This is a genomic window from Hymenobacter siberiensis (assembly GCF_018967865.2).
Taxonomy (GTDB): Bacteria; Bacteroidota; Bacteroidia; order Cytophagales; family Hymenobacteraceae; genus Hymenobacter; species Hymenobacter siberiensis.
The window spans coordinates 2,695,938-2,753,608 of the sequence record NZ_JAHLZY020000001.1 but is presented as its reverse complement, the minus strand read 5'-3'; the positions used below and the strand labels follow the sequence as shown (position 1 = coordinate 2,753,608).

Genomic DNA, 57,671 nt, shown 5'->3' with positions numbered 1-57,671 from the left:
GCGGCTACACCGTGAGCCAGTTCCGCTTCGACGCGGCCGAATACTGGGAATTTTCCTTGAAATTCACGCAAAATGGAGGGTTTTCCCTGCTGGCGTTCGATGCGCCGATGCGCGGCTACCTGGGGCCGTTGCTCGTGCTGCCGGCGCGGCTGCTGTGCCATTTCACGGGCTGGTCGATGCTCACCGGGGCACAGGTGCTGGGGGCGGGCTGGGCGGCCGTGCTATTCGGCGTGGCCCTGCCGCAGCTATGGGCCCAAGCCACGGGCCGGGCCCTGAGCGGCGGCCGCTGGCTGGTGCTGCTCAGTCTGTCTTTTGTCTTCTGGCGCGACTATTTCAACTTCACCCTCAGCGATATGCCGGCGCTGGCGCTGCTGCTGCTGAGCCTGGCGGCGCTGGCGCGGCGCGGCTGGGGCTGGGCCGCAGTAGCCGGGCTGCTGCTGGCGGCGGCCATCAATATTCGGCCCATTTACCTGGCCAGTGTGCCGGGTGTGCTGTGGCTGTTGTGGAAGAATACGCAGCCGGCTTCCGGTTTCTCTATCTGGCGAAGTGGCGCGGCGCTGGCGGTCGGGTTGGCACTGGTGTGGCTGCCGCAGTTTCTAATTAATATGCGGCATTTCCAGCAGCCCACGCCGCTGGTGCTGGCCGGGCAACCCGGTACCGCGCCGCTCTATCTGAAGCAGCTCACCTGGGGCACGGCGTTCCAGCGCTACGAATCGAGTTTGATTCTGGAAATCCCCCGTTCGCTGGTTTATGCCGATTCCGTTGGGCAGCGCGCCCTGGCTGCTGAGCCGGGCCACCGGTTCGGCAGCTACGGCCAGTATGCGAAGTTTGCGCTGCATCAGCCCATTAGCACCAGTGGGCGCTACCTGCGCCACCTGTTCAACGGCCTGGATATTCGTTTCCCCACGCCCTATCCCCGGCAGCTGCAGCCGCCGGGCCAGGCTGCGCTGCGGCTGCTGAACTATGCGCTGCTCGGTTTGGGCATTTTGCTGGCTATAGTCGCCGGGCTGAGAAACCGGCGGTTGGCCTGGTCATCCATGGCAGTAGGCTCATTGATAGCATTGCTGCTGCCGTGCCTGCTGGTATTGCCCACGCTCATGGAAAGCCGGTTTCTGCTGCCCCTGCATCTGTTGGTGCTCACGATGGTAGCGGGAACGTGGCAGCCAGGGGCGTGGTGGCGCGAGCTGGCGCCCGTGCGCCGGGTAGCATTGGTGGCGGTGGCGGCCGGCTGGCTGTGGGGGTGCTGGCATGTATCAGAAGCCACGGCGGGGCAGCTGCGCCCGCCGAGCGAGGCTCCGCAGGATTAGCGGCAACTTTTTCATAAAAAAGGCCCCGCCAGCTTTCGCTGACGGGGCCTTCCAATTTCCATAATTCAACCCTACACTTTGGCGTAAGTTACTTCCTTCACGGCTTTCACCACGCGGGCCACGTTGGGTAGCGAGGCTTCGATGAGGGTGGGGGCGTAGGGCAGGGGCACGTCGGCGCAGGTGATGCGGATAACGGGCGCGTCGAGGTAGTCGAAGGCGCGGCGCTGCACGATGTAGGCCAACTCGCCCGAGATGCTGGCCAGCGGCCAGGCTTCTTCGATAACCACCATGCGGTTGGTTTTCTTCACCGAGTTCACCAGCGTGTCGTAGTCAATCGGGCGCACCGAGCGCAGGTCGATTACTTCGGCTTCAATGCCTTCCTTGGCCAGCTCATCGGCGGCGGTGTAGGCGATTTTCATCATCTTGCCGAAGCTCACCAGCGTTACGTGCTTGCCCTGGCGCACGATGTTGGCTTTGCCGATTTCGAGCAGGTACTCTTCCTCGGGTACTTCGCCCTTGTCGCCATACATCAGCTCCGACTCCATGAAAATCACGGGGTCGGGGTCGCGAATGGCCGATTTCAGCAGGCCTTTGGCGTCGTAAGGATTCGAGGGAATCACTACTTTCAGGCCGGGCGTATTGGCAAACCAGTTCTCGAAATTCTGCGAGTGCTGGCTGCTGAGCATGCCGGCGTTGCCCGTCGGGCCACGGAACACGATGGGGCAGGAGTACTGCCCGCCCGACATCGAATACAGTTTGGCGGCCGAGTTAATCACCTGGTCGATAGCCACCAACGAGAAGTTGAAGGTCATGAATTCAATGACCGGAATCAGCCCGTTGGCCGCCGCGCCCACGCCGATGCCGGCAAAACCCAGCTCAGCAATCGGGGTATCAATCACGCGCTCGGGGCCGAACTCGTCGAGCATGCCCTGGCTTACTTTGTAGGCGCCGTTGTACTCGGCCACTTCTTCGCCCATTAGGAACACCCGCGGGTCGCGGCGCATTTCCTCGGACAGGGCCTCGCGCAAGGCCTCACGGAATTGAATTTGACGCATGGTTCTCTTTAGGGTAAAGCCGCAATTGGGCCGTTTGGCAAAGCTACAACAGGTGCGGCGGACGGGCAACGGCCCCTAAGAACATTAGCCCGCAGAAGGCGCCGAGGGTTGCGCAGAGGTCGCTGAACGTTCGGCGACCTTTGCGCAACCCTCGGCGCCTTCTGCGGGCTAAAAAGTCGGCAGAACGGCGCTACCGCAACGCCTCCCGAAATACCTTGCCCTGCGCATAGTCCTGAAACTCCAGGTCTTCTACGGCGCGCTGGGCGTAGCTGCGGTCGAGGGCCACGGCCTGCTTGAGGAAGGTGCCCACGGCCGCTTCGTTTTTCTGGCGGGCGGCCACCACGGCCAGGCCGTAGATGGGCGCGGCGGCCGTGGGGCGCAGGGCTTGGGCCAGCTGATATTGTTCCTGGGCCAGCTCGTAGTGCTCGCGGCCCACTTCGATGAGGGCGCGGTTGAGGGCGTTCTGGTAGCTGGGGCCGGCGTATTGGAGGCTGCGCAGGGCCTCGTCGGGCTGGCCGACTTCGATTTCCAGGGCGGCGCGGTCGGAGAAGATTTTGCGCAGCAGCGGGCGCGGGCCGCCCAGCTTAATGGCGTAGTCGTAGTTCTGGAGGGCTTCGAGGCGGTCGCCGGCGCGGTGGTAGGCAGTGGCGGCGTGGTAGAAGAACTCGGCCGTGGGATTGCGATGGGCGGCCAGTGTGAAGTTGACGGCCGCCCGGCGGTAATAGGCCTTCTGAATTTTATCGGTGGGCTCCTTTTCGGCGCGCATCAGCAGCACCACGCCCAAGTTGTGGAAGGCTTCCCAGCTGTTGGTATTCGCGGCCGATACTTCATAAATACGCTGTTTTTCAGCCAGCAGTGGCGTGAGCGTGGCCGAATACCGCAGCTCCTCGGGCGTGAGGGCATCGGTTTCGACCTGCTTCTCCACAATCTTTTTCGAGAGCAGGTACACTTCCGAATCGTAGCGTTTTGGGGCGGTGTAGCTCACGGCCACGGTGCCGAAACGCAGTACCGGATAGATGTACTGCTCGATGTAATCGAAGGAAGTGAGCCGGTGCAGGGCCTTTTCCTTCTGCTCGAAGGTGCCCTTGGTATCGTTGATTAGGGTGACGACGGAGTCAATCTGGTCGGCTTTCAGAGCCGAGGTCGTGACTTTCTGGAGGAAGGTATCCCACTTGCGCACGTAGGCCAGCGTGTCGTAGCGAATCTCCTCGTTATTATTGAGATACGAGAAGTTTTTCACCCGCTGCTTGTAGTAGTAGAGCAACATTCGGACGCGCTTGCTGGCCAACAGGCGGTTGTGGGCATCGGTAGAGTCGGGCGAGTGGCCCGCGATGATGAGCACCTGCTTTGTGTGCTGGTTGGCATCAATCAGGTCTTCGAGGGCGGCCACGTTGGTACCCAGGTAGCCCCGGATAAACCACTTGTCTTCATCGAAAAAGAAGGGCAGCACGCGGGTGCCGCTCATGTTGTTGCTGGCGCGCTCTGGCAGCAGGGTCAGGGCGGTGTCCTCGCGGACTACCAGGCGGGCGGGGTCGGCGATGCCGCGGGCCACGCGCACATCGCCGGGGGCGCGAAGAATTTTGCCGTTTTTTTTCAGCTCACGCACCTGGGCGTGGGCCAGCAGCTCGCCGGGGTTGCGGCCGGGCGTATTGGGCAGGGTGAACTTCTGGGTGGCGAGGAGCTGGCCTTTGTTTTCATCGTCGTACACGAAGTTGCCCGACGTGAAGGTGATGCGGCCGAGGGTGTCCTCGCGCAGGCCGTGCTCGTAGCGGTAGCGCAGCAGCAGCTCGTAGGCCACGCCTTTTTGCAGGTGGTTGGCCGGTACGCGGGCTTCTACCGCAAAGGGCACGGCCTCGCCGGAGGCCGTGAGCACGGCGGGGCGGGCCACCACGGTACGCCCGGCTTCGGCCTGCTTCAGCACTCGGGGCAGGGTGCAGGCCGAGAAAAATACGGTGGCTGCCAGCAGCCCGTGGGCCACTGGCCGCAAAAGATTACGCATTAAAACACCTGAGGTGGAAAGACAAAAACCGCCCTTACAAACGTAGAAGTCTGAAATTAGTCAGATTCTGAGGGGCGAAATTACACCGGACCTGTTGCCTTTACCCTCCCAATGCCTTATCTTAGCCCAGAGAAACTGTTTTTCGCTAGCCGCTACCGCCCATGAAACGCTTCACCGACTACCTCGAAACGCAGTCTTTCGGCCTTTGCTCGGCCCTGGCCGGGAAATGGGGCTTCAGCACCCGCAGCGTCCGGCTGTCGTTTGTGTATGCCTCATTTTTCACGTTTGGCTCGCCCATCGTGCTTTATTTCGCCGGGGCTTTCTGGATGAATGTGCGGCGCGCCATGCGCCAGCAACGCAGCACGGTTTGGGATTTGTAATTACTGGATTGAAATAAAATGATACTGCCCCAGCTTAACTCGTTTAGGCTGGGGCAGTATCATTTTATTTCAATCCCAATTCGCTGAACCTGCGTTTGCCTTTTCCAAAATACGCCCAGACCAAACTGTCATCATATACCCCGGCCCTATCCCGAACCCGCAGGTGCGGCCGGGTGGCTTGCCGCTTCTTGCGCCAGTAGCTAAAGCTGCCATAGAAGCTGAAGTGCGCCCGCAGCACGGCCCAGAAATCCCCCACTTGCCCGCTCGCTAGAAACCGCAGGCCGGCCACGCCATCCAGCACAAGGCGCTGGAACATGGGGCCATACAGTTCGCCCGGGGCGGCGTTTTTATAGAGCAGCGCCAAGCCGTTGCGGAAGTTTAAATACGTTTTGCGGGGGTTGGATTTGTGCAGTGTGCCGCCGCCGACGTGCTGCACGGCGCTGCCGCCGTGGTACCAGACTTCGTGGCCGGCATTCTGGAGGCGCCAGCAGAAGTCGATTTCCTCCATGTGCGCGAAAAAGGCCGGCTCCAGGCCGCCGAGGGCTTGCCAGGCCGAGCGGCGCACCATGAGGCAGGCCCCGCTGGCCCAGGCTACCGGGCGCGCGTCGTCGTACTGGCCCAGGTCCTTTTCGAGGGTATCGAAGAGGCGGCCCCGGCAGAAGGGGTAGGCCAGGCGGTCGAGGTAGCCGCCGCCGGCTCCCGCGTATTCAAACAGCGTAGGGTCGGCGTGAGCCAGGATTTTGGGCTGTACGGCGGCGATGCGCGGGTTGGCTTCGAGCAAGCTGCGCAGGGGGCGCAGCCAGCCCAGGGTGACTTCCACATCGGAGTTCAGCAGCACGAAAAACGGGCTGTCGACCTGCGCCAACGCCTGGTTGTAGCCCTCGCAGAAGCCCCAGTTGCGGTCGAGCAGCAGCAGCTCCACGGTCGGGAAATCGCGGGCCAGCAGCTCTATAGAGTCATCGGTGGAGGCGTTATCGGCCACTATCACGCGGGCCCCATCGGCATGGGCGAGCACGCCGGGAAGGAAACGGGCGAGAAAGCCCGCCCCATTCCAGTTCAGGATGACGATGGCCACGTCGGCGCAGGCGCCGGCCGGGGCCGCAGTATTAGGCCCCAAAACCGCTCAAATCGAGGCCGGGCACGTTGGGCATCAGGCCACTGGTCTTGCGCTGCAGCTCCTGACGGGCCAGCTCAGCGGCTTCGTCGAGGGCCTTGTTCACGGCGGCTACCACGAGGTCGGCCAGCATGTCGCGGTCCTGCGGGGTGAGGAGCGATTCGTCGATTTCGAGCTTGAGGATTTTGCGGTGGCCGTTGGCCGTGGCGCGCACGAGGCCGCCGCCGGCTTCGCCCGTGGCCGTGATGTGCTGGATTTCCTGTTGGGCCTGCTGCATCTTGTCCTGCAGCTCTTTCACTTTGCCCATCATGCCGGTGATGTCGAATGCCATATTGCTAGTTGTCAGTTATTGTTTGTCCGTTGCTAGTGAACAGCGGTTGGGCCGAAAAGGATGCCTCATCCTATTATTATCGGCTAAAATTACCCGTAAAAGTGGTGGCCGAATGGCGTATTATTTTAGAATAGTAATCGTCCCCGTGGCCGAAAAAGGCTTGCCGTCTTCGTTGTTCTGCTGGAAACGCCACACGTAGGCCCCCAGCACCGGGGCGTGGCCCTTGATGGTGCCATCCCAGGTTTCGCTGCGCCGGGTGCCCCGGAATACTTCCTGGCCGTTGCGGTCCACTACCACGAAGGTGTAGTTATTCAGGTACTTGCCCTTCACTTCGAGCACATCGTTCAGCCCGTCGCCGTTGGGCGTGAAGGCGGTGGGAATGGTGAGCGTGAGCTGCCGCGTGACGCTGGCCAGATTGGAATAGCTGAAGGTGCCGGCCGGCAGCCCCGCGCCGCCGATTTGCAGACGGTAGCGCACCACCTGCCGATCGGTGGGCGGGGTGAGGTCGGTGTAGCTGGTGCCCGTCAGGGCCAGGGTGCTCAGCACGGAGCCGTCGGCGGCGAGGCGCTGGAGGGTGTAGGTGGCCGGAATGGTGGGGCTGGGGCCGGTGAAGGCCGTCCAGGTGAGGGCGGCGGTGCTGCCGTCGGGGTCGGCGGCGCTGGCCAAGAGGATGGCCGGGCAGGTGGCCGGGCTGGCGGGCGAAGTATTGCCGCACACATCTGCCAGGATGACGGTGTAGCAGGGCGGGTTGGCTTTGAGCTGGGCCAGCTCGGTGGAATCGCGGGGTGCCCGCAGCGAGGTGGCGGTACCGAAATCGGTGGGCGCGCCACTGCCGGCCGTGCGGCTGTAGCGGAGCGAACCCCCGGCGGGCAGGGTTGGCGTGGCCAGCACCGGCGTCAGCACCACCACATTATTGAGGTTGAAGCTGGCCACCAGTCGGGGCTGCGCCGGCGGCAGGGCCGAAACAGTGGTGATGGCAACCGAATTGGAAACTGCTATTCCGCCGCCTGGCTGGGTGGCCGTTACTACGTAGGTGTAAGTGCTGCCGCATAGCACATCGGTGTCTTCCAGCCCACCGCTGATGGGCACCACGGTAGTAATGGCGGTGCCGTTGCGGGTGACGGTGTAGCTGGTGCCGGGGCTGCCGGCGTCGGTTAGCAGCAGCTGGTTGCGGTTGCGGGCCGATGCGCCGCTCAGGCTCAGTGTGCCGATGGCGGGCGAGGTGGCGGGGCTGGTGCCGCAGTAGTCGTTGCGGGCGATGCGGTAGCGGCCTGCCGCCGCGCCGGGCACGCTCAGGCTGGTGCTGCCCGGCGGCACGGGCACGCTCGGCACGTTCTGGAAGCCGTTGCCGGTATCGACCTGCAAGGTATAGCGGTAGCCGACGGGCAAATTGCCTACGGCCAGCGTGGTCGCGCCGCCGGGTAGCGGGCCGCTGAGGGTGAGACTGGTTAGGGCCGGAACCATGGCCGTTGCCAGCGTAAGGGGCTGCACTGAGGGCCGGCTTTCGCACAACCCGTTGGTGGTGTATTTGCCGATGAGGGTGATGGCAGTGGCCCCGGCCGGCACGGAAATGACGCTTGGCGCACGGGTAATCGGGCTTGGCCCAATAGTGCCGGTGGGCGTTTGAAAAGTGTAGCTGTAAGTATCGTAAGCCGCGTCGGTGATGGTGACCAGCGCCTGGCCGGTGGGGCAGGGCGCAACCGTGAAGGCGGGAGGCGGCGTGTCGTAGACGCGGTAAACGCGGAAGTAATAAATCGGATTGCCAATTACGTTATTCAGCTCTGATACTGTCACCATGCCCACGTCGGCCAGCGTGGGGGTGTAGCTATAGGGCAGGTAGTTGGGCGGGAAGCAGCGTGGCATGGAGCTGCCAAACGTGACTCCTGAACCCCGCAACACGCCGTAGCTGAGCACCTTGGGGTCGGCATTTTGGTCGCGATGCAGGAAAGTGACTGGCTGACCCACACAAAAAGACTCTACTGGTACGAGGTTACCATTGAGAGCAACGAAGGCCGTGGGGTCATTAGGAATGGTCTCGCACTGGCTCCAGGCCAGGTGGCCCGGCAGGCATAGCAGTAACAGTAAGAAATAGCGGTTCAGCAGCTTCATGGTTTATCGGCTTCATTCGCCTTGGTCGGGCAGCACTCGTAACTCAGGACGCATCAGGATTAGCGCCAAAGCGGGCAGTTTCAATCCCACTCGCCAAAAATCATTTCCGGCCGACTGCCTTTTACAGGTAAGTCGAATGGATTTTACTGCCAGTCAAACTTACGGACGAAGGCGGCGGCTTTGTGCAAATCCGGGTACAGGACCCGGTCGCGCACCACAAATTTCACTTCCTGCCCGAAGGCGTCCACCACGCGCTCCAGGGCCTCGGAGCTACGGCCGGGGCGGCGGAAGGCCAGCGCCTGCACGGCCGTCATCAATTCAATTCCCAGCACTTGCTCCACATTTTCGATGACGCGGCGGGCCTTTGTGGCGGCGTTGGCGCCCATGCTCACGTGGTCTTCCTGGCCGTTGCTGCTCACAATGCTATCCACTGAGGCGGGGGTGCAGAGCTGCTTGTTCTGGCTCACGATGCCGGCGGCAGTGTACTGCGGAATCATCAGGCCGGAGTTCAAGCCGGGCTCGGCCACGAGGTATTGCGGCAGGCCGCGCTGGCCCGAAATCAGCTGGTAGGTCCTTCGTTCCGAGATGCTGCCCAGCTCGGTCACGGCCAGGGCCAGGTGGTCGAGGGCCAGGGCCAGCGGCTGGCCGTGGAAGTTGCCGCCGCTGATAATCAGGTCTTCGTCGGGGAAGATGTTGGGGTTGTCGGTCACGGAGTTGCACTCGGTTTCGACTACCTGCGCCACGTAGGCCAGCGCGTCGCGGCTCGCGCCGTGCACCTGCGGCTGGCAGCGGAAGGAGTAGGGGTCCTGCACGGCCCGGCGGGGCTGGGTTTGCAGCTCGGAGCCAGCCAGCAGCTCGCGCAGCCGCCTGGCCACCAGCACCTGCCCCGCGTGGGGCCGGATGCGGTGCAAATGCTCATTGAACGGGGCGGAGCAGCCCCCAAAAGCTTCTAGCGAAAGCGCCCCGATAACATCGGCGGCGGCCGCCAGGCGCTGGGCGCGCAGCACGCCATCCACGGCGTAGGCCAGCATAAACTGGGTGCCATTGAGCAGTGCCAGGCCTTCCTTGGCTTGCAAGGCCAGCGGCTCCCAGCTGAAGAGGCTCATGGCGTCTTCGGCGCTGAGGCGGTAGCCCTGGTAATTTACTTCGCCCAGGCCCAGCAGGGGCAGGCAGAGGTGGGCCAGCGGGGCTAGGTCGCCGGAGGCCCCGAGGCTGCCCTGCTCGTACACCACGGGCAGCATCTCGCGGTTGTACATGGCCACGAGGCGTTCGACGGTGGCGGTTTGCACGCCGCTATGGCCGTAGCTCAGGCTCTGGGCCTTGAGGAAAAGCATGAGGCGCACGAGGTTCTGCGGTACTTCGGCCCCGGTGCCGCAGGCGTGCGACATCATTAGGTTGACTTGCAGCTGAGCACGCTCCTGGGGCGCGATGCTCACATTATACAGCGAGCCGAAGCCGGTATTGATGCCGTAAATCGGCTGGTCGTCGTGGGCCAGGCGCTGGTGCAGGTAGTCGTGGCAGGCGGCGATTTGCTGGCGGGCGTCGTCGCCGAGGGCTACGGGGCGGCCGTCGGCGATGAGTTTGGCCAGCGCGGCCAGGGTGAGGGGCTGTGCGGGCGATATGGTGTGGGTGGGCATTTAGAGTGGGTGGTGAAGTTGGGGGCCGCAAAGAACGAAAAAAACTCCCCTCCTTTTTTAAGGAGGGGAGTTTTCGCGCAGCGAAAACGGGGGTGGTGCCCTCCGTTGAACGATGGCGAAACGATGCGGGCGTTAGTTGCTGGTCCATCGTTCAACGACTTCACCACCCCAATTTTCGCTGACGCGAAAATTTCCCCTCCTTGAAAAAGGAGGGGAGTTTATCGTTCATTGCAAGCTCCGGCTACTCTACCGTCAGGGCCGCTACCACTTCGCCCAGAGGCAGCAGCTTCTCCTCGCCACTCTGCATGATTTTTACCTTCACCACGCCGGCCGCTATTTCCTCGGGTCCCATGATGATGACCAAGGGAATACCCTTGGCATCGGCGTATTTAAACTGCACGCCCAGCTTCTTGGCATCGGGGTATAGCTCGCTGGGAATGCCAGCGGCGCGCAATTGCGCCAGCAGAGGCAGCGCGGCCCGGCCACTGGCCACGTCGAAATGGGTGATTAGGCAGCGGGTGGGCGTTTCGCCGGTCGCCGTGAACAGGTCCAGCGCTTCCAGGCAGTCGTAGAGCCGGTCCACGCCAAACGAGAAGCCCACGCCCGACACGCCCGGCAGGCCGAAGCTGCCGGTGAGGTTGTCGTAGCGGCCGCCGCCGCTCACGCTGCCCATTTGCACGTTATTGATTTTGACTTCGAAAATGCAGCCCGTGTAGTAGGAGAGGCCCCGCGCCAGGGTGGGGTCAAATTCGAGCCGGTCGAACTGCTTGAAGCCGGACGCCACTAGCAGGTCGCGTACTTCGGCCAGCTCCGTCAGGCCCCGGTAGTTGGCGGTAATATCTTCGTCGGCGGCGTTGGGGCGGGCGCCATCGGGCTCCACGCCGGCCGTCACGAAGCCGGCCAGCAGGCGCTGTAGCTTCTCCTCGTAGGTGCCCTCCACGCTCAGCAGGGCAAACAGCGTTTCGATGGTGGGCTCCGAAAAGCCGCGCTCCAGCAACTCCTTGCTCACGCCGTCGCGCCCGATTTTATCGAGCTTGTCAATCGCCACGAACAAATCCGTCTCGCGGCCCTCGCCGCCCAGTGCCTGGTAAATATTGCGCAGCACGCCCCGATGGTTGATTTTGATGGTGAAATCGTGCAGGCCGAGGCCGCCCAGCACCTGGGCCATCATGAGCACGATTTCGGCTTCGCAGAGCAGCGAGTCGGTGCCCACCACGTCGGCATCGCACTGGTAAAACTCGCGGTAGCGGCCCCGCTGGGGGCGGTCGGCGCGCCACACGGGCTGCATCTGGTAGCGCTTGAAGGGAAAGGTGAGGGTGCCCCGGTTCATGGCCACGTAGCGGGCGAAGGGCACGGTGAGGTCGTAGCGCAGGCCTTTTTCGGCCACTTTGGGCAGCAGGGCTTTCGAGCCGGTGGCCAGGTCCTCGGCGGTCACGTCCTTGGCGAAATCGCCGGAGTTCAGAACTTTAAACAGGAGCTGGTCGCCCTCGTCGCCGTACTTGCCCGTCAGTACCGACAAGTTCTCCAGCGTCGGCGTTTCCAGCGGCGCAAAGCCAAACGACTCGAACGTGCGGCGGATTACGTTGAAAATATGGCGGCGGCGCGCCACCTGCGCGGGGCCAAAGTCGCGGGTGCCCTTGGGAATACTCGGTTTTTGCATAACGGGGCAAAGGTAGGGGCTGCGCGAACGTGCGTGGTAATCCCGCACGATATAGGGGCGGGGCTTGTCCCCGCCCGTCGTTGCTTTCCGAAAGGTAATCGGACAAGCGAAATCGTTCAACGATGGGCGGGGACAAGCCCCGCCCCTACATCATTCAACAAAACACAAAACCCCGCCGCCGGACCAAACCGACGACGGGGCATTTTGCAGAAATGAAGCAGGTGAGAAAAGCGGGGTGGCAATCAAAGAAGTCAAACTCAGCCGCCGAAGCCGCCGCCGCCCTGGGGCGCGCTCTCGATACGGTCGGGCTTGGCCTTGCTGGCGCCGATATACCAGGTGAAACCCAGCCAGCCCACACGGCTTTCGTCCTTGCTGTAGCGGTAGCTGCTCAGCGCATCGGTGGCAATTTCGTTGCGGTACTGCTGGGTGTTCAGCAGGTCGGCGATGCGCAGGGTGAGGGCGGCACGGTCGGAGAACAGGCGCTGGCGCAGGGCAATATCAAGCTGCCCGGAGGCCAGCTGCCGGCCCTGGGCCGTGAGCTGGGCCGAGCGTACGTTGCCGCTCAGCTGCACATCGAGGGTGGGGCGGATGGTGAAATTGTTGGTGAGGCGGGCCGTGGCGATGAAGGCCGTGCGGTTGTTGGCAATGCCGTTGCCGGCCAACTGGGCGCGGTAGAGGCTGGTGCTGGCATTCAGGCGCCACCACTTGGCCAGGGGCTGGTTGAGGCTGAACTCGGCCCCGAGGTTGGTGGTAGTGCCCAGGTTGTCGTAGGTCTCGGCGGTGATGAGACCCGCGCCGGCTCCGGCCAAACGAGTTGCCAGCGTATCCACAAAGCGCAGGCGCTGAATGGAATTGGTGGTGATACGGGCAAACGCGGTGCTGGTAATGGTGGCCTGCCCAATGGTAAGCTGGTGGCCCAGCTCAATGTTGTTGCTGAATTCGGCCTGTAAGCGCGGGTTGCCGAGGCGGTAGCTGCGCGGGTCCTGGTAAATGGCCAGTGGCAACTGCTGCATAAAGTTGGGGCGGTTGAGGCGGCGGGCGTAGCTCAGCTGCAGGCGGTTCTGGCCAGCTTCCTTGCCCAGCTCCCGGCTGATGAGGGCCGAGGGGAAAAAGCTCAGGTAATCCTGGCGGAGGCTGCCGCGCTGGGCAATGCCCTCGCCGCCCTCAATGCTGCCGCTCAAGAAGGTGTACTCGGAGCGCAGACCGGCCTGGGCATTCCACTTCTTGCCCAAGCTATGCTGCACGGTCACGTAAGCAGCGGGCACCACCTGGTTGGAGGTGTAGGTGAGCGAGCGGGCGGGGTCGTTCTGGAAGTCGTCGGGGCGGGCTTCGCTGGCGGCGTAGCCGAAGCTGTTGCTGCCGTTATTGCCCTGATGCTCTACTTTGGCCCCTACTTCGAGGCGGCCCTTGCCATCAGCCAGCGGGTGCACGTAGTCCACCTGCCCGTACTGAATATTGGCCAGGAGCTTGAGCAGCTGCCGGGTGCCGGGCTGCGGCACACTCCCCGAGCCGGCCTCAGCGTACTGCCGCTGCACCACTGGCACGTTGGCGTCAATCAGCACATTGCCGAAGTTGGCCGTGAGCTCGCGGCCCTTGTGGGCGTCCCAGGTGCGGCGGTAGTTGCCGTCAGCTTCCAGGATTTTTACTTTTACGTCGAGGTCCTGGCGGCCAATGGTTTTTTGCACCGGCCCGTTGTTGGTTTGCTGGGTCAGGTCCTGGCTTTCGCCTTCCAAGTTGCGCTCGGTGCCGGGGCTCACGTTCAGGCTCAGGGTTTGGTTTTTGGGCAGCTCCAGTTCCACGCCGGCCCGCAGCGAGTGGTTGCGGTGAATCTCATTGCCCGCGCCCACCTGGGTGGTGCGGATGGTTTCGGCGGGGCCGAGCAGGGCGGTTTGCTCGCTGTGGCCGTGGCTGCGGTAGGTCACGTCGCGGCCGTCGTAGCCGGCCGTCCAGGTGGCTTTGCCCACTTCCCGGCTCAGGCTCAGGCTGCCGCTGTATTTGTCGGCGGTGCCCAGGTTGAAGGCGGCCGTGCCGTTGGTGCCGCTGCGGGTTTCTTTTTTGGTAATCAGGTTGATAACGCCGCCGCCACCGGCCGCGTCGTACTTGGCCGAGGGGTTGGTAATCACCTCAATCTGGGCAATGCGCGAGGCCGGAATCTGGTCGAGGCGGGGGCCGCCGGTGCCGCCGTTGCTCACGCCCGACGGCTTGCCATCAATGAGAATGGTTACGTTGGACGTGCCGCGCATCGATACCGTGCCGTTCACGTCCACGCTCACTGAGGGCACGTTCTGGAGCACGTTGGCCGCCGTGCCGCCCACGCTGCCCAGGTCCTTTTCCACGTTGATGATGCGCTTGCCTAGCTCTTCTACCACGGCGGCTTTCTCGCCCGTTACCACCACTTCGCTTAGCTTGGTAGCGGTGGCCGCACTCATTTTCAGGCCGGTAAGTTCCAGCGAAGGCGCGGCGGTCGTGAGCGTGAAGCGGCGGCGCAGCACGCCGTAGTTCAAGTCCTGCACCCGCAGCAGGTAGGTGCCCAGCGGCAGCGAAGCGGCTTTAAAAGTGCCCTGCTCGGTGGCCTGGGCCACGGCCACGAAGGTAGAATCGGCCGAGCGCAGCAGCAGCACATCGGAGAAGGGTACGGCCTGGCCGGTGCCGGCTTCCACCAGGCTGCCGCTCACGCGGCCGGGGCCGGCGGTTTGGGCCAGCACGGCCCCCAGGGGCAGCAGTAGCAGCGTGGCCGTGCCCAGCAGCAGGCGGCTAAAAGCGAACGTAGCGAGCGGAGTGAAAAGGATTTTCATGGTGGTGCAGCGAAAAGTTGAGGTCGGGCGAGGGGCGGCTCAGGTCTGGCAGCGGCCGCGGTTCCGCTGGAGAGTGAGGGGTCCGGGGCCCAAATCCCCGGTGAGTGAGAATCATCGCCAAGTAGCGGGCCGTCTTTGGTACACGCTGACGGCAGCTACTGGGCAGTGTATGGAACAAATGTAAAGCAGGTACTTTGCAACGCAAGGTACTGGTGAAATAAATTTATGATAAGCAAAGCTTTCGAAATTGTTACCAGCTGAAATTCAGATTGTAAGCGCCAAATAAATAATTTTGGCGTACCGGCCACGAGGGCAATGGTGGGGGAATGGGGTTCGGAAAGCTAGATGCGGGGTTGCTTCCGACGGTTGCCTGAGCGGCTTGAAATCCAATCCAGCGAATAAAAAAGCCTCAACCAGTAGGTTGAGGCTTTCAATAAGCAGTCAAACAAATGTCATGCAGCGCGCAGCATCTTGCCCGCAGTAAGTAGTCCAATCGCAATAAAAGAGTTAGTAGCGGCGGGCAAGATGCTTCGCTACACTCTGCATGACCTTCTTTTTGCCTAAAACTACTTCCGCTTCAGCGGGGGGCGGGGTTTGGCTTTGGGTTGTCTGATGGGGTCGGTTACCAGCTGGCCGTTGCGGTAGGTCACGGTGCGGTCCACGGTGGTGCCGTCTTCCTTAAAATACGTCCACACACCGCTTTGGCGGCTGTTGCGGTATAGGCCGCTCACGGCCAGGGTGCCATCCTCCCGGTATTCCTTGAACGCGCCCTGAATCTGACTGCGCACGTAGGTGGTTTCCTTGCGCAGCTTGCCCGAAGGGAAGTATTCCTGACCCACGCCGCCCAAAAAGCCGTTCAGATACGGTTGGCGGGTCTGCACCTGGCCATTCTCGAAGTAGGTAAGCCGGTCGCCCACCAGGCGGCCGCTGGGGCCATAGGTTTCGGCTTTGCGCACGGCCTTGCCGTCGGGGTAGTAGTCGCGCCAGGTACCGGCGGGGCGGTTATTTTTGAACTGCTCCTCGGCCTGCACCACCTTACCGGCAGCATCCTGATAGCGCACTACTTTGCGGTCCCGGCCACCGTTGTTGTAGTCCGTTTCCTCGTGCGGATTGCCGCTCACGAAGTACTCAACGCCCTTGCCCGTGGGGGTGCCGGTGCGGTAGGTGAGTTTGCTTTTTACCTGGCCGCTCTCGAAGTAGCTGGTGGCCGGGCCGTCGAGGGCGGTGGTGCCGGTGGGCGGCATCACGCGCTTGGTCAGGTCGTCGCCGAGCTGGTTTTTCACCGGGCGCTGGGCCAGCGGGGCGGGGGCGTAGGTGCTCTCCGTCTGCAGCTTGCCGCTTTGGTAGTAGCTGCGGTAGCGGCCCCGGCCGTTTTTGTCGGCCAGCACCTCCACCTCAATCTGGTTGTTCGGGTAGCGCGTGATGTAGGGCCCCGACAGCAGTCCGCGCGTAAACACGCCCTCGCTCTGCACCACGCCGTTGGGGTAGTAAAATTTCACCGCGCCGTTGGGCTGGCCGCTGTCGTAGTTCACTTCGGCCTGCACCTTGCCGTCGGGGTACACGGCCCGCAGCGCGCCGTTGGGCTGGCCCTTCATCAAATTGGTTTTCAGCCGGATGGAGCCATCGGGGTGGAAATAGGTCAGCTCACCATTAGGCTCGTCGTCCACAAAGAAACCCGTCTGGGCCGGCTTGCCATCGTCGTAATAGGTGGTGAACGGCCCCTGCCGAACCCCGTCGCGGTACGTAGCTTCCAGCCGCCGCGTGCCGCTCGGGTGGAATTCCACGTAGGCCGAGTCCCGCTTGCCCTGCCGGAAGCTGGTTTGCTGCTCCAGCTTCCCGGTGCGGTAAAAGCGCTTGTACGAGCCTTGCGGCACCGTATCGGCTGCCACTAAGGCCGTGTACACCTCGCGCTTGTACACTTTGGTCGAGTCGAAGTAGGTGATAAGCCGGCGCAGCCGCTGGCCATGAGAGGGAAATGCTACAAGCAGCAGAAAAAAAGGCAACAGGTATTTCATAAATCACTGATTTTCGCTGATTAACCATGATTTCACTGATTAACCGCAGGTTGTTAACGGCGAACCGCAAGCATTTCGTTTGCTTCAGGCCGTTTCCTTCACACATCAAAGAAAGAGCCACTCCATTTGGAGTGGCTCTTTCAGCAGTCAATTATCCTATATCCGACAGCTCGCGCCAGAACAAAAAATCAGCGTAATCACGGTTAATTAGGTTAAATCAGTGATTCGACCACAATGGCGCTGGCACCGCCGCCACCGTTGCAAATGCCCGTCACGCCGATTTTGCCGCCTTCGTTCTTCAGCACGTTCATCAGCGTGGTCACAATGCGGGCGCCCGAAGCGCCCAGCGGGTGGCCCAGGCTCACGGCCCCGCCGTACTTGTTCACCTTGCCGCCGTCCAGGTTCAGCAGCTGGTTATTGGCCAGGCTCACCACCGAGAAGGCTTCGTTGATTTCATAGAAATCCACATCGGCGGCCGTCTTACCGGCGTTTTTCAGCGCCTTCGGAATGGCCAGCGAGGGCGAAGTCGTGAACCACTCCGGCGCCTGCTCAGCATCGGCGAAGCCCAAAATCCGGCCAATCGGCGTGAGGCCCAGCTCGTCGGCTTTCTCGCGGCTCATCAGCAGTACGGCGGCGGCACCGTCGTTCAGCGTCGAAGCGTTGGCAGCCGTCACGGTGCCGCCTTCTTTAATAAAGGCCGGTTTCAGGCCGGGCACTTTTGCAAAATCGACCTTCAGGTACTCCTCGTCGTCCTCAATCACCGTGGTTTTGCCCCGGCTCTCAATGGTAACGGGCACAATTTCGTCCTTCTTTTTACCGGCCTTGGCGGCGGCGGCGCTGCGGGTGTAGCTTTCAATGGCAAAAGCATCCTGCTGCTCGCGGGTGATGCCCATCTCCTTGGCCGTGTTCTCGGCTGCGTTGCCCATAGCGTAGTCGTTGTACGGGTCCCACAGGCCGTCTCGTACGAGGCCGTCAATCATCTGGCCATGGCCATACTTAGCCCCAAAACGCGCCTTGTCGAGGTAGTAGGGCACGTTGCTCATGCTCTCCATGCCACCGGCCAGCACCACGTCCGACTGCCCCAGCATAATGCTCTGGGCGCCCATCATAATGGCTTTCGAGCCCGAGGCGCACACCTTGTTCACGGTCGTGCACTCTACGGTATCGGGCAGGCCGGCTTTCTTGGCCGCCTGGCGGGCCGGAGCCTGGCCCAGATTGGCCGAAATCACGTTGCCCATAATTACCTGGTTCACTTCCGAGCCGGCCACACCGGCCTTGTCGAGCGCGCCCTTCAGGGCAATAGCACCCAGCTCCGTGGCCGACAGCGACGACAGAACGCCGCCAAATGAGCCAATCGGCGTGCGAACCGCCGAGATAATGACAACTTCTTTAATCTGCATAATGAGGAAAATGAAAGGGTTGGGGGGTGGGATGTTGAATCAGGCCGCAAAAGTACGTATTTCAAACGCCCCGACCAGTGGCCTGCCTAACAGCTGTTAGCCGCCGTGAGTTGCGATAGCAATTGGACTTGTTCCTGAATAGGACTGGATAATGCTCTGCATGACGTGCTGCTATTTCGGGACAAGTTTATTGACTTCCCTGATAATGGATGCTTAGAAAGGGTCACCACGTTGGCTTACTGGGGTCGGGCTTCTGCGTGGCCGGGTGCGTGAGCTGCTGCAAATACTGTTGCTCCTGCGCCCGCAGCGTTTCCAGCAGCTGGCGGGCCTGCGCGGGGCTCAGGCTCATGGCCTGCAACCGTTCGCGCTGGGTTTGCAGGCTGAGGTCGGCGGCCGTGGCAGCGTCAGCGCCGGGGCGGTTACTGCGGCTCCCAGCTGCTGGCCCGGCCGTGGCGCTGGTGCGGTCCAGCCCCCTCTGGGTGCCGGGCGTGGTGCCGCTTGCCACGGGCTGCGCCGGGCCGGCACCGGGGGCGCGGCCGCCGTTGGCCGCGTTGCCGGGGCTTTCGGCGGGGCGTTGGTTGTCCGGCTGGCCGGCCGCGTTGGGCCGGCTGGCCTGGGGCGCGGTCGGGGAGGGCGGGGCCGGCTTATTCTCATCAATTTCGCCTTTACGGTCGGTGCCGGTTTTCTCAGCCGGCTTGTTTTTCTCCGTCGAATCCTTTTCGGGCGAGTCCTTGGTCTTGGCGGGAGCCGGTGTTTTGGGCGGGGCCGGAATCTGCGGACTATTGGGCCGGTGCGTCAGGTAGTCGCTCACCGTTTCATAATCGAACCGCGCCCCGGCATTGGTGGGGTCCAGCAGCAGCGCCTGCCGCAACAGGTTTAGGGCCTGCGCCAGCTCGCCCCGCTGGGCCGCCAGCACGGCCAACTGCTGCCGCGCAATGCTGCCCAGGCGGGCCGGCGTGCCCACCAGCAAACGCCCATAGGTAGCCTGCGCGGCCCCCGGCTGGCTGGCCAGCACTTGGGCGTGGGCTAAGTTGAGCACCAGGCGCGGGTCCGGGCTTTTCTGGCGTTGGGCCGCCATGGCCGCCGCAAATTCCTGCGCCGCACGCGCCGCATTTCCGCGGGTGTAGGCAGCCGTGGCGTCGGCCACGGCCACGTTCCGGTCGCGCACGCCCGTCAGCAGGTGCCACGCCGGGCCGCCCAGCACGAGTAGTAATAGCACTGCGTATTTCATGGCCGGATAATGGTGACGGTGAGTAGTACTTCCAGCGCCAGCAGCAGCAGCGCCGCCGCCAGCGGATACCGGTAGCGGTTGTCGGCCACGGCCACCGTGCGTACCTGTTCTGCCGTGCCCTGCATGGCCTGCAACGAGCGCAGCAGCGGCCCAAATCCGTTCTGCTGGTTGGTCAGTTCTGCATATTGCCCGCCGGTTCGGGCCGCCAGCTGCAGCAGCGGGCCTTCGCGCAGGCGGGTTTGCACGGCCCGGCCCCGGCCATCTACCACGAAGCTGCCATTGCTCTTCGGGATTTTGCCCCCCGCCGCCGTGCCCACGCCTACCGTGTATACCCGGGCCCCGGTGCGGCCCAGGGCCCGCAGCGTCGGCTCCAGGTTCTCGCCAAAGTCCTCGCCGTCGCTCACCACTACCAGGGCCGTGGCGCGGGGTGGGGCAGGACTGCCGGCGCTGGGTGCCACCGTCAGGCGGCTCAACAGCAGCTCCAGCGGTGCCTGTAGCGTGGTGGGGCCGGCGGGCAGCAGGCTGGTGCGCAGCGTCGCAATAAAGGTTTGCACAGCCGCCTGGTCATACGTGAGGGGGCACTGCACCACCGCCTCCGCCCCGAATACCACCAGCCCCAGCCGGTCGGCCGGGAACTGCGCCACCAGGTCCTGCAGCTCGGCCTGGGCGCGTAGCAGGCGGGTGGGGGCCACATCGGTGGCATCCATCGAGCGCGACACATCCACCAGCAGCCACACGTCTTTTCCGGCGGTGCGCACCGGGCGCTGGCTCACGCCCAGCGACGGCCCCAGGCCGGCCGCCAGCAGCAGCCCACCCGCTACCAGGCGCAGCACGGCCTTCCAGCCGCGATGGCGCGGCCGGCTGCCCAGCAGGTGGGCCAGCCGGCCACCCCGCCGCCAGTGCCAGCCCAGCAGACCCAGCACCAGGGCCAGGACCAGCATTGCCGCTACAAAATCAGGATAAGCCCAGGTTAGCACGTTTGGTCAAAATGAGCACCAATATTACTACGCCCGGCCGGGCCGCTCATTTTTCTGCAATAAGCAACCAGTCCAAATCAGGAGTCCAACGGCCTGATTTAGTTGGGGAAGGGGGCCGCGTCGCGCCTGGTGCTTTTCGCTGCGCACAGATTTTTTTTAATAAAAGCATGGCTCTTTCAGTTCTGCCCGTATATTTGCACCCGCTTCAGACGGAAGCGAAAACAACAGCCGGAGAAGTGGGTGAGTGGCTGAAACCAGTAGTTTGCTAAACTGCCGTAGCTCTAAAGGTTACCGGGGGTTCGAATCCCCCCTTCTCCACTATAATGTTGGGTTGCGAAAGCAGCTCGTTGGGGCTCCACCCAACAAGTCGTTTTTTTAACTCAGCATTATTTTTTTTCGGGGTGTAGCGTAGCCCGGTATCGCGCCTGGTTTGGGACCAGGAGGTCGTAGGTTCGAATCCTGCCACCCCGACATTTTTTTGCCCCGTTTCGACCCCGTAGCTCAGCTGGATAGAGCAACTACCTTCTAAGTAGTCGGTCTTTGGTTCGAATCCAAACGGGGCCACTGTACAAGGCCTTCCCCATCCCGGGGAGGGCCTTTTGCATTTCCGGTCAATAGCCTCAGTCCGAAAGCTGACCACGGCAACGACGCCCCGCAAGTGCATCCGGAAGGACCCTGCCAACGCCGGTTTTCCCTAAGCTCATCCGTTACTTATGCGGTGAAATCGACAACGTTTCTTATCTTGGACCCCGAAAACAAACACTTCATTTGATGTGTAACTGCCTACGCGTAGTTACTTGTTTGCCTCAGCTACCCGTTTTTACCCTCTTTAATCCCCTCAATTTTCACCCCGTTTCCATGAAAAAATCACTACTCTTTTTGGGCCTGCTCGGATTTGCCGGTCACGCCAATGCGCAGGCCCCCTGGACGCTTGTCAATGCTCCCACCAGCAACATCCTGACTCAGTCTAACATCGTTGACCTCAGCACACTCTCGGCAACCGTGGTGTGGGGAGTAACCTCTGATAGGGTGGCCACCGGTGCTCCGGCTTCCATTCCAAGGAATTTTATCCGCAGCAACAATACCGCGGGTGACCAGTTCGACTGGGGCGATATTTCGGTGACCAGTGGCCCGACTAAAAGTGCCACAGTCGGTAATGTTTCTGGTATTAGTGCCACTACTGCAGTCGCCTGCGCCTTTCCGGGCTCCACTTTTGATGGTGCTACCACTTACGGCGGCGAGATTGTGAAGACCACCAACGGTGGTCAGACCTGGGTTAAGAAAACTACGTCTACGCAGTTTACGGGAGCCGGCACTTTCTGCAATTGGGTACACATGTTCAACGCTACCACGGGCGTTTCGCTTGGCGACCCAGCCTCGGCTGCCGGCAGTGCGTTTGAAATTCTGCGTACCACCGATGGCGGTGAGAACTGGGTTCGGGTGACGGCAAACGTGCCGGCCCCGCTGGCGAACGAATACGGCAACGCAGGCGCCTTCTTTCCTTCAAATTCGGCTCCTGGCACCCTGTGGACCGGGCTGGCCTCGTCGAACAACGCCGCGCAGGTGCGGGTGTTCAAAACCACCGACTTCGGGGTGACCTGGACGGCTTCGGGGCTCATTCCGAACATCGTGGGGGCGGTGTCGCAGCTGGCATTCAAGAGCAACAACCTCGACGGTATTGCTTTCGGCTACACCTCGCCGGGTGGTGGCGCTGCTGCCACAGCACTTAACGTGGCCCGTACCAGCGACGGCGGCGCTACCTGGACGGCCATTACGCCGGCCAACAATGCCACTGGCAGCTTCTTCCGCAACGCCATTGACGCCGTGGGTAATACCTACTACAGCACCGGTGCGCGTTTCCCCCTACCTACCACCAATCAGGTTCCGGAAGACTTTGGTACTTCCATCAGCACTGATGGCGTGAACTGGACGAACCTCAACGTTTCGGGTACAACGCTGGCGGCTCCTGGCTATTTCTTCTGCATGGACCTGATTCCCGGCGCTACTGCTAATAACGTAGTAGGCTACGGCGGCCTCTACACCGACCCCAACGGCGCAGGCGGCGTGTACAAATACTCGCGCACCGTGACGGCTACCCGCAACGCGGCCCTGCAGAGCGCGCTGAACGTATACCCCAATCCCAGTACTTCCGGCGTGTTCAACGTGGACCTGGGTTCGGAGCTGAAAACGGGCGCGCAGCTCACCGTTTCTGATGCCCTGGGCCGCCAGGTGAAGTCGCAGACCCTGAACGCGGCCGCCATCGGCGCGCGCAAAATCAGCCTCGACCTGAGTGGCGAGAAAACCGGCGTGTACACCCTGCAAATCCGCACGGACGCTGGCCTGGCTACCCAGAAGGTTGTGATTGACTAACTGCCAGATTACTTTTGAAAAAGGGCCTTTCTCCGCGGAGAAAGGCCCTTTTTTTGTGCCCGCATAGCAGCTGTGTCAGAGCCGGCCGCAAACTCGTTTTCTGCGGCTGGGAAAATGAAAAAATCCGAGGATAAATGGCGCGAAAAATACTCAAAATGGGATTAAATATGTACTTTTGAGTGTTCAGTACCTAGCCGCCCGTGGGGCGGTTTTATGACCTGATTTAATCCCGCCCTCATGAGCGAAACAACAGCAAAGATTCCCCAGTCGGATTATTCGGCCGACAGCATTCAAGTACTCGAAGGATTGGAGGCCGTGCGCAAGCGGCCCAGCATGTACATCGGCGACACCGGGCTGAAAGGTCTGCACCACCTAGTGTGGGAAGTGGTCGATAACTCGATTGACGAAGCCCTCGCCGGGCATTGCGACCTGATTAACGTGACCATCAACGAGGATAACTCGGTGACCGTGCGCGACAATGGCCGTGGCATTCCCGTAGACTGGCACGCCAAGGAAGGCAAGTCGGCCCTGGAAGTGGTACTGACCGTGCTGCACGCCGGTGGCAAGTTCGACAAAGGCTCCTACAAGGTATCCGGCGGCCTGCATGGCGTGGGTGTGAGCTGCGTGAACGCGCTCAGCACCGACCTGAAAGTGACCGTGCGCCGCAACGGCCACATGTACGAGCAGGAGTATAAAATTGGCTTTCCGCAGTACCCGGTGAAGGAAGTGGGCGATACCGACGAGCACGGCACGGAAGTGCAGTTCCTGCCGGACGCCAGCATCTTCACCGAAACCGAATACCGCTATGATACGGTGGCTTCGCGCCTGCGCGACCTCTCGTACCTCAACAAAGGCATCCGCATCACGCTCATCGATCGCCGCGAGAAGCTGGAGGGTGGCGCGTTTCGCGGCGAAGAGTTTTACTCGACCGGCGGCCTGCGCGACTTCGTGCAGTACCTCGACGGCGAGCAGCGGCCGTCGCTGCTTTCGGAGCCCATTTACGTGGAGAGCGAGAAGGGCGGCACGCCCGTAGAAGTGGCCCTGCAGTATAATACCTCGTACCAGGAAAACGTCTATTCCTACGTCAACAACATCAATACCATTGAGGGTGGCACGCACGTAGCGGGCTTCCGCTCGGCGGTGACGCGGGTGCTGAAAACCTACGGCGACAAGAACAAGCTGTTCGAAAAAGCCAAGGTTGAGATTACCGGCGATGACTTCCGCGAGGGGCTCACAGCCGTTATCTCGGTGAAAGTGCAGGAGCCCCAGTTTGAGGGCCAGACCAAAACCAAGCTCGGTAACTCCGAGGTGAGCGGCGCGGTGAACTCGGTAGTGGGTGAAATCCTCACCCAGTACCTCGATGAGAACCCCAACCAGGCCAATCGCATTATGGAGAAGGTGATTCTGGCCGCCAAGGCCCGCATCGCCGCCCGCAAGGCCAAGGACATGGTGCAGCGCAAGGGTGTGCTGAGCAGCAACAGCCTGCCCGGCAAGCTGGCCGACTGCTCGGAGTCGGACCCCGAAATCTGCGAGCTGTACCTCGTCGAAGGAGATTCGGCCGGGGGCACGGCCAAGCAGGGCCGCAACCGGGCGTTTCAGGCCATTCTGCCGCTGCGCGGTAAAATCCTGAACGTGGAGAAAGCCCAGGAGCACCGCATTCTGGAGAACGAGGAAATCAAGAACATGATTACGGCGTTGGGCGTGAGCTTCAACGAGCGCAAGTCGCTGGCATTTACGACCGATGATGACGGTACCGAATCGGGGCCGCTGAACTTCAGCAAGCTGCGCTACCACAAGGTCATCATCATGACCGACGCTGATATCGATGGCTCGCACATCCGTACCCTGATTCTGACCTTCTTTTTCCGCTACATGCGCGAGCTGGTGGACCGGGGTTACATCTACATCGCCCAGCCGCCGCTCTACCTCGTGAAGCGCGGCAAGGAGGAGCGTTACTGCTGGAACGAAGAGGAGCGCATCGCCGCCCAGGCCGACCTCGGACGCGGCAAGCCCGAAACGGTGAACGTGCAGCGCTATAAAGGCCTCGGTGAAATGAACGCCGAGCAGCTCTGGACCACCACCATGCAGCCCATGACGCGTACGCTGAAGCAGGTAACGGTAGAGTCGGCCGCCGATGCCGACCACCTGTTCTCGATGCTGATGGGCGACGAGGTGGCCCCGCGCCGCGACTTTATCGAGCGCAACGCCAAATACGCCAAGCTGGACGTCTAAGACCACGGATTAGCGCGGATTTTAACGGATTTTGTGAATGTGAGGAAGGGCAGCCATTTAGGCTGCCCTTCTTTTTTCGCTGTGCTTTTCTTTTTTGAGGTAGTGGTGGGCTATTGCTATGAGTTGCTGTTGCTGGCTCAGCCGTGCTTGGTTCAGATACTTATATCCACAGCTAGCGTATGCTGGAAAAGATAGGCGTGGCACCTAATGCCGTGGGTACACCGTTTGAGAACGTGGCAGATGCGCGCAGGTTTGTGACCTGCGTCCTGCTATGGGAGCCGTGGGCCAGGCAAATGGCGAAGGTATTGCGGCCAGTTGGTCTGCATTGTTCGTGCTGGAAGCTAAGGCCCTGATTGACCCGCGATTGTTGGTCGAGATTGAGGCCACCGCTATTATTTCCGCGTAAAGTATTATTCGTGGGGCATATTTCACGTATTTTGTCCTGCCATCCTTATCCATTATGAAGCTCTTCAAGTCCTCCGACCTTATCCGCAAAAGCAAGTACATCAGCCGCGACCTGAGTTGGCTGCGGTTCAACTACCGGGTGCTCGACCAGGTGCAGGACGCCAGTCGGGGCCTGTTTGACAAGCTTAAGTTTCTGGCTATCACCAGCTCCAACCTCGATGAGTTTTTCATGATTCGGGTGGGCTCGCTGTATAACTACCTCGATTATGGCAAGGAGCGCATCGACTACTCGGGGCTGCGCGAGCTGCCATTCCGGCGCAAGCTGCTCGATTTCGCGCACCGCTTCGTGAACGACCAGAGCCTGACGTACCTGAATGAATTGCGGCCTAACTTCGAGAAGAACGGCTTCAATATTCTGAAGATGAGCGACCTGACGGAACTGGAAGTAAAGAAGGCCGATGGCTACTTCAAAAACACCGTGTTTCCGCTGCTCACGCCGATGGTGTACGACTCGTACCACGGCTTCCCGCTGATGATGAACCAGATGCTCATCTTCGGGGTCGTTACGCGCATTGGCAACGGCCTGGCCCTGGGGCTCGATGGCGAGGCTGATAAAGGGCAGGAGCGCCTCACCTTCGTGCAGATTCCGCAGAACCTGACCCGGTTTTTCGAGCTCACGCGCAAGGATAAGGTCATTTTTGTGCCGATTGAGGAAGTGGTGCGCGAGTTTCTGCCGCGCCTGTTCCGCAACGTGGATATCGTGTCGGCCGACCTGTTCCGGATTACCCGCAACGGCGATTTCACGCTGGAAGAGTCGGATGACATTGACAACGACTTCATTAAGGAAATTCAGGTGGGCCTGAAAACCCGCAAGCGCGGCCGTGTGGTACGTGTGGAAGTGGAGCCCAACGCCTCGGGTACGCTGATGAACGTGCTGCGCGAGCGATGGAACATTGACAACGGTAACGTATTCGTAATCAATTCGTTGATTGATTTAAAGGGCTTGTGGCAGATTGTGCGCCATCCCAATTTCCGGGGCCGGGCCGCCAAAATGCAGGCTTCGGTACCACCGCTGAGCCTGCCCGAGGGGGCTGACGAAAATCTGTTCGAATACCTCAAGCACCACGACGTGCTGCTGCACCACCCCTACAACAGCATTGAGCCCATGGTGCGGCTGCTGGAGCAGGCGGCGGTGGACCCGCACGTACTGGGTATCAAGCAAACCATCTACCGGTTGGCTGATGACTCGCGCGTATCGGCTGCGCTGCTGAAGGCGGCCGAGAATGGCAAGCACGTTTCGGTGCTGTTCGAAGTGAAGGCCCGGTTTGATGAGGAGAAGAATATTCGGGAAGGCGCACGGCTGGAAAAGGCCGGCTGCTTCGTGATTTATGGCGTGAGCAAATATAAGACGCACACTAAGCTGCTCATGATTATCCGCAAGGAAGGGGAAAAGGTGACGCGCTACGTGCACATTGGCTCGGGCAACTACAACGAGCAGACCTCGCGCCTCTATACCGACGTCAGCCTGCTGACGACCAACGACGTGTATGGCCATGACGTGTCAGAATTCTTCAACGTAATTACCGGCCACTCGCAGCCCGATGATTACGAATACCTCATCACGGCGCCCAAGGATATGCGTCAGCAGCTCATCCACCTCATTCGCGAAGAGGTGAAGCACGCTAAAAAGGGGCATGAGAGCGGCATCGTGATGAAGATGAACTCGCTGGAAGACAAGGAGATTATCGACGAGTTCTATAAGGCGGCGAAGGCGGGCGTGCCCATCCGCTTTATTGTGCGCGGTATCTGCTGCCTGCGGCCGGGGCGGTCGGGCCTGAGCGAGAATATTGAGGTGCGCAGCATTGTGGGCGAATACCTGGAGCACACGCGCCTGTTCTATTTCCACAACGGCGGCGATGCCAAAGTGTACGCTGGCTCGGCCGATATCATGGTCCGCTCGTTCGACCGGCGCATTGAGGCACTGTTCCTGATTGTGAATCCGCAGCTGAAGCGGGAAGCCATTAATATTCTGATGATGAATATGATGGACAATCAGAATAGCTACGTGATGCGCGAAGACGGCGCGTACATCCGCCAGCGCCCCGCGCCCGGCGAGCCGGTGGTGAACGTGCACAAGGATTTCTTCAAGCGCGACGAAGCTCAGCTGGCCACCGCGTCGCCGGAAGGGCTGCTGGCCCTGCTGGGGGTGCAGGCGCAGCGCCGCGCCGATGTGGCGGCCGCCTTACAGGCTTCGGAAGAAGCGGCAGCGCTAACGGTGCTGGAGTCGATTGAGGAAGCTAATACGCGGGACGACACGTTCGGCGAGGGCGGCGAGAACGACTGTGAGCAGGACGAGGCCTGCGAGGACGATGCAACACCCGTAGGGCATATCGACGAGGCCGCCGTGGGCGCGGCGAAGGCGTAGCGAAAGGGGTTTTTTAGGGTAAGCAGGTAAGAGGTTAGGAGTTACCCTCTTACCTGCTTACCCTACCATATCACTCCCTTTCGGCGGGCTGATTCCGTACATCGGGGATGGGGAGCACGGCGGGGTGGCCGCCTTCGGGGTTCATCTCGTCGAAGAATTCTTCAAATAGGGCTTGTAGCATGCCGTCTTTCAGGCCGATGTCGGGCACGACCATGGTGGTGACGTTGGCCCACTGCATGGCGGAGAGGTAGATGTGGCCGGCGGGAATGATAACGTCGGCGCGGTCGGGGTTGAGCATGGCCACGTTCACGCGCTCGGTCATGGTCAGGCCCGAGAGGCGGGTGAGCGTGGCCTCAATGCCGCGGCGGGTGATGTGCTTATCGGGAGCCGAAGAGGTGAGGCTGTAGATTTTATTGATGTTGCCGCCCGTGCCGATGGCGCGGGTAACGTGGTACTGGCGGGCATTGTGGCGTACCCAGGCTTCCATGCGGGCCCAGAGCTCGGCCTGGGCTTCGGTGCCAGCCTCGCCGCTTTCCTCCTGCTGCATGCGGCGGATGGAGCCGATTTCGAACGACTGCGCGGCCACCTTGCGGCGGTCGTGGTAGATGTTGAATTCAGTGCTGCCGCCGCCTACGTCGATGTGCAGGTAGTGGCGCTTGTCTTCCAGCACATGCTCAATGACGCGGTTGATGTAAAAGGCTTCGTCCTGGCCGTCGATTACCTTGATTTCCATGCCCAACTCCCGGTGCACGCGGGCGGCGATAGCCGCGCCGTTGGTGGCCGAGCGCATGGCCGAGGTGGCGCACACCAAGTAGTGGGCCACGTCGTGCACTTCCATCAGGAGGCGTAGCGAGTGCAGAAACTTGACGAATTTCTCCTCCTTGGCCGGCGAAATCTCGCCGGTGGCGAATACGTCTTCGCCCAGGCGCATGGGAAAGCGCACGTACTCAACGCGCTTGAGGCGGTAGCGCCCTTCGTAAAACAGCACGGCCGATATCTGACAACGAACAGCGTTGGACCCAATATCAATGGCGGCGAGCTTGCGAAGGGGGAAATTCATGCAGGAGCGGGGAAAGATGTAAAACCCAAAGGTAAGCCGATGGGCGGGGCTTTGGGAATCGATTTTAGCGGCATGCGGCAGATGCGGGTTGCCTGCTTTTTAGCTGGCTGTCCGCTCGTCGTCGGGGCGTCATTTGGAGCAGCGAGCAGCCTGTTAGCCAAAAACCGGCTATTTACCCGCGTCCGGTATTCGGGCGCTCATTCTGAGGTGAGGTATACTACTCAAAATACCCCTCCGAGGTTCAGGCTGAGGCCGTGCGAGCCATCGGCTCCGAAGGCATAATCGATGGCCAGGGTGGTGTTGGATACCTTGTTGAGGCGGAGGCGCAGGCCAGCCCCGGCGGCGGGTACTACCTTCTCGAAGTGCCGGCTTTGCTGCTCGGTTACGGTCTGGGCATTGGCGAAAACGACGCCGCCCAACAGGCGGTTGCGGGTGATGCCGTAGCGGTATTCGACCTCGCCATAGAGCAGGTCATCGCCCCGAAAACGGCCCTGAATGAAGCCCCGGTCGGTGTTGCTATAAGTGTCCCAGCCGGTGCTGGGCAGGTCGAGGAAGGGCGGGTTGCCGGCAATGGTGACGGCATTGTAGCGCCACAGCGCCAAGATATTAGCCGAGCGCGGCGAGGGGTGCAGGTAGGTGCGGGCGTCAATCAGCAGCATCTGCGAAATATTGGTACTAAGTGCAGAACCATTAGCTTTTAGCTGATAGACTTTCTTTTTCTTGTTTGCTATCAGTTAGTTATGCCAAATGCATCAACTGTTTAATTTGGAGCAAGCACTTACCGAGGGCTTTGAGATTGGTGCGCAGCACGGTGCTTAGGTAGCGGCCACCCTGCGGGTTGATGGCGTTGGCGCGGGTGTCGTGCAGCAGGGCCAGCACCGGGCCGGAGGATACCGATGTGCTCTCAACCCCGAACGGGTAGCGCGAAATTCGGTTCACCTCGCAAAAAGCGTTGCGGCTCACAATGTTCCAGTGGTAGTCGAGCTGGTAGCCCAGGCCCGCGTACCAGGCCGGGGCAATGCGTCGCAGCGCACTTTCGTAAATGCGGAGGTAGTCATAGTTCATACTCACCACGCGGTCGGTGGTACTGGTGTACATGCCCAGGCCGTAGGTGCTTTGCGGATAGCGCATCAGCCGCCAGTCGCCCACAAAATACCAGTGGTTGTCGGTGGTCCAGAGGGAAGACGTGGCCGTGATGATTAGCTGGTCGTTGACGGTGTAGGCGGCCCCGGCGAGTACCGCCGATACATTGGCCCCCGGTCGGGCAAAAGCCAGGCTGAACGCCAGCTGCGCAATGCCGCCGGTTTGCTGCGTGTACCCAATTACGGGCACTATCAGCAGGGCTTTCTGGCCGCGCTGCATCGAAAGCGAATCGTGGGCGGGCAGGCGCGGGAACGCCAGCCGGGTCCGTCCACCACGTCGGCCGAGGCCGGGAAGGGCGGCGTCTGCTGCGCCTGCGCCGCCTGGGCGATGATGCTTAGGGGCCCAGCCCAGCGGCTCCGGCCCGTTTACGCCGTATAAATAAGGCGAAAAGCCAGGAGAACATAATAGGTGAACCGGGAGGGAAGGAGCAGGTTTTGACTGGCTAACCACCCATTTAACCCGAAGGTAGCCCACGGTTATATCGGAAATTCCGGCACTCGCCCAATGGACGGTATTAGTCGACGTGGTGACCGTTGGCCTATTCGAGCGCCGGCCAGCCGCCTGGGTTACTTATCTAGGCGGAAGCCCAGGCCGAACTGGATGAGCGAGCTTTCCACCGACTTCTGGTAAGACACGGCGAAGGTCAGCGTTTCGACCACCGGGGCGATGTAGAAGCCACCGCCGTAGCCGGTGTGCCAGTCGCCGGGCGAGGCGCCCTGGTAGTACACCCGGCCCTGGTCGTAGAAGCCGAACACGCCGTAGTAGAAGGGCAGGAAGTTGTTTTTGACCTGGCCCAGCGCGATGCGCAATTCCGTGTTGTAATACAGGGCAGCGTCGCCGCTGAAGCGGTTGCGGTAGTAGCCACGCAGGCCCTCGTTCTGGCCAATGCTGGCGAATTTATAGAAGGGAATGGCGGCGTCGGGGCCGTAGTTTTTGGCCCCGCCGCCTTTGAGAACGAGCGTAACGGGCAGGCCGATTTTAGCTGTACCGTAATATTCGGCGAAGCCCTGGGTGAGGCCAAAGTTGCTTTTAGTATTGGTGAGCTGGTAGTAGCTGTCGTGCTGCACCCGGATGCGGACGCCGCGCTGGGCAAAGCTGGGGCGGTTGCGCAGGTCAAGGTCGAACACGCCGTTGAGGCCAACCAGCTGCTGGGTGCTGGTGTTGGGGCGCACATCGGCGGGGCGGGTATTAATGGTGCCGAGGTATGTATTGTCGCCGAAGCTACTGATGTAGTTTTCGTACGTTGGCCCCACCCGGATGACGCTGCGCTGCAGGAAGGTGCGCTCCAGAAAGGCATTCACGGTGTAGCCGCGGTAGCGGGCATTGTAGAACTTGTTGTCGTAGAGCGTCTGGTCGAAGCCGGTGTTGTTGCCCAGCCCGAAGAAGCGGTAGAAGGGGAAGTAGCTGCCGTAGCTGGCCGATGCGCCCACATCGACCTTGCCAATGGCGTAGCGGTGCCGGGTGCTGGCTGTGAGCTGAAACAGGCCGTTAATGCTGCCCTGCAAATCAAACGAATACATATTCTTATACCCCGGCTTGCGGAAACCCTGCCGCAGAAACGTAATGCCCGCGCTGGCCCCAAAGCCGTCGTTGGCATTGTAAAACAAGCCGATACTGGGCCGGTACGAGTTGAATTCGAACTGCTCGCGGTCGTACTCGTTCACGCCCGGGCGGGTGCTGGTGCGGTTGTCCGACTCCGGGCCGAGCTGCATTTCGGTGTCGGGTAGGTCGTAGATTTTGGTGCGGGTGCGTAGGCCGGTGGCCGTGGAATTGTCGGTGATTTTGTCCTTGCCATCGCCGCCAATCACGCGCACCAGCACGCTGTGCCTGCCACCCTCGCCGGTGACGGTGAATACATCCTTACCGCCGAGGCCGTAGAGGCACACTTCCTCGGTTTCAGCGGGCTTGAAGGTGCGGTCGAACAGGGCCGGACCCTTGGCGGCGTCGGTGTCGCCGGCGCGGTCAAACATCTGCACGTGCACCTGGCCGTCGGGCAGCCGGTTCACCTGGAATACCTCGCCCTTGTTCGAACCCACCACATCGACGCGGCGGGCCAACAGCAGGTAATATTCATCAATAGCCTTGGGCAGCTCCTGAATGCGGGCCTTCAGCTTGCGGTTGATGTTCTTGCTGGATTTATCCTGAATTTCGGGCGGCAGCTGGGCCGTGGCACCGTCGATGACGGTAGGGGAAATTTTGGCCTGCAGGTACTTGGCGGCGGTCTGCCAGTCTTCGCGGCTCAGATTTTGCAGCAGGAACCGGTCGAGGTGGCGGGCGGGCCAGTTCAGGCTTTTCATGTCCTCAAACTGGTCGTTGAAGCCCTCGATGCTGGGTACGGCCCACTCGCGGTTGGCCAGGTAGCTGAGGAAGCCGTTCCAGAGCGTGAAGCTCTGGTCGCGGTCGCGCGGGATGGGACGGTAGAGCAGGCCGCCGTTGGGCTGCTTGTAGCCGGCCCATTTCCAGTTATCCTCGTGCTTGCCGAAGTCGGCCACCAGCATATCAAAGGCGCGGGCGCGAGCCAGGGCCGGCCCATCCACGCGGTTGTCGTGGTCCTTGTACAGCTTGCGAAATAGGCTGAAGCTGCGGCTCACCTCATCGGAGCCGCCGAAGCCGGGCAGGTTGGGCTTGGGGTCTTTGGGCGAGTCTTCGAGGGTGCCGAGTAGGCCGGCATACTGCTCGCGGTAGCTCCCGAGCTGCTGGTTATCGGGCAGGCGAAACAGGCGCGGGCGGGCATGCAGAATGTCCGTCTGGTCCAGCATGTAGCTGATGGGCAGGTTGCTGTACGGGTTGGCCGTGGCCGTCACGTCGCGCAGCACATCCGAGGCAATGGAATTGCGCAGCTCGGGCGGCAGAATCTTGGTCACGTCCTTGTCCACGGAGCGGAAAACGTACTCCGAGCTGTCGGCCGCAATGAGCTTGAGCGAAGTCGTCTGGCGTCCGCCACCTTTGCCGGTGGGGCGCAGGCCGCCTTTTTCGGTGTTCAAATCCAGCGTTTTCACCGTTACCGGCTGTAGCCAGGCAGCGCGGTAAATTTTCCCGATGAAGAAGTTACGGCTGCCGGTAGGCTTGTACTCGGGGCCGGGCACCACGACGGTTGTGGCCTGGAAAGGAGTGGCAGCAGTTTCAACGGCGGTGACTTTGGGCACGCCAGGGCAGGCATTGATGAACGGATTGATGGGGCCTCTGTCCTCAACAATCAACCCTGAGTGTTCAGGTGTGTCACAGGCAGAACTAAATAAGTTTGCTGTATAAGCAACTTTTGGAGCTTGGTCGCTAGTGCCGAAGGTGAAAACGTGCGTCTTCACGGTGCCATCGGCGAAGTATTCGAGGGTAGTGTAGCCTTCCTCGCTTTTGCTGTAGAGCGACTGGCCCTTGGCCCCCACATGCTCACTTTCTACAAAGCTGCCGCTCACAATGTGGTAGTTGCCCTGGAAAGGAGTGATTTGCAGGCTGAAATCGTGCGCGGCGGCATAAATCACGCCGGGGTTGCTCTGCAACGTGTTCAGTAGCTCCTTGCGTAGCTCCTGGTAGCGCGGGTTGGCCAGGTCGCGCGGGGTGCCCACGTTCTGGCGGTAGGCCGCGTAGATGGTGCCGAATACTGGAGGGCTGAGGTGGCGCGAAAGCGGCTCGTGGCCGCCGTACACGCCGTTGGTCACCACGGGGTGGTGGCCCAGCAGCAGCACGTTCCGGTTCTTGGTTTCGTCAATCAGGTCCTGCAGCTGCTCGCGGAACTCCTGCTTGGTCAGGGTCTTGCAGTCGGTATCGGGCGCTTCGGGCCGGTCGAAGGGGTGCGTGAACCAAGGGGTATTGATGGCCACGAGGCGTACCAGCGGGGCCACGTCTACCACTTCGGGGCCGGGGCAGCCATTGGTGGGGATAAAGGCATTCTGGCCGGGCAGCTGCTTCTCGATGTATTTTTCGAGGCGGCGCACGGCTTTGAGGCCGGCGGGGCCGGAGTTGGCCCAGTCCTTATCGCCGGGCAGGAAATAGATTTTGCCCTGCGGAAGTCCCTTTACCAGGGCAATCAGGTCATCGGCGCGGTCCCGGGCCTGTTGGCTGACGGCGGTATCCCTTTTAGTGGCCAAACCCTCATTTGCCACAATATCACCCAAATGCACTACTGTGAAAGGACCAGTTTGCTGCTCCAGGGTAGCGCGCAGCAGCTTGAGGCGGGTAGCAGGCAGCTCGGCCTGGGCAGTGTTGCCCAGCAGGAAAACAGTGTGGGCCGGGGCCTGGGCGAAGGCAGGAGCAGTAGCGGCGATACTGAGCCCAATAAAAAGGGCGCGAACGTAGCGAAATAGCATAAGCGAAGGGTTAGGGCCTTCTTCTACGGTAGAGAGGCGAAATTTGGTTATTTTAAAGGAGGCTCAAAGCCCAATTTTCCGCTTTTGTTTACCCATTATCTCAGTGATTGCCGAGCATAGAACCGTCTGATACCCTGATTGCCGGACCGGTCCCTCGGGCCTGATGCGCGTTGGCTCCGTGCCAGCGATGCCAGCATTGGCAGCATTTTCCGTCCCTTGCTCATCACGAAGTGGCATGCGAAAACGCAGCGCACCCTACTGCGTGACGGGTAAAACGCTTTGGTGCCGCTACCAATTTTCCGCCGCCCCGCGACTACTCTGCAGCTTGGGCTAAGCAGGCGGCCCTACTTCAGCCAAACAGCTCCATTAGTGCCACGCCGGGCGCCTCCTGTTTGAAAACGGCCACAATGCCTGCCAGCCCAGAAGCAGCAGGCACGGCAGTCCCACCCAAATAGTTTCGCTGGCCAGCACCCGCAAGCCCTTGGCTCCGAAGAAACTCCGGATGCTCAGGGGCGATACCCTGATGGGCCGGAAAGGGAAGAAATAGCGCTCCAGGTGCCAGGGGCTAAAGAAAGCCACGCCCAGCCCGCCAGTTGTCAGGGCATCGAGCAGGCCGTGCGAGGCGGTGGCCAGAAATAGCAGCAGCGCCAGCCGCCCGGTGGCGGGCCGCTGGCCGGGCCGGGCCAGCTGGGCCAGTAAGGTGCCTATTGCAGCCACTACGACGGCCGCCAGCAGCGAGTGCGTGAGCCCCCGGTGCTCCCAAAGGCTGTCGTAGGGCACCCCCAGGCGGTAGCCCACCGAATCTACATCGGGCAAAGCGGCGCAGATGCCCGCCGCTATCCAGTATGGCCAGTGCCGGCGGTTGGGGAGCAGGAGTTTACCCAGGGTGGCCCCCAGCGCGGCGTGGCCAAATGCGGAAGCCATGAGCAGGAATAAAAAGCGACTGGTCCGCCTGCCAAAGGCAGACGGACCAGCGCAAAGAGAATGCGTTTACCAGCGCCGGATAACGCCGTAGTGTTCGAGCAGCCACAGGGCCGCGATGACGGCAACGAGGATGAGGGCCTTGGGCCAGAACTCCCCCCAGAAGCCGCGCGTACTAGATGGCCGGCTCATCTTCGGGGCGCCAGGTGAGTACCATGTGGTGCACCGGCGTTACCACGAAGTCGGGGTGGTGCAGCATATCATCGTGGTTGGCCAGGGCCCAGTCGGTAGCGTCCAGCTCGGTTTCGAACTCCTGCGGAGCCGCGCTAACGGGCTTGAGCACCATATGGTTGGTGTGGTTGGTTGTATCGTATTCGTGCCGGAGGCCGAAGATTCTGTATTTGGTGACGAGTCTGTACATGCCGCTAAGATAGAAAACAGAAGGTATTTGGAAGCGGTTTTTTGAGTAAACTAGCACGCCAGCAGCTCAGCAGGACGTTTTATATGGCTCTTGAACCTTCAAATCGGCGTTACTGCACTAGTTCCTTCAGTACCTTGGGCACGCCCGTGCTGGCGGCTTCCACCACGTAGCGCACGCCGCGCCGGCCGGCTTCGGGCTGGTGCGGGTCGATGACGAAGACGGGGCAGGCAGAGGGGGCGTAGTGCAGCAAGCCCGCCGCCGGGTACACTTGCAGCGAAGTGCCCACGATGAGCAGGGCATCGGCGGTGGCCACGGTTTCGGCGGCTTCCTCAATAGCGGGCACCATCTCGCCAAACCATACAATGTGCGGGCGCAGCTGGTGGCCATCAGGAGCCAGGTCGCCGAGGTTGATGTCGTCGGAGCAGTCGTAGACGGTGGTTTCCCTGGCTACGGAGCGCATTTGGTTCAGCATGCCGTGCAAGTGCAGCACATCGGTGGAGCCGGCTCGTTCGTGCAGGTCGTCCACGTTTTGGGTGATGATGCTCACGCGCCAGCCGGGCTGCTCCTCGAAGCCGGCCAGGGCCAGGTGAGCGGCGTTGGGCTGCACGGTGCGGGCCTGAGCGCGGCGCTGGTTGTAAAAATCGAGCACCAAAGCGGGATTGCGGGCAAAGCCCTCAGGGGAGGCCACGTCCTCAACGCGGTGGTCTTCCCACAGCCCATTGGTGTCGCGGAACGTGCGGATGCCGGACTCGGCCGACACGCCGGCTCCGGTGAGGACAACGAGGTGTTTCATGTTGTAGAGTTAGGGTCTTAGGGGCTTGGTTGAGCGTCATGCCGAGCGCAGCCGGAGCATCTCGCGTGTAGTAGTAAATCAATCGTTGAAAAAGGGTTACTGCCGCACGCTAGATGCCTCGGCTGCGCTCGGCATGACGTTCCTGAAAACGTTCCGGCTTCGTTCATAATAATGCCTGCTCGCTACAGCGTCACTTCGCCATCCTCTTCGCCGTGCCAGAACTTGATGCGCCGGGCCTGCACACGGATGAGCACGATACCGGGCGTATCAATTCCCGTCCTTGAACCAGCGCTTGAGCTCGGGCAGCCAATGTTTTTCGAGGGTGGCGCGTTGGCGAATGAGAGTGGCGGTGCCCACCACGGATACGTACAGCCAATCGGGACCGGAAAAGACGAGGCTGACGTGCGGATTCTCGGTGATATCGCTCACCGTATAGGGTCATTGCACCAAATGCGTAGTTAGCGTTTTCAGGTTGAGCTTAAAAAAACATGTGTCGATTGCTGAATCGGAAGGCCCTTTCCAGGGCCAGGATTCGGTGAAATGATTTACTGGCTGCTCAAATAGTTACAACAGCTTCCTCACAACTTGCCTTATTCAAAGCATGTTATTGGTCAATGCGTTGTGAATATTAGCTTAACTATAGCAACGCTAACTACGCATTTGGTGCAATGGCCCTAGTTTTTCAACGTTTTATTAGGATAATCATTGACTGTAAACAACTCCGCCATTAGTGAGATACCCTTCAAAAAATTCGACTTCCCCGAATTATTCGGTCCAATAATGTTAATGCGGGAAAAATGCTTATATGCACAAACAGACGATTTGCAACAATGCGTCTTGGGATGCTTTTCGGCCACTGCTGAATCTCGCGCATAAATCTAACGCATTATTCCGCACAAGCTTTAATAAATAGATTGACTTGCCCCAGCTTCACGGAAGCGTCGCGGATGCTGCGGAAGTTTTGAATGCGGAGGGAAGTGAGCATGAGAATTGAAGTCGGTGATAGGGCGAAGATAGGCGGCTAGGCTACACTGCGGGCCGGTTGGAACCAAAAACGCGCCGCCGCTCCAGTTACGGGAGCAGCGGCGCGTTTTTAGTAGTGTGGGTTTTGTAGGCAGCGTTTTGGAACGTCGCGACAGGCGCAGGGACGCGAACTACAGCATTCGCGCTACAGGACTTCGTGCTTAGTTGTTTCGTTGCCGGGATAGTCAGCGGTGGTCACGGTAATCTTGTCGCCGGCCAGCGAGTCGTTGTGTGCGGTGGCCACGTAGCGAAACGTCGTGCCGTCCGATTCGGCTACGGCATTGCCTTCTTCTACGGTGCTGCCATCCGGATTCTGAATGAGGACGTGGACGTGGTGAATGGCGAAATCGTCGCTGGCCTGCACCAGAATATCATCGCCCACCCGCCCATGGTAATTGCTGAAATCGACGTTGGTGATGTTGGGGGCATTCAGGTAGTCGGCCACGGCCACGGAGTAGGGCGAGCGCAGGATTTCATCCGTATGCTGTCCGTAGGCCGCGCGGCGTTCGGGGTCGTTGCGCACATCATGGCCATAAAAAGCGGCCTGCTGCACGCGCTGGCGCGGGGTGAGGCCGTTTCTCAGGGGCGGGTTATGAGTGTTCTGACGGAAAACCAGGCCATCCTGATTGGGAAGCGAAGCAGTGTTGTCGGACATGTATGGTGGGATTGATGAGGAGAAGCGTGAAGGTATTGAATCCTCCTACGCATCCAGGGGGCTGGGGGGTACAGCCTGACCTGAAAAGCCCGCCCCGATAATTCCCGTTAGTGGTTAATGGGGCACTCTATCAACAAGAACCGCGTACCGGCCGCGGCTTCGATGCTTACGCTGTCCGTTTCCCAGATACCGAGGCTGTCGCGAGTGCCCACAAGCTGCCCGGCCACCGTCACGGAGCCGCTGATGACGAACAGAAACAGCAGCTTATTCAGCGGCTTGAAGGCGTAGTCCATCGTTTGGGCTTCGGTGTAGTAGCCCAGCGAGAGCCTGGCGTTCTGGTTTATCCAGCAGTGGACCTGGCCTTCCTCGTTGCTCACGATGGTGGTGAGCTGGTTTTCGCGCTTTGCTTCCGGGAACTGGCGGCGCTGGTAGCGCGGGCCAATGTTTTGGAGCTTGGGCTCAATCCAGATTTGCAGGAAATTTACGTCGTCGTCGCCCACGTTGTGCTCCTCGTGGCGCAGGCCGCTGCCGGCGCTCATAATCTGCACCCAGTCCTGGTGCACCACTTCGGTATAGCCGAGGGTGTCCTTGTGGTTCATGCTGCCGGCCAGCATCACCGAGATAATTTCCATGTTGGCATGGCCGTGAATGCCGAAGCCGCCGCCGGGCTGCACCACGTCGTCGTTGAAGGTGCGGAGCAGGCCGAAGCCGCTGCGCTCCGGGTCGGGGTAGGGGCCGAAGCTGAGCGAGAGGTGGCTTTTCAGCCAGCCAATGTCTTTGAGGCCGCGCTCGGCGGCGCGGGTGAGGCGGGTTTTCATACGGTAGCGGGGAGTTCGTTGTGGAATACAAACTCGACCAGGGGCTTGCGGTTTCGGGCGGCTTTCTCGCGGCTCAGGAAAGGCTCTTCCAGCAGTTCGGCTTCGCCGAGGTAGCCCAGAGCCAGCACCGCCACCGGGGCCACATTGTCGGGCAGGTTGAAATTCTGGCGCAGCTTCTCGCGGTCGAAACCGCCCATTACGTGGCCGTGCAAGCTCATGGCGGTGGCTTCGAGAAACAGCGTGGCGTTGGCCGCGCCCAGGTCGTGCAGGGCCGCGCCGTTGGGCTGGCCGTTGTCAAACTGCGTTTTGGCCAGGGCAATAATGAGCACCGGGGCATTTTTGGCCCAGGGCTGGTTGCCGGGCATCAGCGTATCCAGGATTTTCTGGAATGCCGTCGTGTCGGCCTTATGAGCATATATGTATTGCCATGGCTGCGCGTTCATGGCGCTAAAGGCCCAGGAAGCGGCCTCGAAAACCTGATTCAGGGTGTCCTGCGCAATGGGCTGGGCCGAGTAGGAGCGCGGGCTCCAGCGGCTGCGGATAAGGTCGTGAACGGGGTAGGTCGTGGGGGCGTGGTTCATGTTGTTGACTGCGGATGCGCGAAAAGAACGAAAGGAAAAAGCACGTCATGCAGAGCGCAGCATCTTGCCCGCCACCACTAATCCTGTTGATTGAGTTACTTGCTGCGGGCAAGATGCTTCGCTGTGCTCTGCATGACGTTCAAACAGGCTCGTTCAAAAAGCCTTAAAACTCCATCGGCACCTCCATCAGCAACAGCTCCGCCTTGCTGTCGGCGCTGATTTCCAGCTTATCGGTTTCCCAGATGCCGAAGCCGTCGCGGCGGTGCAGGGCCTGGCCGTTGATGGTCACGTCGCCCTCCAGCACGAAGGCGTAGACGCCGTTGCCGGCTTTTTTCACGGCGTAGTCGGTGGTAAAGCCCTGGTCGAGATTGCCGAGGTAGAACCAGGCGTCTTGCTGAATGTGCACACTACTGCCATCCGCGGTGGGCGACACCACTTCCAAAAGCTGGTTGTGACGGGCCTCCGGGGTGAAGGTCTGCTGGCCGTAGTTGGGCTTGATGCCGCGCTGATTGGGGAACACCCAGATTTGCAGAAACTTCACTTCCTGCTTGCTGTTGTGGTTTTTCTCGGAGTGGGCCACGCCGGTGCCGGCGGTCATCACCTGCACGTCGTTTTCACGAATCACGGTTTTGTTGCCCATCGAATCCTGGTGCTCCAGGTCGCCGGAAAGCGGGATGGAGATAATCTCCATGTTGTCGTGCGGGTGTTTGCTGAAGCCCATGCCGCCGGCCACGGTGTCGTCGTTCAGCACGCGCAATGCGCCGAAGTGCACGCGCTCGGGGTTGTTATAGCCGGCAAAGCTGAAGGTGTGGAAGGAGTTGAGCCAGCCATGGTTGGCGTGGCCGCGGGTGTTGGCAAGATGCAGAACGGTGCGGGCCATGATAGGGGGCGTGATTAGATGCGTTGATTTGAACAATGTATATACATTTAATGTCTATACATTGTTCTGGTAAAAAAGTTTTCCTGCTTTCTCAGCAGGGGAGGGAAGCGGTGCCGAATTGCCAGCCGGTACCTTTACCCGCCATCATCCTTTTGCCTGCCCCGCATGATTCGTACGGTCATTTTCGACATGGACGGCGTCATTATCGACACCGAGCCCCTGCACCACCACGCTTTCCTGGCCGAATTTGCCGAGCTGGGCATCCCCGTTTCGGCTGCCGAATACGCCACGTTTCTGGGCAAGTCAACGCGCAACGTATTCCAGCTACTCAAGCAGCGCTATAACCTTCCGCAAGATGTAGAAGCCATGGTGATGCGCAAGCGCGAGCTGTTCAACCAGGCGTTCGACGAAGACACCACGCTCGACCTGCTACCCGGCGTGCGCGCCCTCATCGAAGACCTGCGCCGCTACGGCCTGCAATTGGTCGTAGCGTCCTCCGCCTCCAAAGCCACCATTTCCCGGGTATTCGACCGCTTCGAGCTGGATGCCTACTTTATGCACCGCCTCAGCGGCGAAGATTTTGCCGAATCAAAGCCCAATCCGGCCATCTTCCTACGCGCCGCCGAGCTGGCCGAAACGCCCGTCGCGGAGTGCATCGTTATTGAAGACGCCGCCAACGGCGTGACGGCCGCCAAAGCCGCCGGCATCTACTGCATTGCCTACGCCAGCCCGCACTCCGTCGGACAGGACCTGCATCAGGCCGACCGCATCATCCGGCAGTTCGACGAGCTTAGCGCCACCGCCATTGAAGCCATCGAGCCGGGCTAGGCGCTACTCAAACCGCTTCAACTCCTGGCAGGCAAACGTCCATTCGGGCGTATCAAATTCGGCCTCATTCGGCCCGGGTACCGCGAACCATGCCCCGAGGGCGGGTGCGTCCACGTTACGCAGCAGGTGAATGCTCTGGGCCGGCATGTAGCTCTGGGCCAGCAGCACGTATTGCTGATGCGAAACCATATTTTCGGCCACCTCCACCTCCACCACCAGCACGGCATGGCCGGGCGCGCCGCCGTGAATGAGCACATCGCCGGGCTGCACCTGCGCCAGCGGTACCGTCCGCAGTTCCCGGCTCAGCGACAGCGTGCCCGCGTAGCCAAACGTGGGCGCTAGGTAGCGGGCCAGCGCCGCGTGGGTGGGCGCTTCGGCGGGCCGGGTGGCGGGCAATACCTCCTCGTTGGCCACCCGAAACGTGCGCCCGGCCACGAAATCCGAAAACCAAAAATCGTACCCCGTGGTGAGGTGAAAATGCAGCTTATTGGGGTCGTGGCTAAAGACGTACTCGGCCCGCAGGCGAATCACGGCATCGGCGCACTGCTGCAAATCCTGGGGCGGCACGTCGATATCGACCACGGCGGCCACCACGTCCTGCCGGTCTTTCAGTTGGCCGTTGTAGAGGCGGGCTTTGGTACCGGCGGGTTTCAGCGGCAGCCAGCGCAGCCACTCGCCCCAACTGCCAGCCGCCACGGGCACGCGCCGGCAGCCGGCGGGAGCGGGGAAGCGGGCGCCCAGTGCCTGCTGTGTCTGTGGCTGCCAGGCATAAACCAGCGCCCTTGGCCGCTGCGGAGTCACCTCACGGCCTGGATAATCGAAGCTGCAAAGGGCGGCAGCGCTCAGCCACAGGAAGGAGGGAAGGACGCGCATCGGTTCAATGAAAAAGAAAAAAGCCCGCACTACGCGGGCTTTTTTACTCGAAACTGCTAACGTCAGGCATTACGAATTATTTCATCTTGGCCACCGGCTTTTTCGCGGCTGCTGTTTTGGTGGCCGGCTTCTTCATGGCGGCCGCTTTGGTCGTGGCTTTCTTGGCGGCCGGCTTTTTAGCAGCAGTAGCTTTAGCAGCCTTTTTGGTCGGTGCGTCGGTGTTCTTTTCTTCCTTGGCGGGCGCAGCTTTCTTGCCGAAGCGGCCACCCTTGGCGGGTTTGTCAGGGGTGGCGTCGGCCAGCTCCACGCAGCGCTCCAGGGTTAGCTCCGTGGGCTCCTCGCCCTTGGGAATCTTCACGTTCTTCTTGCCCGCCACGATGTAGGGGCCGAAACGGCCGTTCAGCACCTGAATGTCGGGATTTTCGGCGAAGCTCTTGATGAGGCGCTCGGCATCGGTTTTGCGCTTCAGCTCAATCAGGGTCACCGCTTCTTCGGCCGTTATGGTGTGCGGGTCCTGCTCCTTGGTGAGGGAGAAAAACTTGCTGTCGTGCCGGATGTAGGGACCGAAGCGGCCCAGCGCGGCTGTCATGGCCTTCTCCTCAAACTCGCCCACCACGCGCGGCAGCTTAAACAGCTCCAGCGCATCTTCTAAGGTGATGCTCTCGATGAACTGCCCCTTGCGCAGGTTGGCGTAGGCAGGTTTGGTTTCGCCTTCGGTATCGCCCAGGGCCACGTAGGGGCCGTATTTGCCCAGTCGGGCCGAGATGCGCTCGCCGGTTTCGGGGTGCACGCCCAGTTCGCGGGTGGCGCCCACGGTGCTGCGGTCAATGTCCTGCCCGGCCTCGATGGTCGCGTGGAACTTGCCGTAGAAGCCGGTCAGCATCTTCGTCCAGTCCTCGTGGCCGTTGGCAATCTGGTCGAACTCGTCCTCCACCTTGGCCGTGAACTGAAAGTCGACAATCGTGGGGAAGTGGGCCACCAGAAAGTCGTTCACCACCATCGCCGTATCCGTCGGAAATAGCTTGGTTTTCTCCGCGCCGTAGTTCTCGGTTTTTACTTCGGTAGTCACCGCGCTGCCGTCCAGCGTCAGCACGTGGAACTTGCGCTCCTTGCCTTCGCGGGTGTCTTTTTCCACGTAGCCGCGCTTCTGCACCGTGCTGATGGTGGGAGCATAAGTAGAAGGCCGGCCGATGCCCATTTCCTCCAGCTTCTTCACCAAAGAGGCTTCGGTGTAGCGCGCCGGCGGCGACGAAAACCGCTCCGTGGCGCTGAAGCGCTGCAGGGGCAAATCCTGCCCCACACTCAGCGGTGGCAGGCCGCGCGAGAAGCTCGATTCGGCATCTTTGGCGTCGTCCTCGTCCTCGTCGTCCTTGCTCTCGGCATACACTTTCAGGAAGCCCTCAAACGTAATCACCTCGCCCGTCGCCGACAGCGTGACGCCCGGCTGGGTGCTGATGCCAATCATGGCCGTGGTGCGCTCAATCACCGCCTCCGACATCTGCGAAGCCATGGCCCGCTTGCGAATCAGGTCATACAGGCGCTGCTCCGACGAGTCGGAACCTGCCTTCACCAAAGCGAAATCGGTGGGCCGGATGGCTTCGTGCGCCTCCTGGGCTGAAGCTGACTTGGTTTTGAACGTCCGGGTGTGGTGGTACTCGGCCCCATAAGCAGCCGTGATGGCCGTCTGCGCGCCCGCCATGGCCTCGCCCGACAGGTTCACCGAGTCCGTCCGCATGTAGCTGATTTTGCCCGCTTCGTATAGCTTTTGGGCCACGCTCATCGTCTGGGCTACCGAAAAGCTCAGCTTGCGCGAGGCCTCCTGCTGCAGCGTAGACGTGGTAAATGGCGCGGCCGGGCTGCGCTTGCCGGGCTTCTTATCAAGGCTCTCAATCTGATACGACGCACCCACGCAACGCTCCAGGAAAGCCTCGGCTTCGGCCTGTACCTTATAACGGGTCGGTAATTCAGCCTCCAGCACCGCACCGCGGCCGGCATCAAAACGGGCCACTACGCGGTAGGCGCTGGCGCTCAGGTGGCTGGCCACTTCGCGCTCACGCTCTACTACCAGGCGCACGGCCACGCTCTGCACGCGACCGGCGCTCAGGCCGGGCTTCACCTTTTTCCAGAGCACGGGGCTCAGCTCGAAGCCCACCAGGCGGTCGAGCACGCGGCGGGCCTGCTGGGCGTTCACCAAATCCTGGTTCACGGTGCGCGGGTCGGCAATGGCGGCCAGGATGGCGTTTTTGGTGATTTCGCGGAATACGATGCGGCGCGTTTTAGCTTCGGGCAGGTTCAGCGTTTCGGCCAGGTGCCATGAGATGGCTTCACCCTCGCGGTCATCGTCACTCGCCAGCCAGACGGTTTCGGCTTCCTTCGAAAGTTTTTTCAGCTGCGCGATGAGCTCCCGTTTGTCGGGCGAAACAACATAAGTAGGTTTGAAACCATTGGCAATGTCGATGGCATTATTGTCCTTCGGCAAGTCGCGGACGTGGCCGTAGCTGGAACGCACCACGAAATCCTGGCCGAGGTAGCCTTCAATGGTTTTCGCCTTGGCCGGCGACTCGACGATAACTAAATTCTTGACCATGTGGGCGGGTAAAGGGGTGCGGCAGTAGGAATGGAGAAACTGTAATGATGAAACGACCAGCTGCGCCGAAAAGTTAAAATTGGCCGCAAAGATGCCGCTTAATTCTTAGCAGTAGCATCCGGGAGCAATAATCCGGCCGGAGACACGCCCCGGGAACGAGTCGGCGGGCCAACGGGTTCAGCGCCGTAGCCGGTGGCGTTACCTTTGCTTATTCGCGGCTAACCCCCGTACTTCGCCCTCCCGATTAGCTTTCCCCTTCCCGACTCGATACTCGTACTATATATGGCTTCCCCCCAGAATCCGCGACCCAAGGCCCGGCGTGTTTCCGCAACTATTACGGATGCCACCGACAGCACTACGCCGGACGCCGGCGCGGTTTCGTCGCTCGATGTGGTGCGTACCAACAACGACCTGACCCGCAAACGGGGCGGCTCGCGCGGTTCCGTCGATACCCAGGACCCGGGCTACGTCAACGACCAGCTCAACCGGGTGCTCTACGCCCTCGATGCCTTTAAGAAGGGCGATGTTTCGGTGCGGCTTACCAAGCAAAACGACGATATTTTTGCCGAAATCGCGGAAGCCTATAATTCGATGGTGGACATGATTGCCGGGGTAGGCGGCGAGGTGTCGCGCATCTCGAAAGTGGCTGGGGTAGAGGGCAACCTCAAGGCGCGGGCCTCGGCCGACGGGGCCGCCGGCTTCTGGCGCGATATGATTAACAACATCAACGGCCTGGTGGACAGCATCGCCGTGCCAGTGTTGGAAGTGGGCAAAGTACTGAAGAACATCAGTCGCGGTAATCTGGACGAAAGCTTTCAGATTCCGGTGTCGGGCGACTTCAAGCTGATGGCCGAAACCATCAACAAAACGATTGACAACCTCAATATCTTCGCCGGTGAAGTAACCCGCGTTGCGCAGGAAGTGGGCACCGAGGGCAAGCTCGGTGGCCAGGCCTCAGTACCTAACGTGGGCGGCATCTGGAAAGACCTGACCGACAACGTGAACAACATGGCCTCGAACCTCACCGTGCAGGTGCGGGACATTGCCAACGTGGCCACGGCCGTAGCCAAAGGCGACTTGTCGCAGAAAATCACCGTTGATGTAAAGGGCGAATTCCTGCAGTTGAAGCAGAACCTGAACCAGATGGTGGACTCGCTGAACCTGTTTGCCGGCGAAGTAACCCGCGTGGCCCTCGAAGTGGGCACCGAGGGCAAGCTGGGCGGCCAGGCCAGCGTGCCCAACGTGGCCGGCGTGTGGAAGGAGCTGACGGACAACGTAAACAACATGGCCAGCAACCTGACCAGTCAGGTGCGGGACATTGCCAACGTAGCCACGGCCGTAGCCAAAGGCGACCTGAGCCAGAAAGTAACCGTCGATGTGAAAGGCGAGCTGCTCCAGCTGAAGCAGAACCTGAACCAGATGGTGGACTCGCTGAACCTGTTTGCCGGCGAAGTAACCCGCGTGGCCCAGGAAGTGGGCACCGAAGGCCGCCTCGGCGGCCAGGCCTCGGTACCGAGCGTGGCCGGCGTATGGAAAGACCTGACGGACAACGTGAACTACATGGCCTCCAACCTGACCAGTCAGGTGCGGGACATTGCCAACGTGGCGACGGCCGTAGCCAAAGGCGACCTGACCCAGACGGTAACCGTCGATGTAAAGGGCGAATTCCTGCAGCTGAAGCAGAACCTGAACCAGATGGTGGCGTCCCTCAACCTGTTTGCCGGTGAGGTAACCCGCGTGGCGCAGGAAGTAGGCACCGAAGGGAAACTAGGTGGCCAAGCTAGTGTGCCGAACGTGGCCGGTGTGTGGAAAGCCCTCACCGACAACGTAAACGATATGGCAGCGGCCCTGACCTCGCAGGTGCGGGATATTGCCAACGTAGCCACGGCCGTAGCTCGCGGCGACCTCAGCCAGAAGATGACGGTGAACGTGAAGGGCGAAATCCTGGAGCTGAAGAACATCCTCAACCAGATGGTGGACTCGCTCAATATCTTCGGCGACGAAGTAACCCGGGTGGCCCGCGAAGTAGGTACCGAAGGCAAGCTCGGCGGCCAGGCCGTGGTGCCCCGCGTAGGCGGCACCTGGAAAGAGCTGACCGACAACGTGAACACGATGGCCAGCAACTTGACCAGTCAGGTACGGGACATTGCCAACGTGGCCACCGCCGTATCGAAAGGTGACCTTTCGCAGAAAATTACCGTCGATGTAAAAGGCGAGCTGCTGGATTTGAAGGACAACCTGAACCAGATGGTGGACTCGCTCAACATCTTCGCCGGCGAGGTAACCCGCGTGGCCCGCGAAGTGGGCACCGAGGGTATCCTCGGCGGTCAGGCCAACGTGCCCAAGGTATCAGGAACGTGGAAGGACTTGACGGACAACGTGAATACGATGGCCAGCAACCTGACCTCGCAGATGCGGGACATTGCCAACGTGGCCACCGCCGTAGCCAAAGGCGACCTCAGTCAGAAAATCACGGTGAATGTGCGCGGTGAGCTCCTCCAGCTGAAGGAAAACCTCAACGAGATGGTGGACTCGCTGAACATCTTCGGCGACGAGGTAACCCGCGTGGCCCGCGAAGTAGGTACCGAAGGCAAGCTCGGCGGCCAGGCCAAAGTGCCCAACGTGCGCGGCACCTGGAAAGACCTGACTGACAACGTGAACACGATGGCCAGTAACCTGACCTCGCAGGTACGGGACATTGCTAACGTGGCTACCGCCGTATCGCGCGGCGACCTTAGCCAGAAAGTATCCGTCGATGTAAAAGGCGAGTTGCTGGACCTGAAGGACAACCTCAACCAGATGGTTGATTCGCTGAACATCTTCGCCGGTGAGGTAACCCGCGTGGCGCAGGAAGTGGGCACCGAGGGCAAGCTCGGCGGGCAGGCCAGCGTACCAAATGTGGCCGGCGTGTGGAAGGAATTGACCGACAACGTAAACTACATGGCCTCCAACCTCACCACCCAGGTGCGGGGCATTGTGAAAGTAGTAACGGCCGTATCGAAAGGTGACCTGACCCAGAAGCTGACGCTGCAAGCCAAAGGCGAAGTGGCCGACCTGGCCGACACCATCAACAGCATGGTGGACGACCTTAACCGTCTCGCCGTCGAAGTGAGCCGCGTGGCCAAAGTGGCAGGGGTGGAAGGCAAGCTGACCGAGCGCGCCACGGTAGGCGGCGTATCGGGCAGCTGGAAAGAGCTGGTGGACACGCTCAACGCCCTGCTCGAATCCATCGCCTCGCCGGTGCTGGAAGTGGCCCGCGTGGTGCGCGCCATCTCGGAAGGCGACCTGACCCAGCGCGTAGACGTGCCCACCACGGGCGACATTCTGGCCATGGCCGATGCCCTGAACCTGGCCGTCGAAAACCTGAACGAGCTGCTCGGCGAAATCAATGACTCGTCGCAGATTGTGGGCACTTCTTCGGAAGAAATGGCCGGTAAAGGCCAGGAAATGAGTCGCGTAACCGTCGATGTGGCCTTGGCCATGCAGCAGATGGCCGAAGGCGCTCAGAACCAGGCCTTGAAAACCGACCAGGCTTTCAAGCTGATTGAAGAAATCATGCAGGCCACCAAGGAGACGGCCAACAAGGCCGATGTCGTGAACAAATCGGCAATCCTGGGTGAGCAGACCTCGCAGCTTGGCCTGAAAACGGTGGCCGAAGTGGTGAAAAACATGGAAGAAATATCCAGCGCTGCTTCGCAAACCTCGCGCACCATTGAAGTACTGAGCACCCGCTCAGGCGAAATCAGCAAGTCGCTGGGCGTAATCACTGACATCGCCTCGCAGACCAATCTGCTGGCGCTAAACGCCGCTATCGAAGCTGCCCGCGCCGGCGAAGCCGGCCGTGGCTTCGCCGTAGTAGCCGAGGAAATCCGGAAGCTGGCCGAAAGCTCCCGCCGCTCGGCCAACGAAATTGCCACACTGGTTGACGACGTTAAGAAGGATACGACCACGGCAGCCACGGCCATTTCGACCATGGAAAATCGGGTATTGAAAGGCAAGAACGCCACGTTCGAAGCCAGCTCGGCCTTTAAGAACATTGCTACCAGCAGCGGCGAAACGCTCCGCACCTCGCGCGACATTCTCACGGCTACCGAAGTTCAGAAAGCTTCGATTAGTGACGTGGTGAAGTACGTGGAGGAAGTGGTGGCCATTGCCGAGCAAACGGCCACCGGCACCCAACAGGTAGCCGGGACTGCCAAGCAGCTCTCGACGGCCATGCAGGAGCTGACCACCAGCTCGCAGCGCCTCACCGACATTGCCGACGACCTCCAGGCTGGCCTCGAAACCTTCCGCCTCAGCTCCTACGAGCCGGAGCCCGAGCCGGAACCCGTGCGCCGGGGAGCCCGCGACATCTACCGTGCCCGCGAATCATATGCCCCTGCGCCGCAACCGCAGCATGGCATGGCTGCCCGCCGTTCCCAGAGCCGGGGCGCGGCTGCGCCGGTTGCTGAACCCAGTCGGCAGTCCATCCCCACTCGTCGGGTCCGGCCCGAAGCCGCCGCACCTCTGGCGCCTGCGGCTCCCATCCGCCGGGAGCGCCCGATTCGTGCACGAGCAGTTCCCCAGGTGGAGGAAGCCCGCCCCGCGCCAGCCGCTACCGGCAAGGAGACGAAAAATGGCAAAGCTGTAAAAACTGCTCAAACCAGTAAGACGGCAGCCAAATCAAAAGCTAAATAACTCTCAATCTATTCGTTTAGCCCTTTTTCGACTAACCCTGCATGGCTGAGACTGAAGTACCCACGCCCATTACCAAGCCCGGACGCGCCAAGCCCGCCGAACTGGTGCAGCTTATCGTGTTTCGCCTCGGCGATGAGGACTACGGCATTCGCATTGAGCAGGTGAAGGAAGTAACCGTGACGCCCGATGTGGCCCGCATGCCCAAAACCCCGCCTTTCATCAAGGGCATTGCCAACCTGCGCGGCGATATTATTGCCATTCTGGACCTGGAAGAGCGGTTTCGGCTGCGGCCGGCCGGCCGGCCCATTCCCGAGCGCAGCTACACCATTGCCGTGGAAGCGGCCGACTATGTGCTCGGCCTGATGGTGCGCGAAGTGCCGCGCCCCTTCACCATGCCCCTGAGCCAGATTGAACCTGCGCCGGAGTTCGTGCAGGATTCCAGCACCCGCGACAAGTACCTCGAAGGCATCGCCAAACTCCCGGAGGGCGGCGTTATCATCGTATTAGACATGCGCAAGCTGCTGACTCCAAGCGAAGTGATGCGCCTGCCGGGCAAAACGGCATCTTCATAGCGCCGACCCCGTACAAGGGTGGCCCGCAACTAGGCCCGGCTACCCGTTAAATCTAACATTCCCCAATTCCATGAATAAGCGCATCCTCATCGTCGACGACTCATTTTACATGCGCACGATGCTCAAAAATATGCTCACCGATGCCGGCTACGAAGTAGTGGGCGAGGCTGCAAACGGTGCCCAGGCGGTGGAAATGGCCGCTTCAACTTCCCCCGACCTCATTACCCTCGACGTGATTCTGCCCGATAACACCGGACTGGACGTGCTGAAAAGCCTCCGCCAGATTCAGCCCTCCGCCAAAGTAGTGATGTGCAGCGCGGTAGGCCAGGAGGTTATCGTTACGGAAGCCATTGAAAATGGGGCTTTGGCTTATATCGTGAAGCCGTTCTCGGAAGAGAAAGTACTGGAAATCGTGGGTGCGGCGCTGCAAAACGACGCCTCAGAACAGGCTGCGTAAGGTGCTGCGACAACGTTTCGTTGCCCTGCCATATTCCTTCGGAAACGATGGGACGTGCCTGAGTGCGCCGGAATGTTGGTTTATCTACTTAATTTCTAAGGCCCAATGAAAACGCGCGACCAGGAATACCGGGAGCTTTTCATGGCCGAAGCGCTGGAGTATTACGACTCCATGAGCCGCCATTTGAGCGAGCTTGAGCGCAACCCCAATGCTGGCCCGGCCCTTAATGAGCTGTTCCGGCTCATGCACAACCTCAAAGCCAATGCCCGCGCCATGGGCTTTACCGATTTGGGCGAAGTGGCGCACCACCTCGAAACCCTGTTTGGGCTGATTCGGGACCAGGAGCGCACATTCAGCGGGGCGCTCATCAAGGTGGTTTTTGCCGGGGTTGATGCCTTGGGCAACATGATTCGGGCAGTGGGAGCCGACCAGGCCCTGCCCGATGCCACCGCCTTGCTGGACAACCTTGACCGCTTGGTGCGGGGCGAGGAGCCGATTCTGGAAGAAGCCGAAGCGGCGGAGTCGGAGGAAGAGTCAGGCAAGAAAATGGAGCTTTCGGACCTGGTGTATATTCAGGTCAAAAAGCTTGACAATCTGTTGAATCTGGTAGGGGAGTTGGTTATTGACCGCGACCGGATTATGACGCTGGCACAGGAAATCGGTAATCCTGCGCTTCTGGCCACTGCCCAGCACCTGTTCCGCATTTCCGACGACTTGCAGTATAGTGTGATGGATGCCCGCCTGGTGGGCGTGGGGGTGCTGCTGAATAAGTTTCCCCGGGTTGTGCGCGATGTAGCCAGCACCGAAGACAAAGAAGTGGAGCTAATCCTCAGCGGTCAGGATGTGCAGATTGACCGCAACATCCTGCAAATCATCACCGACGCGCTGTTGCACCTGGTGCGCAACGCCGTCAGCCACGGCCTCGAAACCACTGCCCAGCGGGCAGCGGCTGGCAAGCCTACCGTTGGCCACCTCACCCTTTCAGCCCTGACCGAGCGCGACGACGTGCTCATTCAGGTGCGCGACGATGGCCGGGGCATCGATACCGAAGCCGTGCGCCGCAAGGCCATTGAGCGTGGCCTGACCACGGCCGCCGCCGCCCTGGACGAGCAAGGGGTGTGGGCGCTTCTGTTCGAGCCCGGTTTCTCCATGGCCAGCAAGGTTACCGATATTTCGGGCCGCGGCGTGGGCCTCGATGTGGTGAAGATGGCCCTTGACTCGTTGGGTGGCCAGCTGCGGGTGGAATCGCAGTTGGGCCAGGGTACTACGTTCACCTTGGTGTTGCCCACGTCCATTGCCGTAAAGGGCGCACTGCTGGTAGAAGTAGAGGAACGCCCCTATGCCATCCCGCTGATGCACACCGATACCGTATTGGCCTTGCAACCCGAGCAGATTTCGGTGGTAGGCGGCATGCTTGTAACGCATGTGCAGGGCCAGGCCGTGCCGCTGGTGCCATTGCAAATGCTGCTGCACGACGAGGGCGATGAACTGCTGCCCTTCGCCGATAAAGCTGATATGACTGGTGCTCAGCAGGTTCTGGTTGTGAATTATAATAACCGCCGTCTGGGCTTGTTGGTTGACCGGTTCATCCGGCAGCAAAACATTGTCATCAAGCCCCTAAGTAAACCCCTGGATACCATTGACCTGTTTGGTGGCGTAACCCTGCTCGGCAGCGGGCAAGTGTGCCTGGTGCTGGATGTGCCCGCCCTGACGCGCCTGTTTCTGACCAAACGTCCTTAATTTTCCTTTCTTTCATCCCAGTCCTCGCAGCTGCACTTTCCCCTATCTTCGACGTTATGGATTTATCGATGACTGATTTAGAGCGTGATATAATCCGCGAGATTCTAAATATCGGCTTGGCCCGCGCCGCCGATTCATTCGCCGTTATCGCCCAGGAGCGGGTGTTACTCGAGGTGCCCAATATCGACCTGTTGATGAGCGACGATATTCTGCACCGCGTGCGCGATTATCAGACACGGCACGTGCCCATTCAGTCCGATATCCGGGGTGATTTCAACGGTACGACGCTCATGTTTTTCTCGGGCCAGCACGTTCAGCGCCTCTCACGGGTATGCCTGCGCATGCAAACGTCCGAAACCCTGGAGCTAAATGAGCTGCAGGAGTCGCTGCTGCTTGAAATCAGCAATATCATTACCGGGGCACTGGTCACGCAGTTGGCCAATATTTTGAAAGCCAATATCTACGGTGCCCCACCGGTAGCCCCCAAAGGTGACATAGCTGAAAACCTGCAGAGCCTGCTGCCAGACCAGCAGCTACAGCCCCTCATCTTCTCGGTTATCACGCAGTTCTCGGACCGCGACAATACGGTGGAATTGCCGCTGATGCTGTTTTTTGACCGGGTGACGTTCGGTAAAATTCTAGAAATAATCCGTAGCTACGACTTTCTGGGCAGCCAGATGTCGGCCTGATACCTGTTTTAGGAATGCCTGACCGCGTTCCGGCCCGTCATGCCGCGCCGGCCGTTGCAATTCTCCCGCAGGCCCGTTCGCTGAACTTGGGCCACTGCTTCCGGGAGTTGCAGCGGCCGGTGCGGCATGACGTTCTTTTTCGCCTTCAACTTTACTATTTACCTACGCAGCACCTCCAATGTCTAACGCGGACGCCTTAGCCCAAAAAATAGCTTCTTTCGACCCCAACGCGCCCGGCGATGTAGATAGCGGCCTGTTCGGCCTGCCTTTCACGCCCGAGGAGGCACAGGTAGTGGTAGTGCCCGTGCCGTGGGAGGTAACGGTGAGCTACCGCGCCGGTACGGCCGCCGGCCCGGCCGCCATCCGCGAAGCTTCATTGCAAGTGGACCTGTACGATTCTGACGTGCCCAATGCCTGGAAGCTCGGCCTGGCCATGGAGGAGGAGGACGAAACCATTGCCGAAGCCAGCCGCAAGCTGCGCCCTCTTGCCGCCGATTACATCGGCTGGTTGGAAGAAGGCCAGCCCGAAGCCGACCGCAAAAAGCACGAAAGCGTGCCCGCCCAGGCCACGGCCGGCGGCGACAAGATGATACAGTGGCTGAAGGCCAAAACGGGTGCCCTGCTCGATGCCGGCAAAGGCGTGGTGGTGCTGGGTGGCGACCACAGCACGCCTTTGGGCTACCTGCATGCACTGGCCGAGCGCCACCAGGAATTTGCTATTCTGCAGTTTGACGCCCATTGCGACCTGCGGCCTGCCTACGAGGGCTTTAAGTATTCGCATGCCAGCATTATGCACAACGCACTGCAGCTGCCGCAGGTGAAGAAGCTGGTACAGGTGGGCATCCGGGATTTCTGCCAGCAGGAGGCCGAATTCATCGACCAGTCCAATGGCAGGGTGGCCCTGTTCAGCCAGCGGTTCCTGAGCGACGAGAAGTTTGCCAAGAAGTCGTGGAAGAAGGTATGCGGCAAAATCATCGCACAGCTGCCCAAAAAGGTCTACATCAGCTTCGATATCGACGGCCTCGACCCCAAGCTGTGCCCCGGTACCGGTACGCCCGTACCCGGCGGCCTGGAGTTTGAGGAAGCCACGTATTTGCTGCGGTCCATCGTGCGGGCGGGCATCCAAATCATCGGCTGCGACCTGAACGAAGTAGCGCCCGGCGACACCGAGTGGAACGCCATTGTGGGTGCGCGCCTGCTCTACCAGCTTTGCAACTGGATGGCCGTATCGCAGGGACGGCTGCCGGCCAAAGGCATGCACGCCGAGTAACCTTCTTTCACTTTTACCCTTGTTGCCATGTTAGGATTCATTCTCAAATTCATTCTTACCGCTGTGCTGGTGTATGGCCTCAGCATGGTGCTGCCGGGCGTGGTGCTGGGTGGCATGGGCAGCGCGGCCATTCTGGTTATCGTGCTGGGCATTCTGAATGCCATTGTGAAACCCATTCTGCAAATTCTGGGCTTTCCCATTACGGTGCTCACGCTGGGCCTTTTCCTGTTGGTTATCAACGTCATCATCGTAAAGCTGGCCGATTTCCTGATGAGTAGCTTCGATGTCCACGGCTTGCTGAATGCGCTCTTATTCAGCCTGGCCTTGTCGGTGGTAAATGCCGTGGTGGACTTGGTAATGGATTAAATCCGACTTTGGCCTTGAGCTGAAAAGCCCCGCTGCGGTACCATAACTGGTGCTGCGGCGGGGCTTTTCGGGTTTTTCAGACCTCGGCTTGTGCAACGCTGCGGCGCCAGCGCCGCACGGCCCACCAGCCAGTCCCGCCCAGCAGCAGGAAGGGCCAGATGGCTACAATACCAATCAGCAGACTGGTAATCAGCGTCCAGCCAGTATAGAATGACTCCACCAGGCGACTGGCGAATGATACGACCGGGGCCTCGGGTACGGGCTGGGGCAGGGGCTGGTAGCAGGTGAGCGAGATGATGGAATAAGCTACTTCATCGTTGAGCGTTTTGAGGTGGCTTTCGGTGCTCTCAATTTCTTCGCGCACCTCGCCGATTTTGCCTTCCACTTCTAGTACTTCGCTGATTTTGCGGGCGCGGGCCAGCAGGTCGATGTAGCGCTTTTCGACGGCGCGCTTGGTGGCGAGGCGGGCGGCTACGTCGGCGTGCTGGGCCGTCACATCGTCGGTAGTTAGCTTTTTTTCTTCCACGGTGCCCAAACCACCCAACGCGGCCATCAGCGGCTGGAAGCGGGCCGGGGCCACCCGAATGGTTATCGCCTGCCGCCATTCGCCCTCGGCCCGCACCTCGGTAGCAGCGCTGAGGTACCCCCCGTTGCGGTGCACAAGGCTGTCGAGGCGGGCGCTGGCACGCGGCAGGTTGGCCACCTTCAGGCGTAAATCGGCGTGGTAAATGAGCAGGCGAGAGGGGGGCAACGATTGATTCGGTATAGGGCCGGGGGCCCGGAATAACGTCGGCAGTAGCCGCTTCATCATCAGCGTCTGGGCTCTCCTGTAGGGGAGCTGGCGCACTCATCAGGTACTGTGGCGAGCGCGGAGCTACGTCGGCAACGGCTTCTGCATCATTCTTGGTGTGGCTACAGCCGCATAGCAGGGCTACCAGCCCCAGGGCAATGCCAAGGGAGTATTTCATGATTCATTCAATGATAAAGTGAAACCAGAAACAGTAGCTGCGCAGCTGCTTTTATGCCAGCGCACAAGCAGAAGTAACCCATATAGCTGGCAACAAAAAATGCCCGGCAGGAAGGCCGGGCATTTTTTGCATCAAGCAGCGCTTGCGTTACAGGCGGCGAATATCAGCCCCCAGCGCTTGCAGGCGCGTATCGATATTCTGATAGCCGCGGTCAATCTGCTCCACGTTTTCGATGGTACTTTTGCCCTCGGCCGACAGCGCGGCGATGAGCAGGGCCACGCCGGCCCGGATGTCGGGCGAGGTCATGGTGATGCCGCGCAGGCGCGTGCGCTGGTCGAGGCCGATAACGGTGGCGCGGTGCGGGTCGCAAAGAATAACCTGCGCGCCCATGTCGATGAGCTTATCGACGAAGAACAGGCGCGACTCAAACATCTTCTGGTGAATGAGGACCGTGCCCTTGGCCTGACAGGCCACTACGAGCACAATGCTGAGCAAATCGGGGGTGAAGCCCGGCCAGGTGTGGTCGCTCACTGTCAGAATGGAGCCGTCGAGGTAGGTGGCGATTTCGTAGTGCGGCTGGGCCGGAATGAAAATATCATCGCCTCGGAATTCAAGCTGAATGCCCAGCTTGCGGAAAGTATCGGGGATGAGGCCCAGCTCGGGAATCTGGCAGTCCTTAATGGTGATTTCGGAGCCCGTCATGGCCGCGAGGCCGATAAAGGAGCCAATTTCAATCATGTCCGGCAGCATGCGGTGCTCGGTGCCGACCAGCTTATCCACGCCCACGATGGTGAGCAGGTTGGAGCCAATGCCTTGGATGTTAGCGCCCATGCGCACCAGCATCCGGCACAGCTGCTGCAAGTAAGGCTCGCAGGCGGCGTTGTAGATGGTGGTAGTACCTTCGGCCAGCACGGCGGCCATGAGAATGTTGGCCGTGCCGGTTACCGATGCTTCGTCTAGCAGCATGTGGGCGCCCGTCAACTTGCCATCGACCTTGATGCGGTAGAAATCGGTGCCTTCCAGCGTGAGCTTGCCGCCCAGCTTTTCGAGGCCCAGGAAGTGGGTGTCCATTGGCCGGCGACCAATTTTATCGCCGCCTGGCTTGGGTAGCTGGCAGCGCCCGTAGCGCCCCAGCATGGGCCCGAGAATCATCACCGAGCCGCGCAGCGCGCCGGCCTGGGCCACAAACTCGGGCGTGTCCATGTAGTCGAGGTTGATATTCTCGGCTTGGAAAACGTAGGTGTCCGTTGCCAGCTTGCCCACTTTCACGCCCATATCGCGCAGCAGCTCGATGAGCTTGTTGACGTCGCGGATATCGGGGATGTTGCTGATGGTAATGGGTTCCGGCGTCAGCAATACCGCGCAGAGAATCTGGAGGGCTTCGTTTTTAGCGCCCTGGGGCGTGATTTCGCCGCGCAGGGATTTGCCGCCGCGTACTTCAAATGCAGCCATTTTGTTTGAGCTGTTAGCTAATAGCTGTTAGCTGCTAGCTTTTGGGTAAATAAATTCGACTTGTTTCACTAAAATGCTGACGGCTATATAGCTGTCAGCTAACAGCTAAAGCAATTATTGCGGGGGCTGCTGCGGCTCCTGGCTACGGCCTTTCTTGCGCTTTTTGCCGTTTTTGTTGCCAAAGCCACTGCCCCGGTTGTCGCGGTCGCGGCCTTCGCGGCGGTCGCGGTTCTGGCCTTCGCGCTGCTGGGGCTGCGGCTGGGGCACGATAAACGGCTTCGTCCCGGCTGGTGCCGCCGGCATCTCAAACAGGTTTTCGCTGTCCACCAATGTCGGGTCGAGTGTGAGCTTACCGCCCGAAAGCTCGCCCAAATGCTTCAGAATGGTTACGTCTTTGGCGTTTTCCTTATTGTGCTGGCGGTAGAGGAACTTCATCGTCCGCCCAATCTGGATGGTGGCCTGCTCGCGCTCGTCAGCATCCTCCAGGGTGAGGGCCTTCGCAATCAGGGCTTCGATGGCTGCGCCGTAAACGCGCAGCTTGGGGGCGGTGCGCGGGTAAGGCACACGGCCGGGTTTTTCGGTGCGTACCGTGAGGCTGCGCAGGGCCACGGGGGCTTCCAGGGCCACGTCCTCGCCGGCCATGGCGTGCAGGTGGTTCCAGAGGCGGGTCTGGATTTCGGGCAGGTCGCGCAGGGCCGGCTGCAGGCGCAGCATGAGCTGCACAATGGCGGTGGCGCGCTTGGTGCGCTCGGCCACGTCCTCAATGTCTTTGAGGCCCTGAATGAGCTGGTAAGTGCTGTGCCCGTATTCGCGCACCAGCAGCTGCAGGTGGAAGGGCAGGGAATTAATATCGGTCATAAAAAGCAGGAGGGAGGCCGCCGGGGGCGGGGCTCAGGCCAAAGATACGGCGTGGGGGGTGTCGCGTGGTACATAAAAGAACGTCATGCTGAGCTTGCCGAAGCATCTCTACCGCAGGAGCAATTAAATCGTTGCAACGAAGCGGTAGAGATGCTTCGGCAAGCTCAGCATGACGTGCTGTAAGGGCTGCCAGATTAATGCACCCGCAGCTTGGCAAAGCTCAGCAGCAGCACTTTCTCGCCCACTTCCTCAAACTGGATAGTAGCTTTGGTAGTACCCTGCTGCGTTTCGAG

General features: G+C 60.6%; 44 protein-coding genes and 3 tRNA genes (2 of these 47 cut by a window edge). 16 read left to right on the top strand and 31 right to left on the bottom strand.

Annotated features, from left to right (window positions below; translation table 11 throughout):
- Positions 1-1,307, top strand: the 3' portion of a protein-coding gene (locus KQ659_RS12270; RefSeq protein WP_216688538.1) for a hypothetical protein. The gene continues 94 nt to the left of window position 1, outside the view; the window shows 1,307 of its 1,401 coding nt (coding positions 95-1,401); the start codon falls outside the window, past its left edge; it ends in the stop codon at positions 1,305-1,307.
- Positions 1,308-1,378: 71 nt separating this feature from the next.
- Here the strand turns inward: KQ659_RS12270 and KQ659_RS12265 are convergent, their stop codons facing one another.
- Positions 1,379-2,362, bottom strand: a complete 984-nt coding sequence (locus tag KQ659_RS12265) for a pyruvate dehydrogenase complex E1 component subunit beta (protein ID WP_216688539.1) — start codon at positions 2,360-2,362, stop codon at positions 1,379-1,381.
- A 190-nt stretch (positions 2,363-2,552) separates the two neighbouring features.
- Entirely contained in the window at positions 2,553-4,361 is a 1,809-nt protein-coding gene (locus KQ659_RS12260) for a tetratricopeptide repeat protein (RefSeq protein ID WP_216688540.1), read from the bottom strand.
- A 161-nt stretch (positions 4,362-4,522) separates the two neighbouring features.
- Between KQ659_RS12260 and KQ659_RS12255 the strand changes: the two genes are divergently transcribed.
- Positions 4,523-4,741, top strand: coding sequence for a PspC domain-containing protein (locus tag KQ659_RS12255; RefSeq protein ID WP_168674221.1), 219 nt, complete (start codon positions 4,523-4,525; stop codon positions 4,739-4,741).
- Between the two features lie 64 nt (positions 4,742-4,805).
- Here KQ659_RS12255 and KQ659_RS12250 read toward each other — a convergent pair whose 3' ends face one another.
- The 10 genes from KQ659_RS12250 to KQ659_RS12205 all read right to left on the bottom strand — a co-directional run bounded on the left by KQ659_RS12250 (position 4,806) and on the right by KQ659_RS12205 (position 19,974).
- Positions 4,806-5,858 carry a glycosyltransferase family 2 protein gene (locus KQ659_RS12250; protein ID WP_226915539.1) on the bottom strand — a complete coding sequence of 351 codons (1,053 nt, stop codon included), beginning with the start codon at positions 5,856-5,858 and terminating at the stop codon, positions 4,806-4,808.
- Positions 5,848-6,186, bottom strand: coding sequence for a YbaB/EbfC family nucleoid-associated protein (locus KQ659_RS12245; protein WP_168674222.1), 339 nt, complete (start codon positions 6,184-6,186; stop codon positions 5,848-5,850). Before KQ659_RS12245 ends, KQ659_RS12250 begins: the two co-directional genes overlap by 11 nt.
- 120 nt (positions 6,187-6,306) lie before the next feature.
- On the bottom strand, positions 6,307-8,295 hold the full coding sequence (locus KQ659_RS12240; protein WP_216688541.1) for a T9SS type B sorting domain-containing protein: 1,989 nt from the start codon (positions 8,293-8,295) through the stop codon (positions 6,307-6,309).
- 143 nt (positions 8,296-8,438) lie between these two features.
- On the bottom strand, positions 8,439-9,932 hold the full coding sequence (gene hutH / locus KQ659_RS12235; protein WP_216688542.1) for a histidine ammonia-lyase: 1,494 nt from the start codon (positions 9,930-9,932) through the stop codon (positions 8,439-8,441).
- 241 nt (positions 9,933-10,173) lie between these two features.
- Complete coding sequence (gene hisS / locus KQ659_RS12230; RefSeq protein WP_216688543.1) at positions 10,174-11,592, bottom strand: histidine--tRNA ligase; 1,419 nt, start codon at positions 11,590-11,592, stop codon at positions 10,174-10,176.
- A 257-nt stretch (positions 11,593-11,849) separates the two neighbouring features.
- Positions 11,850-14,387 carry a TonB-dependent receptor domain-containing protein gene (locus KQ659_RS12225; RefSeq protein WP_216688544.1) on the bottom strand — a complete coding sequence of 846 codons (2,538 nt, stop codon included), beginning with the start codon at positions 14,385-14,387 and terminating at the stop codon, positions 11,850-11,852.
- Between the two features lie 566 nt (positions 14,388-14,953).
- The gene (locus KQ659_RS12220; RefSeq protein ID WP_216688545.1) at positions 14,954-16,402 is read right to left on the bottom strand and encodes a toxin-antitoxin system YwqK family antitoxin; all 1,449 of its coding nucleotides are present in this window, start codon (positions 16,400-16,402) and stop codon (positions 14,954-14,956) included.
- A gap of 212 nt (positions 16,403-16,614) precedes the next feature.
- Positions 16,615-17,802, bottom strand: a complete 1,188-nt coding sequence (locus KQ659_RS12215; RefSeq protein WP_216688546.1) for an acetyl-CoA C-acyltransferase — start codon at positions 17,800-17,802, stop codon at positions 16,615-16,617.
- 223 nt (positions 17,803-18,025) lie between these two features.
- On the bottom strand, positions 18,026-19,033 hold the full coding sequence (locus KQ659_RS12210) for a hypothetical protein (protein WP_216688547.1): 1,008 nt from the start codon (positions 19,031-19,033) through the stop codon (positions 18,026-18,028).
- Positions 19,030-19,974 carry a VWA domain-containing protein gene (locus tag KQ659_RS12205; RefSeq protein WP_216688548.1) on the bottom strand — a complete coding sequence of 315 codons (945 nt, stop codon included), beginning with the start codon at positions 19,972-19,974 and terminating at the stop codon, positions 19,030-19,032. The genes KQ659_RS12210 and KQ659_RS12205 overlap by 4 nt, the downstream gene beginning before the upstream one ends.
- Before the next feature lie 266 nt (positions 19,975-20,240).
- Here KQ659_RS12205 and KQ659_RS12200 point away from each other — a divergent pair.
- The 6 genes from KQ659_RS12200 (at position 20,241) to ppk1 (ending at position 27,442) form a co-directional block, all read left to right on the top strand.
- Positions 20,241-20,328: transfer RNA gene (locus KQ659_RS12200), tRNA-Ser, on the top strand.
- A 79-nt stretch (positions 20,329-20,407) separates the two neighbouring features.
- A tRNA-Pro gene (locus tag KQ659_RS12195) sits at positions 20,408-20,481 on the top strand.
- Between the two features lie 19 nt (positions 20,482-20,500).
- Positions 20,501-20,574: transfer RNA gene (locus KQ659_RS12190), tRNA-Arg, on the top strand.
- A gap of 294 nt (positions 20,575-20,868) precedes the next feature.
- Positions 20,869-22,380 (top strand): T9SS type A sorting domain-containing protein, encoded by a 1,512-nt coding sequence (locus KQ659_RS12185; RefSeq protein ID WP_216688549.1) that lies wholly within the window; start codon positions 20,869-20,871, stop codon positions 22,378-22,380.
- A gap of 237 nt (positions 22,381-22,617) precedes the next feature.
- Complete coding sequence (gyrB, locus tag KQ659_RS12180; protein WP_216688550.1) at positions 22,618-24,612, top strand: DNA topoisomerase (ATP-hydrolyzing) subunit B; 1,995 nt, start codon at positions 22,618-22,620, stop codon at positions 24,610-24,612.
- Between the two features lie 460 nt (positions 24,613-25,072).
- Complete coding sequence (gene ppk1 / locus KQ659_RS12175) at positions 25,073-27,442, top strand: polyphosphate kinase 1 (RefSeq protein WP_226915540.1); 2,370 nt, start codon at positions 25,073-25,075, stop codon at positions 27,440-27,442.
- A gap of 70 nt (positions 27,443-27,512) precedes the next feature.
- Here ppk1 and KQ659_RS12170 read toward each other — a convergent pair whose 3' ends face one another.
- The 13 genes from KQ659_RS12170 to KQ659_RS12110 all read right to left on the bottom strand — a co-directional run bounded on the left by KQ659_RS12170 (position 27,513) and on the right by KQ659_RS12110 (position 40,041).
- Entirely contained in the window at positions 27,513-28,502 is a 990-nt protein-coding gene (locus KQ659_RS12170) for a Ppx/GppA phosphatase family protein (RefSeq protein WP_216688551.1), read from the bottom strand.
- A 221-nt stretch (positions 28,503-28,723) separates the two neighbouring features.
- Entirely contained in the window at positions 28,724-29,161 is a 438-nt protein-coding gene (locus KQ659_RS12165) for a hypothetical protein (protein ID WP_216688552.1), read from the bottom strand.
- Between the two features lie 79 nt (positions 29,162-29,240).
- The gene (locus KQ659_RS12160) at positions 29,241-29,864 is read right to left on the bottom strand and encodes a hypothetical protein (RefSeq protein WP_216688553.1); all 624 of its coding nucleotides are present in this window, start codon (positions 29,862-29,864) and stop codon (positions 29,241-29,243) included.
- Between the two features lie 347 nt (positions 29,865-30,211).
- The gene (locus KQ659_RS12155) at positions 30,212-33,949 is read right to left on the bottom strand and encodes a BamA/TamA family outer membrane protein (RefSeq protein ID WP_216688554.1); all 3,738 of its coding nucleotides are present in this window, start codon (positions 33,947-33,949) and stop codon (positions 30,212-30,214) included.
- A gap of 366 nt (positions 33,950-34,315) precedes the next feature.
- The gene (locus KQ659_RS12150; RefSeq protein ID WP_216688555.1) at positions 34,316-34,873 is read right to left on the bottom strand and encodes a metal-dependent hydrolase; all 558 of its coding nucleotides are present in this window, start codon (positions 34,871-34,873) and stop codon (positions 34,316-34,318) included.
- A 66-nt stretch (positions 34,874-34,939) separates the two neighbouring features.
- A complete protein-coding gene (locus tag KQ659_RS21495; protein WP_262898299.1) occupies positions 34,940-35,062 on the bottom strand; it encodes a hypothetical protein in 123 nt (40 codons plus the stop codon).
- Positions 35,046-35,291: a hypothetical protein gene (locus KQ659_RS12145; protein ID WP_216688556.1), complete on the bottom strand. Its 246-nt coding sequence runs from the start codon at positions 35,289-35,291 to the stop codon at positions 35,046-35,048. Before KQ659_RS12145 ends, KQ659_RS21495 begins: the two co-directional genes overlap by 17 nt.
- A gap of 109 nt (positions 35,292-35,400) precedes the next feature.
- Positions 35,401-36,084, bottom strand: coding sequence for an SIR2 family NAD-dependent protein deacylase (locus KQ659_RS12140; RefSeq protein WP_216688557.1), 684 nt, complete (start codon positions 36,082-36,084; stop codon positions 35,401-35,403).
- Between the two features lie 267 nt (positions 36,085-36,351).
- On the bottom strand, positions 36,352-36,513 hold the full coding sequence (locus KQ659_RS12135) for a pyridoxamine 5'-phosphate oxidase family protein (RefSeq protein ID WP_216688558.1): 162 nt from the start codon (positions 36,511-36,513) through the stop codon (positions 36,352-36,354).
- Positions 36,514-37,252: 739 nt separating this feature from the next.
- The gene (locus KQ659_RS12125) at positions 37,253-37,762 is read right to left on the bottom strand and encodes a hypothetical protein (protein WP_216688560.1); all 510 of its coding nucleotides are present in this window, start codon (positions 37,760-37,762) and stop codon (positions 37,253-37,255) included.
- 107 nt (positions 37,763-37,869) lie between these two features.
- Positions 37,870-38,580: a pirin family protein gene (locus tag KQ659_RS12120; protein ID WP_216688561.1), complete on the bottom strand. Its 711-nt coding sequence runs from the start codon at positions 38,578-38,580 to the stop codon at positions 37,870-37,872.
- Positions 38,577-39,161 (bottom strand): nitroreductase family protein, encoded by a 585-nt coding sequence (locus KQ659_RS12115; RefSeq protein ID WP_216688562.1) that lies wholly within the window; start codon positions 39,159-39,161, stop codon positions 38,577-38,579. Before KQ659_RS12115 ends, KQ659_RS12120 begins: the two co-directional genes overlap by 4 nt.
- Before the next feature lie 163 nt (positions 39,162-39,324).
- Complete coding sequence (locus KQ659_RS12110) at positions 39,325-40,041, bottom strand: pirin family protein (RefSeq protein WP_216688563.1); 717 nt, start codon at positions 40,039-40,041, stop codon at positions 39,325-39,327.
- 165 nt (positions 40,042-40,206) lie between these two features.
- Here KQ659_RS12110 and KQ659_RS12105 point away from each other — a divergent pair, with 165 nt between their 5' ends.
- Positions 40,207-40,869 carry an HAD family hydrolase gene (locus tag KQ659_RS12105; RefSeq protein WP_226929956.1) on the top strand — a complete coding sequence of 221 codons (663 nt, stop codon included), beginning with the start codon at positions 40,207-40,209 and terminating at the stop codon, positions 40,867-40,869.
- Between the two features lie 3 nt (positions 40,870-40,872).
- Here the strand turns inward: KQ659_RS12105 and KQ659_RS12100 are convergent, their stop codons facing one another.
- The gene (locus KQ659_RS12100; protein WP_216688564.1) at positions 40,873-41,742 is read right to left on the bottom strand and encodes a DUF4846 domain-containing protein; all 870 of its coding nucleotides are present in this window, start codon (positions 41,740-41,742) and stop codon (positions 40,873-40,875) included.
- A 76-nt stretch (positions 41,743-41,818) separates the two neighbouring features.
- Positions 41,819-44,329, bottom strand: coding sequence for a type I DNA topoisomerase (gene topA, locus KQ659_RS12095; protein WP_216688565.1), 2,511 nt, complete (start codon positions 44,327-44,329; stop codon positions 41,819-41,821).
- Between the two features lie 282 nt (positions 44,330-44,611).
- Between topA and KQ659_RS12090 the strand changes: the two genes are divergently transcribed.
- The 7 genes from KQ659_RS12090 to KQ659_RS12060 all read left to right on the top strand — a co-directional run bounded on the left by KQ659_RS12090 (position 44,612) and on the right by KQ659_RS12060 (position 54,100).
- A complete protein-coding gene (locus KQ659_RS12090; protein ID WP_226929954.1) occupies positions 44,612-49,006 on the top strand; it encodes a methyl-accepting chemotaxis protein in 4,395 nt (1,464 codons plus the stop codon).
- A 41-nt stretch (positions 49,007-49,047) separates the two neighbouring features.
- The gene (locus KQ659_RS12085; protein WP_216688566.1) at positions 49,048-49,578 is read left to right on the top strand and encodes a chemotaxis protein CheW; all 531 of its coding nucleotides are present in this window, start codon (positions 49,048-49,050) and stop codon (positions 49,576-49,578) included.
- Positions 49,579-49,648: 70 nt separating this feature from the next.
- On the top strand, positions 49,649-50,035 hold the full coding sequence (locus tag KQ659_RS12080; protein WP_168674249.1) for a response regulator: 387 nt from the start codon (positions 49,649-49,651) through the stop codon (positions 50,033-50,035).
- A 105-nt stretch (positions 50,036-50,140) separates the two neighbouring features.
- Complete coding sequence (locus tag KQ659_RS12075) at positions 50,141-51,775, top strand: chemotaxis protein CheA (RefSeq protein WP_216688567.1); 1,635 nt, start codon at positions 50,141-50,143, stop codon at positions 51,773-51,775.
- A gap of 56 nt (positions 51,776-51,831) precedes the next feature.
- Positions 51,832-52,464 carry a chemotaxis protein CheC gene (locus KQ659_RS12070; protein ID WP_226915543.1) on the top strand — a complete coding sequence of 211 codons (633 nt, stop codon included), beginning with the start codon at positions 51,832-51,834 and terminating at the stop codon, positions 52,462-52,464.
- A gap of 178 nt (positions 52,465-52,642) precedes the next feature.
- Positions 52,643-53,734, top strand: coding sequence for an agmatinase family protein (locus KQ659_RS12065; RefSeq protein WP_216688568.1), 1,092 nt, complete (start codon positions 52,643-52,645; stop codon positions 53,732-53,734).
- 27 nt (positions 53,735-53,761) lie between these two features.
- Positions 53,762-54,100 carry a phage holin family protein gene (locus KQ659_RS12060; protein ID WP_216688569.1) on the top strand — a complete coding sequence of 113 codons (339 nt, stop codon included), beginning with the start codon at positions 53,762-53,764 and terminating at the stop codon, positions 54,098-54,100.
- A 76-nt stretch (positions 54,101-54,176) separates the two neighbouring features.
- Here KQ659_RS12060 and KQ659_RS12055 read toward each other — a convergent pair whose 3' ends face one another.
- The 4 genes from KQ659_RS12055 to KQ659_RS12040 all read right to left on the bottom strand — a co-directional run.
- Positions 54,177-54,851: a DUF4349 domain-containing protein gene (locus KQ659_RS12055; protein WP_216688570.1), complete on the bottom strand. Its 675-nt coding sequence runs from the start codon at positions 54,849-54,851 to the stop codon at positions 54,177-54,179.
- Between the two features lie 364 nt (positions 54,852-55,215).
- Positions 55,216-56,520: a UDP-N-acetylglucosamine 1-carboxyvinyltransferase gene (murA, locus tag KQ659_RS12050; protein ID WP_216688571.1), complete on the bottom strand. Its 1,305-nt coding sequence runs from the start codon at positions 56,518-56,520 to the stop codon at positions 55,216-55,218.
- Between the two features lie 114 nt (positions 56,521-56,634).
- The gene (locus KQ659_RS12045; protein ID WP_216688572.1) at positions 56,635-57,378 is read right to left on the bottom strand and encodes a DUF4290 domain-containing protein; all 744 of its coding nucleotides are present in this window, start codon (positions 57,376-57,378) and stop codon (positions 56,635-56,637) included.
- A gap of 194 nt (positions 57,379-57,572) precedes the next feature.
- Positions 57,573-57,671, bottom strand: the final stretch of a protein-coding gene (locus KQ659_RS12040; protein ID WP_216688573.1) for an ATP-dependent helicase. Its footprint extends 2,151 nt past the window's final position; 99 of the gene's 2,250 nt are visible here — the last part of the coding sequence; the start codon falls outside the window, past its right edge; its stop codon occupies positions 57,573-57,575.

Excerpts from the sequence above, each read along its gene's own strand:
- KQ659_RS12065 (WP_216688568.1), top strand. The coding sequence starts at position 52,643 with ATGTCTAACGCGGACGCCTTAGCCCAAAAAATAGCTTCTTTCGACCCC.
- KQ659_RS12075 (WP_216688567.1), top strand. The coding sequence starts at position 50,141 with ATGAAAACGCGCGACCAGGAATACCGGGAGCTTTTCATGGCCGAAGCG.
- KQ659_RS12060 (WP_216688569.1), top strand. The coding sequence starts at position 53,762 with ATGTTAGGATTCATTCTCAAATTCATTCTTACCGCTGTGCTGGTGTAT.
- murA (WP_216688571.1), bottom strand. The coding sequence starts at position 56,520 with ATGGCTGCATTTGAAGTACGCGGCGGCAAATCCCTGCGCGGCGAAATC.
- KQ659_RS12085 (WP_216688566.1), top strand. The coding sequence starts at position 49,048 with ATGGCTGAGACTGAAGTACCCACGCCCATTACCAAGCCCGGACGCGCC.
- KQ659_RS12210 (WP_216688547.1), bottom strand. The coding sequence starts at position 19,033 with ATGAAATACGCAGTGCTATTACTACTCGTGCTGGGCGGCCCGGCGTGG.
- KQ659_RS12220 (WP_216688545.1), bottom strand. The coding sequence starts at position 16,402 with ATGAAATACCTGTTGCCTTTTTTTCTGCTGCTTGTAGCATTTCCCTCT.
- KQ659_RS12120 (WP_216688561.1), bottom strand. The coding sequence starts at position 38,580 with ATGAAAACCCGCCTCACCCGCGCCGCCGAGCGCGGCCTCAAAGACATT.
- KQ659_RS21495 (WP_262898299.1), bottom strand. The coding sequence starts at position 35,062 with ATGAGCCGGCCATCTAGTACGCGCGGCTTCTGGGGGGAGTTCTGGCCC.
- KQ659_RS12125 (WP_216688560.1), bottom strand. The coding sequence starts at position 37,762 with ATGTCCGACAACACTGCTTCGCTTCCCAATCAGGATGGCCTGGTTTTC.
- KQ659_RS12140 (WP_216688557.1), bottom strand. The coding sequence starts at position 36,084 with ATGAAACACCTCGTTGTCCTCACCGGAGCCGGCGTGTCGGCCGAGTCC.
- KQ659_RS12240 (WP_216688541.1), bottom strand. The coding sequence starts at position 8,295 with ATGAAGCTGCTGAACCGCTATTTCTTACTGTTACTGCTATGCCTGCCG.
- KQ659_RS12115 (WP_216688562.1), bottom strand. The coding sequence starts at position 39,161 with ATGAACCACGCCCCCACGACCTACCCCGTTCACGACCTTATCCGCAGC.
- KQ659_RS12260 (WP_216688540.1), bottom strand. The coding sequence starts at position 4,361 with ATGCGTAATCTTTTGCGGCCAGTGGCCCACGGGCTGCTGGCAGCCACC.
- KQ659_RS12205 (WP_216688548.1), bottom strand. The coding sequence starts at position 19,974 with ATGCTGGTCCTGGCCCTGGTGCTGGGTCTGCTGGGCTGGCACTGGCGG.
- KQ659_RS12155 (WP_216688554.1), bottom strand. The coding sequence starts at position 33,949 with ATGCTATTTCGCTACGTTCGCGCCCTTTTTATTGGGCTCAGTATCGCC.
- KQ659_RS12265 (WP_216688539.1), bottom strand. The coding sequence starts at position 2,362 with ATGCGTCAAATTCAATTCCGTGAGGCCTTGCGCGAGGCCCTGTCCGAG.
- KQ659_RS12185 (WP_216688549.1), top strand. The coding sequence starts at position 20,869 with ATGAAAAAATCACTACTCTTTTTGGGCCTGCTCGGATTTGCCGGTCAC.
- ppk1 (WP_226915540.1), top strand. The coding sequence starts at position 25,073 with ATGAAGCTCTTCAAGTCCTCCGACCTTATCCGCAAAAGCAAGTACATC.
- KQ659_RS12080 (WP_168674249.1), top strand. The coding sequence starts at position 49,649 with ATGAATAAGCGCATCCTCATCGTCGACGACTCATTTTACATGCGCACG.
- gyrB (WP_216688550.1), top strand. The coding sequence starts at position 22,618 with ATGAGCGAAACAACAGCAAAGATTCCCCAGTCGGATTATTCGGCCGAC.
- KQ659_RS12170 (WP_216688551.1), bottom strand. The coding sequence starts at position 28,502 with ATGAATTTCCCCCTTCGCAAGCTCGCCGCCATTGATATTGGGTCCAAC.
- KQ659_RS12100 (WP_216688564.1), bottom strand. The coding sequence starts at position 41,742 with ATGCGCGTCCTTCCCTCCTTCCTGTGGCTGAGCGCTGCCGCCCTTTGC.
- KQ659_RS12045 (WP_216688572.1), bottom strand. The coding sequence starts at position 57,378 with ATGACCGATATTAATTCCCTGCCCTTCCACCTGCAGCTGCTGGTGCGC.
- hutH (WP_216688542.1), bottom strand. The coding sequence starts at position 9,932 with ATGCCCACCCACACCATATCGCCCGCACAGCCCCTCACCCTGGCCGCG.
- KQ659_RS12225 (WP_216688544.1), bottom strand. The coding sequence starts at position 14,387 with ATGAAAATCCTTTTCACTCCGCTCGCTACGTTCGCTTTTAGCCGCCTG.
- KQ659_RS12215 (WP_216688546.1), bottom strand. The coding sequence starts at position 17,802 with ATGCAGATTAAAGAAGTTGTCATTATCTCGGCGGTTCGCACGCCGATT.
- KQ659_RS12070 (WP_226915543.1), top strand. The coding sequence starts at position 51,832 with ATGGATTTATCGATGACTGATTTAGAGCGTGATATAATCCGCGAGATT.
- KQ659_RS12090 (WP_226929954.1), top strand. The coding sequence starts at position 44,612 with ATGGCTTCCCCCCAGAATCCGCGACCCAAGGCCCGGCGTGTTTCCGCA.
- KQ659_RS12160 (WP_216688553.1), bottom strand. The coding sequence starts at position 29,864 with ATGCAGCGCGGCCAGAAAGCCCTGCTGATAGTGCCCGTAATTGGGTAC.
- KQ659_RS12255 (WP_168674221.1), top strand. The coding sequence starts at position 4,523 with ATGAAACGCTTCACCGACTACCTCGAAACGCAGTCTTTCGGCCTTTGC.
- hisS (WP_216688543.1), bottom strand. The coding sequence starts at position 11,592 with ATGCAAAAACCGAGTATTCCCAAGGGCACCCGCGACTTTGGCCCCGCG.
- KQ659_RS12110 (WP_216688563.1), bottom strand. The coding sequence starts at position 40,041 with ATGGCCCGCACCGTTCTGCATCTTGCCAACACCCGCGGCCACGCCAAC.
- KQ659_RS12245 (WP_168674222.1), bottom strand. The coding sequence starts at position 6,186 with ATGGCATTCGACATCACCGGCATGATGGGCAAAGTGAAAGAGCTGCAG.
- KQ659_RS12105 (WP_226929956.1), top strand. The coding sequence starts at position 40,207 with ATGATTCGTACGGTCATTTTCGACATGGACGGCGTCATTATCGACACC.
- KQ659_RS12145 (WP_216688556.1), bottom strand. The coding sequence starts at position 35,291 with ATGTACAGACTCGTCACCAAATACAGAATCTTCGGCCTCCGGCACGAA.
- topA (WP_216688565.1), bottom strand. The coding sequence starts at position 44,329 with ATGGTCAAGAATTTAGTTATCGTCGAGTCGCCGGCCAAGGCGAAAACC.
- KQ659_RS12165 (WP_216688552.1), bottom strand. The coding sequence starts at position 29,161 with ATGCTGCTGATTGACGCCCGCACCTACCTGCACCCCTCGCCGCGCTCG.
- KQ659_RS12150 (WP_216688555.1), bottom strand. The coding sequence starts at position 34,873 with ATGGCTTCCGCATTTGGCCACGCCGCGCTGGGGGCCACCCTGGGTAAA.